Source organism: Streptomyces venetus, from assembly GCF_039540295.1.
Taxonomy (GTDB): Bacteria; Actinomycetota; Actinomycetes; order Streptomycetales; family Streptomycetaceae; genus Streptomyces; species Streptomyces venetus.
In genome coordinates, this window is sequence record NZ_BAABET010000013.1 from 1 (window position 1) to 57136 (window position 57136).

The window sequence follows — 57136 nt, forward strand, 5'->3', positions numbered from 1 at the left end:
CGCAGATCAGAAGCCTCGTCACCACCGCCGGAGGGCCCCCAGAAGCACTCTTCCCCCTTCTCAAAGAATCACCAACACCACAGCTCACACCCCACCCACCACACCAACTACGAACCTCTCAATCACAGCGCCCGCAGGCGGACGGCCCCAAACTGGTCTGCCCCTCGTGCACCGCCCGCGCCTTTCCCCTGCAGGCGTCCTCCGCACGGTCGGCCGCCCTGATGCATCTGGCCTGCCATGTCCGCGCGGACGCGCTGCCGGCGCACCTGCGCAGCTGCCAGTGCCAACTGCGGGGCTGCGTCTGGCATCCGCGCCATCGCGGCTGTGCCGGGCGGGTACTGCTGGCCCTGACCCGCGACCGCAGCGGCCGCACCTGGCGGCTGGCCGACGCGTGCGCGGCCTGCGCGGCTGCGATCAGCCACACCGCCGTGGTACCCGACACTCTGCTCAGCCCTCGCCGATCGGCCGCATCAGCCCCCGTCCCGCAGCGAGTCCACGGAGATGAGCCGCAACGGGTACGGGAGATGCTCACCCACCTCGCCTCCACACTCGGCTGCGTCACCTCTCCCGCCGCCCGGCTGCTGGCCCTGCAATGCGCCCTGCGCGCCGACACTCACGGCCGCGCCCGGCTGCCGGCCGGCCTGCTGCGTGGCATGCGCCTGCACCGGCGCGCCGAGGCGTGGCAGGAACTGGCACAGGACGGCTGGCTCGACCTGCCCGATCCCCGGGCAGCACCGTTGCAGGTGCGGTTGCTGGACGGCGCACTGAACCAGGCCCCGGGCCGTAGCGCCCGCCGGCGCGCCGCCCACTGGGCCCTCAAGCCCGCTCCGCTCATCGTTGCGGCAGCGGCAAAACCCGCAGACCGCCTGGCCGCGCTGGTCCTGGCCGCCCACACCACCGCGGCCGGCCCCGTAGCTGACATGGCCGTCGTGGCCCGTCTGTGCGGGCACTCCCCCCAGCAGACCGAAGCGCTGCTCGACCGGCTGGTCGCCGGCCGCACCCTGGCAACCTGGCACCATCAGCGCGATACCGGCGAGGTGCACTGGCAGCCAGCTCCCCTTCACCGGCCCGTCTCCGGCTCCACGGGGCCGTCTACGCACTGACCGCCGCCTGGTTCAATCTGCCTGCCGTCTCTCAGTCATGCGGCGGAGAAGAACGCAGACAGGCCCGATCTGCGGTGCATCAAAGACAGAGGGCAGGTGTCCCAGTAGCTGTCCTCGCTGTACTCGATGTGGCAGCCGAAGATTCCTCCGACCAGGGCAGCGACGTGATGCGCATGCTGATGCGCCTGGCGGGGGCCGCATCGTGTCGCGGAGGGCCAGGTCTGCGCGATCACTACAGGTTGCTGGCTGTCGGCTCAGCATCCTGTGTCCAGCGCATGTCCCACTTGGCCCAGGCAGCCGTTGCTTGTTCGCCCTGGGGCCCGATGTGCCGGAGGACCTCCAGTTGGCGGGTCCCCAGGACGGAACCCGAGATCTGGTTGTTACTGGCTGCGACAGTGAGAAGCTGCTGCAAGTCGTCTTCCGTCAAGCTGGGAGAGAGGGCGTTTACCCACTTCAGGACGGCCTCGCCGCCCTCGTAGGAGCTGGCGTCGGCAACCAGTTCGATGAGAGGCGGGATGAGTCGTCGGTCAGGGACATCGCCCAGAAATGGGGTGAGCTGCGCGAAGTGCATCTGACGGGAAACGAGAGGAATAGCTTCGCTGAGCCGATCGAGCAGCATACGGTCCACGGGAGCGGCGGGGAGGGCTCCGTTGTACAGCTGGTGAACGATGACCAACTGGTTGGCCGGCACGTTCTTGAGGAGTTCCTCGATGCGCGCGCGGGTGCCTGCGTGGAGGAGTTCCCAGACACCGGGCACATAGCAGAGCCCAGCCACCAGGGCTATTAGGCCTTCGTCGTCCAACTCATTCTGCTTGCGCTCCAGAACGGAGCGCGCATGCTCCTCGAACTCTCCAGGAGCGATCTTCTGCAGCTCTCGAGCCGTGCGGGTGTGGTTCCACCGCCAAGTGCTGTCCTTCTCCTGGTTGAAGGTCTCCTTGCACACCACTTTGATCAGGTTTGCCCGTAGCTGCGGCGTCCCGTGGTCCATGTAACTGGCGCGCAGGTGGTCAGCAAGGCGGCTGTCGTCCCGGGGGAACGATGCGGATGCGATGTCGCGACCGAATCGTTCCAGCGCTTTCCTCCCTGTTACCGCCTGATGCGACAGCACTGCGTCCACGGCGGCCCTCAGGTGGGCCCGCACCGACTCGGCCGTGGGGTTGAACAGATCATCACTGTCAGGGATGAAGGCCGGGTGTGCGCAGAGATGCCGGTCTTCGTACAGACGAAGGAGCTGGTCCCGCTCGTGCGAGCCGATGAGCTGGAGGTCTTGGTGGGCTTTGGTCAGCAACTCCCGCTCGAATTTCTGCAACTCGTTGATCTTGTTGTCTTTGATGGCTGCGTCGAGCTTGTCGCGGTGCGCCTTCGCGTTCGCGTCCCCCTCGTCGGCGAGGAAGCGAAGCTTTTCGATGAGATCCGCTGCGACGGCGATCCAGATGGCGATGAGTGCCGAGCGGTAGGCACCGCCGCTGTAGGCAGCGATGGCCTCGTCGATGTAGCGGCGCGATTTAGCCGATCTCACCTGGTTTCTGATGTCTTCCAGTGCGCGCACGCCCACCCCTTCAGTAAGTTTCTGCTGTGATCAGGTTAAGGACGTGGGCGGCGGACCATCAGCCGATATCGATCGTCCAAGCCGGATACTCACCCCGGGACGTCCATCCTCGAGGTGGGTGGCATGACTGTCTGCGATCGTCTGACCGGCAGTTACAAGATCGACGGAACTTCCACCATGAACTCAGCCAGCGGTCCTAGCTTGAAGGGAGCCTCCTGCTCGGTGGTGGAAGGGGCGGGAACGTGCCGAGCGCCGCGCCCGGCCGGAAGGGCGGGGCGCGGCGCTCCGGGGTGGTCCTACTTGGTGGTGGGGTCGGTGACCACGAGGAACTGGTCGGTGCTCAGGTCCATCACGACCTGAGCGTTGGTGCCCTGGGCGCGCTGGGCGGCGGCGCACTCTTCGGTCGGCCAGGAGCCGCGGGGGCCTCCGGCGGGGAACCGCTCCAGGAGGTTCGGGCCTGAGCGGTGGTGGCGACCATCAGGTGTCGCCGCCGTTCACGCGTTCGTGGATGTCAATGAGATGGGCGATGGTGTCGGGGTTGTCCGCTAGGCCGACCCACGAGCGTGGTGAAGACGGGGATCTGGTCGCGGTCGGGGTCGAAGATGACGCAGTAGTCGCCGTACCTGTCGAGCACCCTGTCCCGCAGGACCGGACTTCAAGGGCGTCGAGGGTGAGACGGGCGTTCTCGCCAGGTGCCGGCGGCTGGAGCAGGGTGCCGGTCGCGCGCAGCAGGTCGCGTGGCTGTATGCCGGTCAGCAGCTCGTGGGTGATCCGGGGGTTGCCGCTGGTGCAGGTGATGACCGCGTCGGGGGCGTCCTTGGCGACGGCCTCGACGTCGGCGGGTCGGACGATCAGTTCGAAGGTTGCGGTGCCGTGCGGGCCGGGGGCGGGGATGGCGTCGACTCAGCCGTCGACGGCGCAGTGCTAATGATGAACCGCGCCGTAGAAGCGGTCGAGAGCCTTGCGGCGTTCCTCGGCGTCCGGGGAGCGCAGCGCCCACAGCAGCGCCGGTACCTACTCGGCCGAGCCGTACGCGTGCTCCATCGACGCCCAGTCGATGTCATGAAGTCCGTCGAACATGATCAGAACCATGCCAGGCGGCACTGACGAGGCCTGCGTGCTCACGTCCGCCCACGGCAGAGCACAGGCTCTGACACGAGGTAGCCATGTATGCAGCCTCTACCACCAGGACGGCCGGAACGGCGTCCTCGGCTGTCCACTCCCCCTCGAACCAGACGTCCGTGCTTGGTGCGGGCCTTGGCGAGCCAGGCGCCGATCTTGACGGTGTCTCCGTCGACACGGATCGTCTCGCGGGCGGCAGGGGTGCAGCCTTCGCGGTGCAGGAAGAGTTCCAGGAGCTGAACGGTCTCCTCGAAGGTACCGCGGGCGCGACGGACGGGGGTGAACGGTTTGGTGCCGGGGGTGAGGCCGAGGGCGGCCATCAGTTGCTGCTGGCCGGGGTGGAGGGGGCCAGGTGGTGAGCTGGCGGTGCAGCCAGGAGCCGATCTTCACCCCGGCCAAGAGGGTGGCGCAGGTGAGTGCGGCGGGGTCGGCGCCGGATGCGAGGTGGGCGCGCAGCAGGTGGTACTTGCCGTGCCAGTCCGCGCCGTGCAGGAGGCGCCAGTCGGTGCGGCGCGGAGCGGAAATGCGAGGAACTGCGGCTCAGCTCACCGCTGCCACGCGTAGGGCCCTGCTGAGCAGGGCAGGGTTGCCCAGGCGGCGGCGCAGTTCCCTCTCCAGCCCGGCGACCGGCACCAGGTTCTGGGGAGCCCGGGCGTCTTTGTACTCGCAGCTGGCGTACCGCGGCAGTACCAGTTGCGAGAGGTTGGCCAAGGCGATCGCCTCCGGGGCGGGGATGTCGGCGGCGCATTCCAGCCGTACTATTCCGGCCCACGGGGCGCCGGGCGTACACGGTAGGCGTAGGTACCAGGCGTGCCGGTCCCAGGAGGTGCCCATCAAGAACACCGGGGTACGTTCGCCGGCGGCCAGGGCGCTGACCATCGCGTGCAGGTCGGGCGGCAGGTAGGCGGTGCGGTGGGACTTGATGAGCCCCAGCGCTCGCGGCAGATGGGTTCGGCCGCGCAGCGGACCGTCCACCACCAGCAGGTCCGAGCCGGCGGCGACGCCGTGGCCGGCCAGGGCAGTGCGGGCGTTGGCGGCGACGAGAATTTCAAGGTCGCCGAGTCGGCGTTGCAGCGCCGCAGAGAGCAGCACTGCAAGGTTTTCTTCCTGGTCGTCAAAGGTGATGTTGGCCTGGTAGGTACCGGCCGTGGTGGGCACGTCGACGGCGTTGGTGGCGGTGGTGAACAGGCCGCGCCGGGATTCGATGGTCAGCAGGTGCGCGCCACGGTCGGGGCAGCAGCACACGGTGCCGGCTGCATAGGAGGCGCATAGTGCCATCTGGGCGTCGTCGGCGCGGTTGGCACTCGGGGCCGGTTCGGCGGCCGGGGGCTGCTCGATCCAGATGCGGGCTTCGACGCGGCGTACGCCGTCGACGAACAGGACTGCGCCGGGGTCGGTCACGTGGGAGGGCGAGATGGGCTTCCAGTCGGCCGGGGCGAGTTCGAGGTCGGGGATGACTTTGGCGGTCGAGTCCCCGATGGTGTTCTCGGCGTTTTCGACGCTGGAGCCGTAGGTGGGGTCCCAGCCGTCGACATGAAATCGCATCCGGGCCGCATGTGCCGTGCTTGTCATGTGCCTTCCCGGGTGACGACGGAAGTGTGGGGGTCGCGGTGTACTTGGAAGCGGACCGGCACCCGTTCGGCGAGCCCGGTGACGTGGGTGATCACCCCGACCATCCGCTCCCCTTGGGCGAGATTCTCCAGGGTGTCGGCGACCATCTCGAGCGAGTCGGGATCAAGGGTGCCGAATCCTTCGTCGAGGAATATGGACTCGAGCTTCGTCGCGCCGCCCATGCCGGCCAGCTGGTCGGACAGGGCCAACGCCAGTGACAGGCTGGCCTGGAAGGTTTCGCCGCCGGACAGGGTGCGAACCGAGCGTTGTGAGTCGGCGTCGGAGTGGTCGATGACGTAGAACTCGCCTTTGTGGTGGCTGAGGTCGAATCGGTCACCCGACAACCGGCGCAGCGACTGCGAGGCACCCGCGACCAGGGTGTCGAGGGCTGAATCGGCCAGCCACTGCGGGAACTTGTTGGACCGCATCAGCCTGGCCAGCTCGGCGGCCACCTGTTGCTGGGTGCGGGCGCTGTCGATCTTGTCCTGTATGGCGGCGGCGTCGGCGAGGCTGCGCTGGATCATCTCTACCCGGCCCCGGGCCCGCTCGGCTGCGACCGCTACCACCCGGGGGGCCTGGGCGGCGCGCTCGGAGCCGTCGCCGAGGTCTTGGGGATCCAGGTCGTGGTCGCGCAGCAGACCCTCCAGTTGGCCCAGGAGCTGCTCGGCTTCGCTGTGTGCGGTGTGGGCGTCGACTTGCGCGCGCAGGGTGTCCGCCTGCCGGTCGTCGGCCGCGCGGATGGCCCAGGCGGCCAGGCTGGCCCAGGCGGCGGCGAGGTCGTCGGTGTCCAGGCTCGGCGGGTTAAGGGCCGCCACCGCGTCCCGGGCAGCAGTCAGCTCGGACCAGGCGGTCGCGGTGCGAGCCTGCCACTGCTGCTGTTCGGCCTCCGCCGCCTTGAGTGCCTCGCGTGTCTGACTTGCCTCGGCTGTGGCGGTCTCCACGGCCGCTTCGAGGCGGTCGCATTCCTCCAACAGGCCCGGCAGTGCATCTGCGGGCGGCGCCTGGTCCAGCAGCGTCTGCAGTTCACTCAGGCGGTCGTTCAGGGTGCTCTGCGCGTGGTCGGCGGCTGCGCTCTGCTGGACGGCGATGGTGTGGACGCTGTGGGCGGTGGCGTGTGCTTGCTCGGCTACTTCCAGCGTGGCGGTCGCGTCCTGGTGGGCCTGATGCGAGGTGGCGGCCTCGGCCTGGGCGGCTGAAAGGTCGTCTTCCACCGTGGACCTCTGGGCCTGGGCCCACGCTTCCAGGTAGGACCAGGCGGCGGTCACGTCATGGGTGTCGACGGCAGGCGGGTCGAGTTCGGCCAGGGCGCCCAGCTGCGTGTGGAGTCCGCTGCGGGTGCGATCGATCTCCCTTTGCAGCGTGGCGACGGCCGCAGTGGCGGAGGTGTGCGCGGCTTCGGCCTCCTGTACCGCGGCACGTGCCTGCTGCTCGGCGGCGACCAACTGGTCACGGGCTGCAGCGCGTTCGTCAAGATGGGCGCGGTCGGCGTCGCAGTCGCGTTCGGTGTCGGCAGGACGATCGGGCAACAGCGTGCCCAGCCGCTCATCGAGCAGGGTGCGCCGCTGGGTCAGGGTGTCCGCGGCGCGCTGCTTGGCGGCAACCGTCGTGGTGGCGGCCTGACGCTGGGAAAGCAGGTCACGGTGTTCGCGGACCGCAGCGTCACGCGCGGCCTGGGCGGCGGCCAGGGCCGGGTCGGACAGCGGCGGCGGGAGGATGGTGACGCTCTGCTCGCAGACCGGGCAGGCGTGGCCCACCTGGAGCTGAGGGCGTAGCTGGGCGGCACCGGCGAGGGTGCGGGCTTCCTCGAGGGCGGCCGTGGCCGCGTCGAGACGCACCTGCGCGCCGGTGACCGCACTGTCGGCCTGGGCGACTGCCTCCACGGCGTCATCCAGCTCGCTGGTGGCGTCGGTGAGGGAGCTGGTGACGTGAAGGAGCTGGTCGAGTACCTCGCGCGCCTCGGTGAGCCGGCTGCCGTCGCCGGCGGCGGTGAGCGCGGAAGCGGACTGGTTGTGCCGGTCGCGGGCCGCGGCCAGCTGGGTGGCGGCGGCATCGGCCTGCCGTGCCAGAGCCACTTCCCGGCTGGTCAGATCACTGACACCGTCGGGGGTTCGGACGGGAGCCAGCATCTGTTGGCGACGCTGCAATGCCGCGTACGCCTGTTGTACCCGGTCGCGGCGGCCGCGGGTCTCCTCGGCGGTGCGGCGGGCCTCGGTGACGGCGTCTGCCAGCGCCCGTAGCCGCTCCTCGCTCTGCGCCAGCTCTTGGCGGGCACGCTGCGCAGCCGCGATGACTGCGTCGCGGCGCCCGACCAAGCCGGCCTTCTCGGTGTAGCGGTCGCGGGCAATGTTGAGGACAGCGCGCTGCGGGCCGGATTGGGCAGCTTTGGTGGCGTCGGCCAGGGTCTGGGCAGCCGCGTCGGCGGCGTCGCGGGCCTTGTGGGCGGCTGTCTGGGCCTCCACGGCACGGCGCTGCAGCTCTCCGATGCCGTCCGGGGTGCGCAGGGGGGTGAGCCGGGCGAGTTCGGTGCGCAGAGTGGCGACACGTGCGTGGGCATCGCTGGCGCGGGAGTGTGCCTCGGCGACGCGGGGCACGAGCTGGTCGACGGTGGCGGCCAGCTGTCCCAGTGCCGAGAGGCGTGCCTGGGCGTCGGCCTCGGCTTGCGGGGTAGCGTCGGCGTGCCGGCTCAGCTGGTCGGTGAGGACCGCGATCTCCTTGGCTGCTTCAGCCGCCTGGGCGCCGGCGCGTTTGCCGATGCCTTCGTAGTGGGCGGCTCCGAGCAGCTTGAGCAGGATCTGCTGCCGGTCGCGGGCGTTGGCGGACAGGAACCGGGCGAAGTCGCCCTGGGGCAGGACGACGCACTGGCAGAAGTCGTCGAAGGACAGTCCGAGCAACTGCTCGATGGCGGCGTTGAGTTCCTTGATTTCTCCGGCCAGTACTTCCGGCTGTGGCCCGTCTGCGTCGGTGACGACCGCCGTGGGGTCGGCGAACTTCACCAGGCTGACGGTCTTTTGCTGGATCTGTTGGCCAACTCGGCGGACCTCACGGGCGACTTGGTAGCGCTGGGATGCGACGTCGAAGGTGAGCGAGACCGTGCAGCGGTTGCTCGTGGGGGCGAGCGCGTAGGCGATGGCGTTGCTGCGGCCCCACCGGTAGGCCGAGCCGTACAGGGCGAAGGTCAGGGCGTCGAGAACGGTGGACTTGCCTGACCCGGTGGGGCCGACGAGGGCGAAGTAGTCGGCGTCGGTGAAGTCGACCACGGTGGGAGCGCGGAAACCGGCGAAGCCGTTGAGCTCCAGGCGAACGGGACGCATGTTGAGGGATTCCTTTAGCGGGTGTCAGGGCCGCTGGGTCAGGAGCGGGCGGTCGAGCGGGTCAGGTCGTCGTGCAGGTGGTTGAACAGGGCCGTGACCCGGTCGTCGCTGACGCCGACGCTGTGGCAGTAGTCGGAGAACAGTTGCGCAGGCGTCTTGGTCGGCTGGTGGGTGGCGATGCCCGCCGTGGCGCCGGTGCTCGCGTGGTCGGGGAGGATGCGGATCTCGAGGGCGTTAGGGAGGGCTTCCAGTAGGTCGTCGCGCATGCCGGCGTAGGCGGGCTGGGTGATCACGAGCCGGAGGTAGTCCTCGCCGTAGACGGCGGGGTCGGCGGTGAGCTGGGCGACGGTCCCCTCGATGGTGCGCAGCCTGCGGCCGGCAGTGACCGGGATGTCGGTGATCTTCGCGGGGGTGCCGGGAGAGGCTTCGACGAGGCAGACCACGTGGGTGTTGTTCTGCTCGCCGAAGTCGATCGCATAGGGGGATCCGCTGTAGTGCACCGGGCAGGCGGCCGGGATCGTCTGCCGGCGGTGCAAGTGGCCCAGGGCCACGTAGTGCGCTTCGACGGGGAAGATAGCGGCGGGCACGTGGTATTCCATGATCGATTGGGCTGCCCGCTCGCCGCCGCCGAAGACGCCGCCGGTGCACGTCAGGTGGGCCATGACGATGTTGACGGCGTCGGAGGTGAAAGCCCCTGTCAGGTTGTCCAGGACATCTCGGATGAGCTGGTCGTAGGCGCCGACGTTCTGGGACGGGGTGTTGGCGATGATCTCCGCGGCGCGGACGGCGTAGCGCTGGGAGAGAAACGGCAGAACGGCGACGTTGACGCGCTCGTCGGTGGACTTGGCGCGGAAGCTGTGCACGCCGCCCTTTGCGGCCGGGCGGGCCTGGCCATAGACGTGGATGCCGGCGATGTCCATCAGCGGCTTGTAGGCCTCGAGTGTGGCACCGTGGTCGTGGTTGCCGGCGATCAGGACGACCTCGATGTCCTGCTTGGCCAGTTGCAGCAGGGTGCGCACGACAAGCCTTTGGGCGTCCGCGGTGGGCGCGGCGTTCTCGTAGAGGTCGCCAGCGATGAGGACGGCATCGACGTCGTTGCCGACGGCTATCTGGGTGATCTCACGCAGTACGCCTGCCTGCTCCTCGAGCCGGTTACGGCCCTTGAGGGTCTTGCCGACATGCCAGTCGGAGGTATGCAGAAACTTCACCGGGTCGGTCCTTTTCGGATGGCTGAAGCAGAGCAGCGGATTGCGTCAGGCGTGATCTGAAAGCGCGTCGGCGGACGTCAGAAGGGCGGCTCGTCGATGGCCCCATCGTCGGGGTCGTCGAACCACGAGTCGCTCTGGGTCTGGGGCAGCTTGCTGAACGGGTCCGGTCGCGCCGCACCACCGGCGTTCGAGTCAGCAGGCGAGGTGCCGGTAGTGAAGGTGGGGTCGGCGACCTCGGAGAGACGGGTGGCCCAAGCGGGGAAGGGGAATTCGACGGCCAGCGGCACCGGGATCTCGGGCTGGGAGACGAACATGGTGCCGGGCTTGGCGAGGGTGGCGCGCTGCCGCTGCGAGGTGGGCAGGAAGCCATACTCAGGGCGGCCGGCCTCGGCGGGATCGAGCCGGCCGACGATCTTGATCGAGGAGTTCGACACGATGCGCCGTTCCACCTCGGAGGCGGTCTGCTGAGCGCCAATGAGGATGATGCCGAGCGAGCGGCCGCGTTCGGCGATGTCGAGCAGGACGTCCTTGATCGGTGAGGAGCCCTCGCGGGGCGCGTACTTGTTCAGCTCGTCGATCATCGTGAACAGCAGCCCGCCCGGACCGGCTTGCTCCTTGCGGTCGGTCTCCGCGGCTAGCACGACACCCACAACGAAGCGTTGGGCCCGCTCCGGCAGGTTGTGCAGATCCACGACGGTGACCTGCTGCCCCGAGGTGTCGATGGAGTGCGTGACCGGACGGTCGGTGACCGTGCTCAGGTCGCCACGAAGCAGGGGGCCCAGCGGCCTTTGGGACGACCGCAGCCGCCGCACGAATGCGTTGACGGTACCCATTCCCACCGCCGGCCCCGCCCAGTGGGCGCGTGTGCCCTCGTCGGTGACCTTCTGGGAGATGAACTCGATCATCTCTGCCCAGGTGCGGATAGTGGTTCCGTCGATGGCGACCGCGCCGTCGTTCCCTGCGGCCTGGGCCTCGTGGCGCAGCCGGCTGGTGACCTGGTGCACGACGATCGTGTACTGGTTCTTCTCGTCTTCGACGTCGGCGAACACGTACGGGAGCAGTTCGCGTTGGCAGAACTCCGCGAGCGTCCACCAGAACGCGGTGACGCCACTGGTCCGGCCGGTGACGTGGGGGCGGCCGGTGGTATCACCAGGCAGCGGCGGCGCGTAGAAGCCGGCGGAGGCAAAGGGTCGAGCGGGCAGGCCGAGCCGCGCGTACGCGGCGCGTAGCGTCTCGTCGAGGCGGGTGTTGGGCTGGTCGACGAACAGCAGGTCCTCGCCCTTGACCGAGAAGATCAGGGCCTTGGCGTTGACCGCGCGGCCTCCCAGGGCACCCGAGGTGAACAGCGAGTGCAACAGGAACAGCGCGAAGCTGGTCTTGGTCGCCACCCCGGAGATGCCTGAGATCGACACGTGGGCGCCGCGGGTACCGTCGAGGAACTCGAGGTTGAGATAGATCGGTTCGCCGTCACGGCCGATGCCGGCGGGGATCCGCGCGTCCATCTTGTCGAAGTACAAGGCGGCGTCCCGGTCAGCACCCGCCGCCCGGATCGCGACTGCGCCGGGGCGTGGCGGGACGTAGCACTCGGGCTCGACGCGGGTGGTGGTGACCTCAGCGATCTCCTGCACGGTCGCCGGCAAGATCCCGTCCGCAATGAGGAACACATCCGAGCCGAACGCGGCGCCCTCGTGGCGGGCGACCACCTCCGTCACCACCCCTGAGGTGACGACCTCGCCGTAGCCGGGGATCTGCCGACGGGTGCTGACCACGTCGTCGAGCTGCAGATACGCATCTGGGGAAAGGGCGACGTGAAACTTCAACGGTGTGGAGTCCTCAGTGCCTGCAACCTTCCCGACCTCCTGCTCGACACCGCCACTGGGGGGCAGGCCTCCAGGCGGCTGCTGACTCGTCAGGGGCGCTGAACCGCGGCCTGAGGTAGTGCTTTCGACGCCCGGGGTTTCGGAGTCGGTGTCGGTCATCGGCGGTCCCTGTGCCTATCTCATCGTGCGGCGGGGCGGCCCTGGCGGCTGGCGGTGACACCGTACGCCGGGGCGCCGAAACTACTGGGCAGTTCCACAGATTGCCGGGACTCCAAAGACGCCCAGTCCCGACGGGCACAGGGGCGGCTTACCCTGCAGATGCGCAACCCGGGCAAGGCCGGTACCCGTCAGTCCCGCCCACCGGTCCCCCAGCTCTTGAGCTCGCAACCGGACGCGTGCCAGAGCTCGTTGGCTAACTTCCCCCGCTGGAGCACTCCACCATCGACGCCGGACCACCCACGTGTTGGCCGAAGGCGCGTCGCTGATCGCCGACGGGTGATGTCGTGGTCGGTTTATCCGCGTCACAGGGCACAGGCGGATGGCGTCGGCGAGAAGCGGTCCCGCCCTGTTGTTCGTTCTCCCCGACCGCAGCATGGGTGGCCGGGCCGAAGTCGGCCTGCAGACGTACGGCCTGAACCGATCGTTCTGCCGAGCGCAGCCGAAGAGCAGGAAATTTTCGGCACACAGACATGCCAGATACATCCGCACCCCCGGCGTGCTGGGCCCGCACCACGAACGGCACAGGCGGTGAATAACCGCCTCAAGCACCCCACCCGCACGCGGTCTGCGCGCATCCTACACACGATCCCTTCACCATGCACACACATTTCGCAACCTCTCGCACCACCCCTGGAAGCAACACGGCGGCGGCCTCCCGAACGCAGCGCTGATCGGTCACGCTGCTGCGCGTCCCAGGTGAAGCTGTCCGGTCGACTCCGCTTCCCGGCAGACGTGCGGTCCCCTTCACTGAGCCCAGGCGCAAATGCTGAACGAGGCTGCTCGCTCAGCGGTGGGCTGCCATATGGTGGAGGCGGCGTGGATACCTCGGGCCACACCAAGGAAGAGCAGCCCCAGTGAGGCGGCCGATGCGACCCACTCCCCAGGCAACCGCGGCGCCGGTCACCAACATCGTCCACACCCACGGCCGCACGCAGTACGTGCACATCGGGAGTCCAACGGGGCTTGCCACCCTGAGCTGGCCGCTGCAGGCAGAAGCGTCGTAGGGACGCCGCCGCCCGGCAATGCCCGTTGCCTTCGGAGTCCTGTGGTCTTGGAGCGACGGGTACTGGGGGCCGGAGCTGTCAGACTCGCCCTGCGGGACACGTGCCGTCACGCGCTGGACGACGGTCGGTACGGCAGCCTGCTGCTTCCAGCCCCCGCTCAGCAGTCGCTGTTCGATGCGTTGGATTGAGACGCCTGACACTCAGACGACGATGCCCACTGGCACTCCCCCGCAGACCATCAGTCGCCGACCACAGCGCCGACACTTTCCCCGCGCTGATCTCGAGCCCCGCCTCCGCCAGCAGCCGGCGCATCTCGACCGCCTGGAGCAGGACGAGAGGCGTCGGCAGAGAGGATCAACATTTCGTGACCTTGGTCCCCTTGGTGTATCAGTCCAGAGGTCCCCGTGGTGAGCCTTCTGGCGGCCGGGTGTTGGCCAAGCGTGCAAATGACGTGCAGCGGCGGTGGCCAAGAGCGACGATAAGGGCGGGCGAACGGTCGTGACTGTTGTTCCGTGTCTACAAGTCGTTGCCTTCCTTACAGCCTCGGGGAGCACGGGTGTAGCGATCATGCCGGATGTTCTCCCTGGAATCGCGTTACCTGCTGGAGGAACCCAATGACCGATCGGCCTGGACCGCAGCTGCCCGACGAGCCCGAAGGCAGCGCGGAGCAAATCCCGGCACCGGCGGCCATGCCCGTCGTGAGTGCGAAGAAGGCGGAGCGTCCGTCCCCTCGGCCGGATGTGTCCTACACTCCCGTGTCCAACGGCATGGACTACCTGGTGAGCGTCTTTCAACACCTGACGGAAGGTGCGACACCTCCGAGCGCCCGTGACCTCAAGTACACGGTGCTTCACCTTCAGGCGGCCACCGAGGTACTGCTCAAGGCCCGTCTGGCGCGCGAGCACTTTAGCCTTATCTTCGCCGACCCCACCGAGGCGACTCACGACGCGTGGCAGAAGGGCGACTTCAAGAGCTGCGGCACCCTGGACGCGTTCGACCGGCTCCGCAACATCGCCCGCCTCGCAATCGAAGAGGACGACCGGAAACGGATCAAAGACCTATCGGACCACCGCAACGCCCTTCAGCACTACGGGCTGAAGCACAACGCGTACGCCATCGAGTCGCGTGCGGCGAGGGTGCTCGACTTCCTGATCGCTTTCATCCACAGACACCTCATCCCGGAACTCGAACCCGCCGAAGCTAAGGGCGTCGAGCAAGACATGGACTCGTTCCGGTTGAAACTCAAGGGCATCGAGACGCTGGTCAAGCAGCGCATGAATAACCTCCGGAGCGAGCTGGCCAAGGTCACCGACGTGACGGTGAAGTGCCCCGACTGCGAGCAGTGGGCCTTGGTCGCTAACGGCAGGGACGAGGGCCCGACCTGCCTGTTCTGCCACCAGGTATGGCCGCAGGATCCAGAGTCCGCAGCCGCCAACTATGCATGGATCATCTTGGGGCTGGACAACTACTCCGCCATCACGGACGGTGGAGACTCTCCGGTGGTCGAGTGTCCGGACTGCGAAATAGGCGCTCTGGTGATCGAAGCGGTGACCGCGGCGGGCCAGCCCGATGCAACGCCGCTGTGCTTCTCGTGCGGCACCGTATTCAAGAACTTGATCGACTGTGAAGGTGGTTGCGGGACTGTCCTCGACATCGGCCCCGACGAAGATGCGATCCACATATGTCGCAACTTCATTGAAAACCGCTACGCGCGGTTCTGATGGCCAGGCCCAGCCACTCGTCATTCGCCCCTCGTGAGAGGAGCCCATGGCTCGACGGCCGCACGAGGCAGCCCGGCATGAATGTGCGCTCCTGACGGGCTGTCCAAATGGAGATGGTCACCCTATGCGATCACTCGCAGGACGCCGCACCTGCCCGCCATGCTCAACCCGAAGGGGGGATCCCGCGTGATCGTGCTGCCGCTCGTCCCCGATGTTCCCGTCTACGGCATCGGGACGGCAGACCAGCCGTTCCCGGCAGTGGTCGGTATTGAGGAGCCGTTCGACTCGGCGCACGCGGAGATTCCGAAGGAGCTCCGCGAAAGGAAGGAACGCATCGAGGCGTTCACCCAGCAGAAGCGGACCGCGGTGGCGGCGGTGAACAGTGGGGTGCCGCTGGAGGAGGTGGCCCGGTGGGCGGAAATGCCCACCGAGGTGCTGAGGAGGATGCTGACGGCAGGCAAGCAGGAAACATGCGGTGGTACTGGCATCACAGGATCGTGAGGCTCACGGACGCGGACCCGACGCTGGAGGCGGCGCCGAGCACGAACCGCTGATCCAATGCGGCCTGCTCCTTCACGCACCGGTTGGCAACCGCCGGATGCAGGCCGCCGATATGCCGGCATGGCGCCAGCGGCGGACAGGCCGGTGGTTCTTGACTCCCCGGCCTGCTTCGCTTCCTCATTCCCGCAGCACGATCTGCTCCGTGCCTCCACGGCCTACTTGGCGCGACCCCTTCGGCGGCGCTCCCAACAAGCTTTGCAGCCTGTACCTCTTTTCGTGCGCTGGTCGGGAGTAGTGGTCCACTTGTGGCCGCAGGCTGCGCAGCGCCAAAGACACCGTTTCCCGGAACCTGGCCCAATATCCCAAGCTGTAAGCATCGCGTCATCGATTACCTTGACCAGCTCTTTCGCGAGGTCGGGGTTGAGGTCAGCCAGCGATTGCCCTGCAGCGGGGCGCCGGCGTGCTGCGCCGCGGCGTTTCACGCTGCATGGAGGACAGCCACTCTTCCGACCTGGGATTGTGCGCGCGTTTGGAGTCGCCTCCCACTCGTGGCCACAGACCGAGCACTGCCACAAGCACTTCAGCCCGCTGCCTCGCCGGAGATCTTGCGCGGTCATCAGCGGGTCGCTGATCACCTTGACGAGTTCCGCAGCAATGTCCGGTTCGCGATCCTCGAGCGACTCGCCGGACTTCGGACGGATGATCGCTTGAGCGAGTTTCTGCCGCCCACAGTCCGGACACCCTTGTCCGCGCAGCGTCCGCTTGTCGAGCCTTGCTTCCCAGGTACGCAAACACATCTGGCACTGCCAGACGCAACGGTCTGTGCAGCCGGGCGGCATCCAGTCCACACCTCGGCCTGGGTGATCAAGATTGCACCGGAACTCGTCCGCAAGATGTGGGGCAGCGTCTCGAGCCGATGGGCTAGGAGGCGCAGCGCAGACCTCGGACCACCTCCTGGTTGCTGCGGTAAGTGCGCTTGTGATCCCATCCTGGTCAAGGTCTTTCCAAGCGATGCCTTGGGCATCGAGCGATCGCCCGATCACTCGAGCCCATGACCAGGCGTTGAGCCCTGGCGCTACTTCGACGTGCACGTAGCCGTCTACGCCTAGCACTGGAAGGCCGCGATGACGTGCTCGAAGGACGGCATGCCCATTGGCAATCAGTTGCTGCGTCTTACGGGTATCCCGATCGACGCCCTCCGAGGACGCATGGCTCCCCATCGGGTCCAACTCGATGATGAGCGGCACTTCGGGCAGCCGAAGGTCTACCTCGCGGCGTCGTCCGGTGGCAAGCGTGACTGTCTGATGAAGCTCTACGACGAGCCCGGTAGCGGCAGACAGCAGCGCTGCGACCTCGAACTCCAACCGGGAGCGGCCGTGAGTCCTGCAATCGGGGCAACCATTTCCTGCGGTCCGGTCAACAACCCGCGCGGACCACAGATGCGCGCTGTCGCACTCCCATTCGCAGAGATAGTGGCTAGCCGGACCGAGACGATCAGGACCGCGGCCCGGCATCTCGATGTTGCGGCGGAACTGGCGTGCGATGTCGGGCCGTAGCGCCTTGAGGGACTTGGCGGGAGACGGGGCCCTATTGGAAGTCCGGTGACACTCAGGGCAGCCGGTCTGGTTGGTACCCGTACGGCTACTGAGCTTAGCCGACCACGTTGAGGAGCATGCGCGACACTTCCACCGACACAGGTCGGCAACGCCGCCACTCATAGCCTCCCACGGTGTACCGGGCCGGCTCAGGTTCTCAACGAACTCGTCCGCGACAAGGTCGCGACGACACGCCAGGCACAGCGGATGCTTGGCCCTGTTCCGGGCTCCACACTGCTGGCAGCGATCGGGGTCAGGCTCTGACGCAGATGCGATACCACTGCCAGGCCCAGGAGGTGGCGGGGGCGGCACGCTTCGGGCAGCCAGGGCGTACGGCTCCCCAGTCTCCTTCATCCGCTGGCGCACGGTCTTCTTGCGGGCGTTGCCCCTGGTCACGGACCGATCTCCTTCTCGGCGTGCCCCACGCGCAGCGCCGTGATAACGGCATGACCCAACCACTCGCGAATCGGAGATCCTTGGCCAACTCCCAGACAGCGTGGGTTGAGTTCCGGAGTCGCACAGGCTGGCGAAGTCAGCCGTCAGTCACTCTAGCGTGACTGTGCGTTTCTGTCCGCAGCTTGGTGAAATGGCAGCAAGCCGCCAACTGGGGGCTGATTGATGACTTACGCCTCTGGCGGACTGGTCCCGCCCCCGCGTGGGCCAGGGGATGGCCGGTGCGGGGACTTGGCCCTCTCCCGTTACTGCTGGCCGAGCCAGGCGAGAATCAGGCCACCAATAACGGTGCCCGTCGCCTGGACTGCGACGTGGACCGCGAACTCAAGGAGTCGCTGCCGCTTGCTGGGCTTGCTGTTGTGCATGAGATGTCCCCTCTCAACTGATGAAGCTTGAGAGAGAGCCCGCCCCCAAGATACCTGCTCAGCTTGCGGGTTGAAGGCCGAGCCCCGAACCCTGTGAGACGCACCACGCGAGGGAGTAGAAGGATACGCACCAGCGCACCTCGCGATTCAATGAGATGGACGTCAGAGCGCGACCGTGCAAAGAAGGGCGGTCATAGAAAGTCCTCCCAGACGGTGCCACCGTCAGCCCAGGTCCACAGCCATTCGCGTAGTGAGGCGGTTGCATGGCGCAGGCCGCCGCGAAGGCTTGCACCAGATCCAGCCATGATGGCGGCATGCTTTGTGCCAGGTTGCGTTCGTAGGAGGCCAGCCGGCGCAATCACCGGTGACCTCACCGTCCGCACCACCCTCACCGAGGACAGGGCCAGCGCGTGCATGCCGTCCAGTACATCGGCGCCGACAAGTGGTACACCCTCACCGGCGGCACCGCCCTCATCCCCACCGGGGCCTCGCTGCCTACACCGTGACCTTCTTGGCCGCATCCGCCGTGGCCAAGGCGTCGGCGTACCCAGCCGCCGCCTCACTGTCAGAGGGCGGCGTTACGCTCGCTGGCTCTAGGACCGAAAACGGGTGGGGCATGACGGACAACGCATCGATCCACGTCGGCAGTCTTCTCAGCGGAGATGACCCGATCGATGACGCCAGCCAGGACTTGCTGCAGCGTGCGGACCTCGCTGATGTGTTCGCCGTGGAAATCCGTCGAACGTCCGCGAAGCACGGCGCAGTTGTCGCACTGACGGGGAAGTGGCGTTCGGGCAAGACGTCGCTGGCGAATCTCACCTGCAGCGCTCTGGACGCGGTCGATGACGTGCACGTCGTCCAGTTCAACCCGTGGTTCTTCTCCGGCACGGACCAGCTCATGCGGTTCTTCTTCGACGAATTGGCCGGGCAGTTGCGGGACGGGCGCCGGCTGAAGGACAAACTCAAGGACGCGGGCCGCACCGTCGCTGAGCGGCTGGGCAGGTACTCAGCCGCCCTGTCGCCACTGAAGTTCGTCCCCGGAGCCGGCGTCGTCCTGGACGGCGCAAGCGCGGTCGCCGCGGGGACGTCGAAACTCCTTGGCGAGGAACAGGGGACCATCCATGAACAACGAGCGCAGCTCACTGAGCTCCTGATCAAACTGCCAGGACGGATCGTGGTGTTCATCGATGACATTGACCGGCTGTCACAGCAGGAGATCCGAGATCTCTTCCGCCTGGTGCGTCTGACCGGCTCGTTCCCGAACATCGTCTACGTCCTGTGCTTCGACCGCGAGGTGGTGGAGGCGGCGTTGACGGATGAGGCGGTCAGAGGATCCGCGTACCTGGAGAAGATCGTGAAGATGTCGGTGGAGGTGCCGCCGCTGCCCACGCAGGCACTCTCCCCGGTCATCGCGGAAGGACTGGCACAGGCGCTCGACGGGATCGAGTCCGGGCTGTTCCATGCGTCGCGGTGGCCGGACGTGCTCGTGCAACTGATTCTCCCGATGTTCTCCACCATCCGGGATGTGAAGCGGTATCTGGCATCGGTGCCACTGGCCGTGCGAAGCCTGGGTCTGGAGGTGAATCTGGTCGACGTTCTGGCACTTGAGGCCCTTCGCGTGCGCTATCCCGCAGCGCACGCGATGCTGCCGACTGCCGCAGACCTGCTGGCGCCAGCCAAGACGATGTACCGGCCCAGCACGGACCGGGCAGCACGTGAGGAAGCGTTCGTGGAAGAGTTCACCGGCCTCTTGAACGGCCACGCCCGGACGGTCGTCCACCTGCTGTTCCCGGCCGCCGAGCGGCTTTTCGGCGGCCCGAATCACGGCTCTGACTGGATCCCGGCCTGGGAGCGGGACCGGCGGGTCGCCTGCAGCACGGTGCTGGACTTCTATCTCCATCGCAGGCTTCCGGCCGGACGGGCACCCGCTGCGGGCATCGACCAGGCCGTGGCCTGCATCGGCGACGAGAGCGCGCTCGACGAGGTACTGGGGCAGGTGCCGGATGCCCTGCTGGACGACACGCTCAAGCGTCTGGTCCCCCATTGTCGCGACCTGCCTGAGGAGAGCGTGCTGTCTACGGCTGCGGCGTTGATGCGGCAGCTGCCGCGGGTCCGGCTGGGCTCCACGGGCATGTATTCCCCCGGCGGTGAATGGGCGGTGCTGAGCCCGGTGAGTGTTCTGCTGCGCAACCTCCGCGGCGACGCGGTTGATCCCACCGTCCGCAACCTCTTTCACGGCATCCCGAGCCTGTACGGAAAGGTCCTTCTGCTCGACATCGCCGCGGGCCGTCCAGGCAAGCAGGGCTTGATTCCAGATGAATCCGCCCGGTTGCTCAGGCAGGAACTTGCCTCCCAGCTCCGCACGGCTGGGCCCGAGGACCTTGCCGACGAGCGGATGCTGCTGCGAACGGTCCTTGTGGCAGCAGCAGACGGTCCGCCTGTCCTTGAGCCGGCCTTCGATGCCCGCGTCGTCGCGCGCCTGCTGGAAAGCGGAGTGGCGCCGGTACACAGCCAGACGATGGGTAGCGTGGCCGTGCGGACCGAGAAGCAGCTCAGGTGGGACTCCCTGGTGAGCGTCTACGGCGGGGAAGCGCATCTGGCCGAGGCCGTCGCGTTGTTGCAGCAGTGCCTGCAGGAGGGGACGGTCGAGCTGAACGAGGATCTGGCGGCCGCTCTGGCTCTGTACGAGAAGTACGCGACAGGCTGGCGCCCCAAGGAGTTCTGACCACGCACCATGCTCCGCGGGCGGCTCGCGCCACGTCTTCCCCATCACCGACTGCCCGCCCACCGTGCTTCGTAGCGTTCTGGCACCAGCTCAGCAAGGCACGGCCAGTGCGGAGGCCTGCGGTCAGAAGGCCCGCACCGCGCAGTGGCGCGGTCGTGCGGTGGAACGCCAGCATCGCCTGCACCGCCAAGGACTGCCCGGGGAAGGGCCTTGCCGTATTCAGCGGCAGCAGGATCGTGGTGCTCTCAGGTCCAGACATACCAAGTCGGCAAGAGCAAGGGGCTGCTCAACCAACGCTCCGCCACAATCTTCCTGTTCGTCGCGCTGACCGGCATCGGCGCCAGCTTGTTCGCCATCCTCACCGTGAATTCCTGGCCCGTGGCCGTCACCGTCGGGGCAACCGCCGCCGGCTTGTTCGTCGAGCGAATCATGGAATGAATCTGCCTCAGCGTGCCCACAACCACCTCGGTCAGTCGCGGCACTGTGCCGCGACGGCATGCTCGCCGGGCGTTACCAGTGGCGCAGTGCCTCGGTCAGTTCCTGACGCCATTGATCTCGCCCGGGATCGTCGTCGTCTGGTTCTCCGCCCAGGGCGAGGACCTGGTCGGTGATGTTGTAGGTGATGCGGTAGGCAAGCAGGGATGTCGCTGCCTCCAGCCAGTCCTCTGTCTTGCGGGTCGGCGCAACCGGGCCGAGCACCGTCACGAACCACATGGGCAGCAGTGACCTGGCCCGGATCGCCTCCGCGATGCGATTGCGCAGTTTCTGGTACAGCTGCTTCTGAGCCTCGATGCCTTCGGTGAGGAGCTCGGCGTCGCGCACCCGCGTCTCACGGTCCCGGGCCAGCGCGGCCCGCGCACGCCGGGCGTAGGGGGCACGGTGGCTTGCCGTTCGAGCGTACTGGTCAGCCTGGTGTCGGGCCGTGGTGAAGGCCTGGCTGGCCTGCTCGTGCTGGGGTGTGCCGAACGCTGTGCTGGCCAGGGTTTCGGCAGCAGTCAGGACTGCCGCGTACTGCTCGTTGCGCTGCTCGACGGCCTCTTGGTGGGAGCGGATGGAGGAGGAATTGCTGTCCCGCTCAACGTGTGTGAGAAGCATGGTGCGGGCTGCGCGGGCTTTGCCGGCGAGTACGCCAAGGGCGCGCCACGAAGCGGGAAACGAGTCGAAGTCGGCGCGGGGCATCTTGTCCGCGGCCGCCAGGTTCGCCTCCATCAGCTGGATGCGCGCGGTCAGCTTCTTCAGGGCCCGGCCGGTGTCGGCGATGTGTCCGCGGGCTTCGGTGTCCAGGTCCTCGAGGTTGCTGCGGACTTCGTCGGCCTTGTCGTCGGCGTCGCTCACCGCGCTGCGGATGCTGCGGAGTTCGTGTTCGAGGTCGTCGATGTAGCCGAAGCTTGTCTTCAGTGACTCCAGGTCGTTTTCCAGGTCCTCGATGCGGCTGTCCAAGCTCCGTATCTTGTAGCTGTAGTCGTCGCTCAGGCTCACCTGGACTGTCCCTTCTTGACCGCGTCGCCCGATCCTTCGCTGACGGTGACGGCGAGGACGAGCCACCCGATGATGGCGAGGATCACGAACCACAGTGAGATCACGCTCAAGGTAATGAGCGCGACCAGCAAGCACTCCAGGTGCAGGCCGATGGTCAAGTGCCGGTAGAAGCGGTGGTTCTTGTCCGTGACCTTCTGGAAGGAGAGGGACAGTGTGGCGATGCAGTGGGGTACCAGCACCACCAGCCACCAAGCCGAGTGCCCCAGGGCGAAGGTGAGCACGATCAGCGCGAGCGCGACAGCGGTCTGCCCCAGCCACGAGATCCGCACGATGCGCTCGCTCAGCTGCCGCTCGGGCTCAGCAAGCTTGGCGGGGATGGTCTTTTCGAATGCCAGGAGCTCGTCGGCCGCCTGGAGCAGCCGGGCGTACTCGGCACCGAAGTTCTCATCCCCTGCCTCATACCGGGCCGTCTCACCATGACGGGCGAGAAGCCTTTGCTGCAGTTGCCGGTACTCGGCTTCTATCTCATGCCGTACCTTGCTCACTGCTCCGTCCCCCTGACCACGGACCGACGTCTGACGTCCAAGGCCTTCCCACGGGCAGTACGCCACAGCCCGAAATTGATCGACGGTATCCAGCCGTATTTTCGAGGTCCGTTCCAGTCAGGACAAAGTGGGTGCCCCGGCCCGGCATCACACTCACCATCCTGAACTGAGTTCAGGACAGTCGCCAGCCGCAACTTCTTCTCACTGGTCATCACTCTCATGCTCCCGTTGTGCCGTTCCTTCCTTGTAGAGCAGACGGCAAGGCAAAACGTCCAAGGCGAGTGCGCCGGCGTCCCACCGCTTCGTCGCCGACGCAAAGCTACGGTTAACGGCGCTGCGCTTCTCGCGATCGCCCACACTGGGACTGCCGCCTCGGATGGTCCCCGCAGACGCAACTCCGCCCGCATGACCGGCCTTTGGATGCGTGCTGCAGGGTGTCTTCGGGCGGACGACCTGCGAACTCCGCGCTCAAGCCCCGGCTCAGGGTCTCACGGCGCCCGGCGTGGAGGCGCTGTGCCCTACCGGCGGAAGCCTCGCCCGGGATCGCGGACGCTGTGGCTGCCGAAGGGCTCGAACCAGGCGGCCGCCCTGAGGTCGCCCACACCCATGGACTGGTTCGCTAGGTCCTCCGGGTCTGCGATACCGCCGAGTTTCGGGTCGAAGAGCATCAGGACGTCGTGGTCCTGGAACAGCAGATCGGAACAGTCGTCCCAGCTGTAGTCGTCGCCGTGTTCGGGGAGCGTGTGGTGGGGATCCGTGGGTGGGCGATCTTCCAGGTGGGTGGGGGCGTCCTCGATGGCCAGGTGCAGGGCCATCTCCTCCGCAGTGCAGGTGGGTTCGGGCCACTTGCCCCGGGCGAGGTCTGCGGCCAGGTCGTCGAAGGCGCGCGCCATGCGCCGCCGCCATCGGTGGTCGGCCGTCCAGGTGAGCGGAGGCAGCCGGTCGAAGACTTCCCAGGTGGTGGCGTCGGCGTCCGGCAGGAACTGGTCCCCCAGGCGGTGTGCGTCGTCGTAGGCCTGGTCTGCGAGGAGAACGAGGGCTGTGTGGAGCAGGTCGGCGGTGCGGGGGGTGAGCTGCCAGCCGCACTCCTCGCAGTCGGGGTCCTCGCCCTTGCAGGGGCAGTCCCGAACGGCGAAGAGGGCGGCGAAGTTCGGCGTCTGCTCACCGGCTGCGGGCCTTTTGCGCTGCTGGCGCAGGCGCCAGCCGTGGACGAACCGGGTGACGACGGGCGCTGCGCTCCAGTCGGCCAGTTCGTCGCCGTCTTCGACGCTCAGCACCTCTGCCGCGCTTTGGTCTTCCAGCGTCTGGCTGCCAGTGACGTCGCTGTCCTCGGTGAGGGTGATCACGGCGCCGGCCAGGTCGCGTGGGTCGTCGTCGCCGAGTTCGGACGCCGGCAGCGGTTCCCAGCCGCGGCGGGCAGCGGCGTGAAGGAGCGCGTCTTCGTCGGTGATGTGGAACTCGCGCAGGTGGGTGATCCGCACGACCTTCCCCGGCAGGTCCTTGAGCCGCGGATGGCCTGCCGCTGCGGGCGCTGCCGAGGAATCCGGTTCGTCGTCGAACGGCTCCGAGTCCGGGTCCGTCGCCGTGAGCAAGGTGCCGGGTTCTGCGGGCCAGGTCCCGCTCGCGGCTCGCGTGACGGCCTGGCGCAGGGAGCCGGCCGGTGCATCCGGCATCTGGGCCGTCAGAGCGGTCAGTTCGTCATCGACGGCTGCGGCGTCACGCAGCGCCAGGACCCGGCGCAGAATGCCTGTCGCCTCGAAGGCGTGCTCAGGGTTTTTGCAGGTCAGAACGGCGGTCAGAGAACTGGGCCCGTGGTCGTGCGCCAGCAGGGCCAGCACGCGGCTCTTCCTGGAGGTGTGTTCGCACAGGAACTCGATGGCCCGGGCCACGGTCGGCGATGACGTCATCGCGGGACTCCAAAAGAGGAAGAGCGCGGGGCACACCGGACGGGCGGCGCACGCGCACAGACAGGAACCCGCTGGTGGACACGGTGCGGCCGCGTCCCCGGACGGTGAAAGAGGCAAGTTGGGGTGCCAGTTGGTGTCCTCGCTACGAACGAAGACCCGGACTCGGCTGACACAGACACTACCCGCGCCTGGCGGCGCGTACCCCGGACATCTACAAAAGAGCGGGATCTGCCGGGCACCGCCACCGCCACGCCAAAGGTCTGTCGCAAGCGGAAGAGCGGCACGCTGCGGTAGGAGATCGTGCAGCGTCTGTAACGACGGCGCGATGGGACCGTGCTGAGCAGTCCACGGGCGGCGAGTGTGACGCGGCGCAGCTCGTCGGCGAACCGGTTGGCCACCTCAGCGTTCCAGGCGGCCGTTTCCTCATCCTGGTCGGGCAGGAGGCGCGCGAGCGTCGTGCACGGCGTCACGCGGTTGCGTCGGGTCAGGTCGACGTATTCGTCCTGGCTCTCCGCGATGACAGTGATCACGCGCCGGAAGCGGTCCTCGTGTTGCTGCTTGATGCGCGTCAGGTCAGCGACGGTGTGGAGGGTACGGCCGTTCTTGCCGTCCACTTGTTCGTGGTGCGTGGGGCAGAGGATCAGCAGGTTGTCGAAGTCCGCGCGCTCCTTATTGGTCATAGAGGAGTCCAACCGTGCGGACCCCTTCTTGGCACCGCGGATGTGTGCGATCTCGCCTACCCAGTCGTCATTCTCGTTGAGCAGCCGCGTTCCGCAGCCAGGCTAGGCGCATTCGTTCCCGCTCAGTAGCCATAGCTCTCGGGAAACTTCTGTTCCTGGTGCCAGCCGCTTGGGTGCCTCTGGTTTGTCTACCTGCTTGGGTTGGGGGGGGCGAGCCCGCGTCGTCGATCTGGTGGCCATGGTTCCTCTCGTTCGCGGTGTGCTGCTGTAGGTTCTCAACTTCAGTGTCAGGCGCCGACCCTGTGACCTGGATATTTCCCTTGAGTCTCACGATGTGTCGGCAGGCGGCTGTCTCAGATCGGTGTCATTTCCTCAGGCTGGCCAGCAGGCTGCAACGCGGCCCGGCGTCACGAACCTGCATCGGCAACCATCCGTTCCACCCACTCACACACCTTCGTTGCACACGAACGTCCCGAGCGTCGTCGCCGACAAGGGCCTGCGGGACTACGGACGGGTTGATCAGCCCATAATTGGAGTCAGTGCCGAGCGACCCGGCGCATCGCACCCGCCCCGGGTGCACTCACCGCGATCGGAGAGCATCGTGAAGAACAGCGCGTTGTGGCGAGTGGTTGACAACGAGAGTGGTACCCAGTCCATCGTCAGCACGCCCTCCGAGGCGGTCGCGTTCGTCAACAGCCGGTTCGACACCGATGACGACGACGAGCCGTTCAGCATCACCAAGGTCGGCCCTCTCCTTCCGAAGCCGCTCGGGGTCATCACCGCATGGGCAGCCAAGAAGGACGGCGAGCGAACCGACGGGCGTCCTGCCCCGATCACCATCAGGCCGGTTGTGACGGACAACGCCAGCGAGTGCGATGACGTCGTACTCTGGGGCGACGTGTACGTCTCCTGGCACCACGACATGTACACCGTCGAGGAGCCGGACAGCTCCGAGTACAGCGAGGCTTACAGCGCCGCCGAGTTGAGCGCGATCCTCGACGAGTACGCCGACGACTACGAGTACGCGCCTGAAGGGCCTGAAGGGCCCGACAGCCACAGGTGGCCGAAACCGGAAGAGTTGATCACCTACGGCGCCCAGGAGTGTGCCAAGCGGTTCGGGCACCTCGACGACGACGCCCTGCTGTGGCTCGCTGCCACCCGCATCACGCTCGCCGTGTGGCGCAACACACCCGTCGAGAACTGGCATGCCGGGAAGAGTCCGCTGCACGACGGCACAATGATGCGGATCAACACGGCAACCACCCGACTCGTGCGCTCGATGCTGTCGTTCGACCATGTCGACTGGATCGGTCTCGGTCTCGCGATCGTCAACCCGTCCCGGGTTCTACCGACCGGGCAGTCTGTGCTCGAGCTCGGGCTGGCCTGCCACAACCCTGACGACCCGGCACACGAGGTTGATCCGCGCGTAGAACTCGCGGGGATGGCACAGGTCGCGATCTCATGGGGGCGAAGGTACTGCCTTACCGAGAAGGAGTTCGGCCTGCGAACCCTGATCGAATCCTTCTGCGCGTCCGACAACGGCTGGTTCGGAGCACCGAGTTGGGGGCGCATCGTCGATCGGTTCCTTACGGCTGTCGACGACCGGGAGAATGCGCACTGGCGCATACACCGGGACAAGCCTTGGTTCGACAAGTGGTTCACCAACCGGCCGGCCGACATTGCGGACACCACGGAATTTCGTCGGCTGCTCCTTGCCGGGCCCGACCTGCTGTCCGAGGAGGCCGCCGAATGGTGCGTGGAAGGTGCCATCGGCTACGTCTGCCAGGACGACCACGCAAACGGCTGCCCCCGGTGCGGTATCCCGCTGGCAACGGAGTCCTCAAACGAGTGACGGCAGTGGCCAGCGATTCTCAATCCGTGTCAGTTCGGCCAGTCACATGACGTCGCGACTGAGAAAATGACACGGGATCTGAGAACCTACAGCTGCAGGGGTTAGGTCTGGGCCATGTCGACGAAGCGGGAGTAGTGGCCCTGGAAGGCGACGGTGATGGTCGCGGTGGGTCCGTGGCGGTGTTTGGCCACGATGAAGTCGGCCTCGCCGGCGCGGGGGGAGTCCTTCTCGTAGGCGTCCTCGCGGTGCAGGAGGATGACGAGGTCGGCGTTGTCCTCGAGGGCGCCGGAGTCCCGCAGGTCGTTGATCATGGGTTTCTTGTCGGTGCGCTGCTCTGGGCTGCGGTTGAGGGTGGAGATCGCGACGATCGGCAGGCGGAGTTCCTTGGCGAGGAGTTTCAGGCAGCGGGCGATCTCGGAGATTTCCTCGTAGCGGGAGCCGAGCGGTCTGGTGCCGTAGGTGAGCAAGTGGACGGCGTCGACGACGATGAGCTGAACGCCTGCCCGGGCCTGCAGGTAGCGGCAGTGGGCGCGCAGGTCGTGGACGTTGGAGTAGGCGCCGTCCTGGATGTAGATCGGGGCGGCGCTGACGTCGGGCATCCGTCGGTCGAGGCGGGTCCAGTCCTCGTCGGTCATGGTGCCGGAGCGCATGTGGTGCAGCGCGACGCGGGCTTCGGCGGACAGCAGCCGCATGCCGATCTCGTTGCGGTCGGCTTCGAGGGAGAACACGGCGCTGGGCAGGTTGTGCTTGATGCTGGCGCAGCGGACGAAGTCGAGGGCGAGGGTGGACTTGCCCATGGCGGGCCGGGCGGCGATGACGGTGAGCTGGCCGGGGTGGAGTCCGCCGGTGAGGGAGTCCAGGTCGGTGAAGCCGGTGGGCACGCCGGGCAGGGTTGCGTCGCGGCCGCCGGTTGCCTCGATCCAGTCGAGGGTGTCCTCCATGACGTCGCCGAGCGGGCTGGCCGGCGGTAGCAGGGGGCGCCGGGTGGTGGCGGCGAAGATCTCGGCTTGCGCCTGGTCGGCGATGCGGTCCACGGCGTCCAGGTCGGCATCGGAGGCCAGGTTCTCGATGTGGATCGCGGCGATCTTGGTTCGGCGCAGCATGGCCGCGTTCTGTACGCGGTCGGCATTGGTCTGCCAGCTCCGAGCAGAGGAAGGCCCGTTGACGAGGGCGGTGATGTAGGCGGAGCCGCCGGCCTTCTCCAGGCTGCCCTGCTGGGTGAGGCGGGCGGCTACGGCGAGCGGGTCGGTGGTCTCGCCCCGCCCGTACAGGTCGAGGATCGTCGTGTAGATCAGATCGTGGGCGGGCCGGTAGAAGTCGTGCCCGTGGAGGGTGTCGACAATGTCGGCGATCGCATCCTTGGACAGCAGCATCGCCCTCAGCACTCCCTTCTCCGCTTCAAGATCGTGCGGATGGTGCAGTGCGGCGTCGTTGTCGTCGATGGTCACCCCGGTTCCCTCTCCCCCATGTCCGTTTCCCAGGTCCCGCTGGCCGCAGCACGCGGCATCAGGTCAGAGTAGCCACGCTCGGGTCTGCATGATCACCGTTTCGGCCTGCCCACCGGAGGAGGGGTTGGTCTGCTTCGCACGGGAGTTGACGGGCCTGTCGGTTCAGAGCCGCCTCGATGGCGGGGTCGGGCGGCGCAGTTGTCGGCTCCGGTCGTGGTGTACGTAAGCTGTCCGGCATCGGGGGCAGCAAAGGAACCTGGGAGGGGTTTTCCTTCACCAGACGGATATGGCGCACCGTGCCCGCACCGAGCACGTCATTGAGCCCTTGCACCAGCCGGTCCGCCACGAGCCGTGTGTTGGTCAGCCAGGCAGCCGAGGGGCCGGCCAGGGTGAGCGTCCCGGTCTCGGAGTCGAAGTCGGTGGGGACCACGTGCTGGGCCAGGGGGCCGGCCACCGAATGCCAGGCTGGCAGCGGCGAGGCCTCGGACACGGCGAACAGGTCAAGCAGGACTCGCGCGAGAAGGACCGGCGGGGTCCGTCCCCGCACGCGTTGCCGGCGGACGGCGGGGGCGCGCTCGGTGAAGCGGCCCCGCCGGGCGTCCTCGCGAGCCCGGCGCAGGGCCAGTGCCGCCAGATCGACGCGTGCCTCGCTGCCCGGGTGCTGGTCGTTCAAAGTTCGACCTGGCGGAGCGCCGGGGTACCCCAGACCCGGACGACGCTGTGGTCGGTGAAGGCGTACACCAGCCGATAGGCCGGCGCTGCCTGCGGACCCTGGTACAGCCGGCTCAGGTACTGCTCGGCTTCGGGCTCGCTGTGGCGGGGAGTGCCGCACATCTGCCAGGCCAGCCCGTTCCACATCTCGGGGACCCAGCGCTTCCTCGGCTGCGGCTGGTCCTCACGGATCCTGTGGCTCGAGGGCACGCGTGCCGACGCCTCATCGTCCTCCCCGCCGGCGGAGCGCGGATTCGGTACGCGCGTCCCCGATCGCCGGCGGGTCTCGCACAGCAGACACAGGTCCGCGGCGTCCGGGTCGACGGGGCCGCCCGGGTGCTCGGGACAGCGGGTGGTCGGCTTGGAGGTGCTGACCGCGTCGTCCAGCAGGGCCAGGGCCCGCTCGAGGTCCTGGCGGATCTCCTGAGTGTTGGTGTCGGCGTCGTGGTCTTCGAGTCGCTGCCCGTGCTCTCCGGCGACGCGAAGGGACCGTCCCAGGGCGATGAACTGGGCATGGTTCATGCGGTTCTCCTTCATGCGACACCGAGACGGCAGGGGCTTGCCGGCCGCGGTCCTACGGCTGCTGAACCGGCCTGGACGGCGAAACGCACGGGAAGGCCCCCAAGATCTCCTTCATCATGCCGGGCTGACAGCCAGGCGACCGGACCGGCCAAGGCGGGCACCGTAACCCTGGCAGCGTGCACGACCAGGACCGCCATGGCCAGCAAACTCGCTGCGCTCCCTTACGGCCCACCACCTCCGACCAGCACAAACCCCGCACCTGCTATAGCAGTCGGCGTGAGAATGACCTGGCCTTTCGTCACCCATGTCAGCAACAGGTGAGCACCATCCATCAGTGCCAACTACCAGGTCACCGAGGCTGCATCACTGACATTTAGATGACGATGCCCAGCTGACACTTCCCCGCTGACTTTCACTGTGCCTTGGGGTGATCGCGTATCAGAGTGTTTCTCCGCTGGAGCAGCTCGTTGGCGAACTCGGCCTCGGCTGCGGGGGCCGGCGTGATCTCCTCTCACAGCACCTGGCATGCAAGCCCGCGTCCGGGGCGGTTCACCGAGCTGATCTCGGCTTTTGCCAGGTCGGCTTGAGCATGTGCAGACCGAGGTCGGTCCCGTAGGAAGTGGAAAGTGCCATGCGGTCTGTCCAGTGAGCTGGTCAGTGCCTCACAATCGGCTCATTGCCCCTTCGGTACGTTTCTCGGTCATCAGTCGAAGACGATGTAACCGCCGGTGCCGACCACGTAGCCGCCCTTACCGGCGCAGTAGGCGTAAGACCAGTTCGTGGCCGCGACCTTGTTGCCGACCGCCCATTGTCCGTTTTTGCACTTGGCCGAGGCTTGCACCTTCGCCCTTGAGGGAAATCCTGTACAGGCGCCGGCACCGTAGGTGTTGATGTTGTCGGTCCAGTGTCGGCAATCGGACGAGGCGGTGGTCGGGGCTGCTTGAGCTCCGGTCGCTACAGGTGTGGCGGCTACCGAGGGGGTCGCTGCGGTGGCAACGAGGGTTCCGGTGGCAGCAGCCATAGCCATAGGCGTCAGGGTCGTGCGCATACGAGACATGTCTCTGTGTTCCTTTCGGTTGTCGCTGGCGCCGTCAAGGACCACGGTGGGTCCGAGTCCAGCGGTCGTCGCAAGGACTGGTCGTCTTGGCTGACTTGTGAGAGTCAGCTATGGCAGCACTCTGCTCCGCCGGCTTTGGGAGAATCTGCAACAAACCTTGAATTGCCTGGTCATGGAGGTGCTACCGTCGAGAACTTTTGCCCGGATAGTCGATAAAGCGCAGAGTGTCCTGAATGGAGGTAGTGTCGTGGCGTGCGCCGCGCGCAGGCGGCCTTTGTGGCAGGGCCATATGAACGTTTGACGACTTCAGCAGGGGCCACGGCTGGCCGTCAGATACCCCCACCCCGCACGTTCAGCGCATCCGAAGGGTGCCTCCGTCATCCCTGGGAGGAACCATGTCCAAGCAAGGAAAGCGATCCGACGGCAGCGGGCCCGAGAAGCAACCACAGACGGCATCGGACATGCCCGTACCCGCGACGTCCGGCACACCCGCCCGGCCAATGGCCACGAGCGCGGCCGGGATGCCGCTACCGGGAATGAACGCGGTGGCCGGCAGGCCCGCCGAAGGACAGATGCCGATGCCCGGGATGGCGTCGGCGCCGGCGCCCGGCAAGCCGGGCGAGATGCCGGTGCCCGGCGGGAACGCGCCGTCGGCGTCCGCGAGCGGAGGGATGCCGGTGCCGGCGGACGGCATGGCCGGCCGGCCGGAGCCGACCGGGCAGGCGCCGCGGCCCGGCAGTCCCCCGGGCGGCGACCGGGCACCCGCGCCGGGGGGTGCCAGCGCCCCGTTGCCCCGCTTCGGCGGGCCGGGAGGCACGCTGGCGAACGGTCCGTCGTACGAGCCCGGTGTCGTGGAGGTGCAGTTCCGCGGCGGGATCACGCCGTCCGTCCTCGAGGGCACGGACACCACTCCAGCGGAGATCCGCAGCGTGACCGAGGGGTCCCTCACCGAGTTCAACCGCATCCTGGCGGACAACAACCTCGTCAGGGCGGAACCGACGTTCCTGATCAGCCCGGAGGAAGCCACCGCGGTCCAGGCGTCCACCGCCGCGAAGGGATACGAGGCGCCGAATCTCGCGCGTTTCGTCACCCTGCACTTCGCCGACGACGCCGACACGCTCGGGATCGCGGAGCGCCTGGACGGCCTGCCCGAGGTGGAGCGGGCGATCGCGGTCCCCGCGGCGCTGCCGCCGACCGTGACCGCCGAACCCTCCACGGCGCTCGCCCCGGCGGGTCCGCAGTCGGAACCGCTGGTCGGCAAGAGCGGTACGGTGGTGGTCGACACGGTCACCGGCCTGGAGAACCAGTGGTACATCTTCCGCTGCGGTGTGAACCAGGCGTGGGGCAGGTCCACCGGGCGGGGCGTGGTCATCGCCGACGTCGACTGGGGCTGCCGGACCTCGCACACCGACCTCGCCCCGAATATCACCAACAGGTTCAACGCCTTCGACGGCAGCACGGACGTCACGCACGGCGGGTCCGTCTCCCACGGAACCGGCGTCATGGGGCTGGCCGGTGCCGCAGTCAACAACCTCGGCATGGCGGGCGTCGCCTCCGCCGCCTCCCTCTGGGTGGTGCAGGCGGACTCGGGGACCGGCCCGGACCTCGGCGGAAACGCCTGGGCCCGGGGCATCGACTGGGTTCGCACGACCAACAGCGGCGGCCGACGCAAGGTCGTGATCCTCGAAGTCCAGACGGGATCGTTCGGGAACTACGAGTACATTCCGTCGGTCAACGCGGCCATCAAAACGGCGATCGCCGCGGGCGTCGTCGTCTGTGTGGCAGCCGGCAACGGCGACCGGGACGCCGGGATCGGTGACGACGGCAAGCCGATCCCGGAGACGGGCTCGATCCTCGTCGGCGCCACCGCCTATGACGCCACGGTCAACAAGCGTGCCTGGTTCAGCAACTACGGCCCCCGGATCGTGGTGTCCGCCCCGGGCGACAGCTCGCACGACGTGACCTGCGACAGTGGCTCCGACTCGGCGTACCGCAACAACTTCGGCGGAACGTCGGGCGCCACGCCGAAGGTCGCCGGTGCCGCCGCCCTGATGCTGGCCGCGAACCCGCGGCTCAGCCACGCCGAGGTGCGCCGCATCCTCAATTCCACGGGTACCGCGCTTACGCCCGATCCCGGCAAGGCGATCGGTAACTTCCTCAACGTGGCCGCGGCGGTACGGGAGGCGTCGGAGCGCGCGGTCAGCCGCATGGAGATCTTCGCCCGGGGCGGGGACCAGGCGGTGTGGCACAAGTGGCAGACCGCCCCGAACAACGGCTGGTCCGGCTGGGAATCCCTCGGCGGCTGGATCGACCTGCTCACCCACGGCCGTAACGCCGACGGCCGGGTGGAGATCTTCGCCCGCGGCAGCGACCAGGCCGTGTGGCACAAGTGGCAGACATCGCCCGGCGGCGGATATTCCGGCTGGGAGTCCCTGGGCGGCTGGATCGACCGCCTCAAGGTCACCCAGAACGTCGACGGGCGGCTGGAGATCTTCGCCCGCGGATCCGACGGCGCCGTATGGCACAACTGGCAGACCGCCCCCAGCAACGGCTGGTCCGGCTGGGAATCCCTCGGCGGCTGGATCGACGACCTGGAAGTCAACCAGAACAACGACGGACGGCTGGAGATCTTCGCCCGGGGCGGGGACCAGGCGGTGTGGCACAAGTGGCAGACATCGCCGGGCGGCGGCTGGTCCGGCTGGGAATCCCTCGGCGGCTGGATCGACCGCCTGGCGACGGCCCGCAACAACGACGGACGGCTGGAGATCTTCGCCCGCGGATCCGACGGCGCCGTATGGCACAACTGGCAGACCGCGCCGAACAACGGCTGGTCCGGCTGGGAATCCCTCGGCGGCTGGATCGACATGATCGCCCTCGCCCGCAACGAGGACGGACGGCTGGAAATCCTCGCCCGGGGCAGCGACCAGGCGGTATGGCACAAGTGGCAGACATCGCCGGGCGGCGGCTGGTCCGGCTGGGAATCCCTCGGCGGCTGGATCGACCGCCTGGCCGTCAGCCAGAACAACGACGGACGGCTGGAGATCTTCGCCCGCGGATCCGACGGCGCCGTATGGCACAAGTGGCAGACCGCCCCCAGCAACGGCTGGTCCGGCTGGGAATCCCTCGGCGGCTGGATCGACCGCCTGGCCGTCGCCGAGAACGCTCCCTGAGCGCACGGCCCGACAGGAACGAGCACCCTGAGGTGTCCCCCGCGGCCACTCATCGCGGGGGACACCCCTACCCGGGACGCCGCGCCCGGCCTTGCCGTCCAGGCCCGCGCCCAGCATGTCGTGGACCCAGTAGGCGCGCGAGTCGTGCGACATCGCCACCCAGGCCAACACGGTGCAGGCAGTGACGGTGACGCCGGTGGCGGCAGCTGCCCGCGTGCGGCCGGCGGAAGAGCAGCAGGGGTGCGCAGCGGATGGCGAAGGGTACTTGACAGAATCCAGCGCGTGGGAACAGCACAGCCGCATCGAGGCAGCACCTCGTATCCCAGGCCCTGCTCAAAGACTTCACGACGCCCGAGCCGAAGGGCAGCAGTCGACAGTTGCTCGGCAGCGAGATGATCCGCAGGGAACGGCCTAGCGTCTACGCTGTTGCCTTCGCTCGGCCCGCCGCTGCCGTGCAAGGCGGCGTTCCTCCTGCTGCCTGGCGATGTTGCGTGCCTTGCCCTGCGCGGCGACGCTATACCGACGTGTGGCCATGGGGGTCACCGTGCCAAACGCCAGCAGGGTAGCCGCCAGGATCCAGTACCCCGTCGACGTACCCATGGAGAAGACCGCCGAGCAGCCGAACAGCGCGCCCGCGGAGAAACCCAGCGCTGGCCGCCGATCCAGCTCGTAGAGACCCATTTTGACTGGGATCGCAAGCAACCACGGCGGGATGAAAAGAGCGCTGAAATACCGGCCCGTTCCGTCTGACACCCCGCAGCCGCCCCTGAACGAGTGGGAGCAACCCGTCTCCAGCCACCCCGCCAACCCCAACCCATGACAACTAATCCCACCGCGTTGACCACGGCTCCCGCCCATCGCCACTTCATGCCCGGATCATAGGAGCGAGGGCACGCGACGCACGCCCTGGAACAACGCTGACCATGACCCGAAAGAGACGGCCTAAGTGCTGTCCCGGATTGGATCTCGGGTTACGGGGCTTCAGTGAGCCTGGTGGCTTTGGGGGTTATCCGGCGAGGGCGAGGTTGTGCAGGCGTGCGATGCCGAGCATGGCGTGGAGAACGCCGTCGCCTCTCAAGCGGCAGTCGCGCAGGATCTTCCAGCTCTTCATGCGGGCGAAGACGTGCTCGACGCGGGCGCGGACGCTTTTTGTGTGAGTGGTTGTGTTCCTCCTTCCAGGCGGCCAGCTCCTCGCCCTTGCGCGCGCGGCGATGGGGAGTGACCAGGCCGGTGCCGCGGTAGCCACCGTCGGCGATCGTCATGGTCTTCCCGACCGCCGCCATTGCGCCAGACTCCTCCCACGCCTTGCAGTCGTTGCGGTTCCCCGCCACAGGCCGACCGACCGCGACGACAAGGCAGGAGTCCGCGTCGATGACGACCTGGTGGTCGGTGGAGTACCGGTAGTTCTTCGATTGTTCGGCGACGGTGTGGTCGCGGGTCGGGACCAGGGTGCCGTCCACGATCAGCACGGTGTCCTTGCGGTAGCGGCGGCGCTGGTGCAGTGCCAGGCGCGGACCGAGGTCGTTGATGATCCGGGCGGCAGCGGACTTCGAGATGCCGAACAGCGCAGCGAGCTGCCGCAGGGTCAGATGTGTGCGCCAGTAATCAGATTTGTGCGCCAGTAAGTAGCGACCAGCATGACCCGGTCCTCCAGCGGCAGGCCCCAAGGCCCACCGCGCCGTGCCGCGTCCGCACCCTCGCGGCGCAGCGCAGACACCAGCTTCTGGAGCAGTCGTGGGCTCAGCCCGGTGAACGAGGATATCCAGGAAGGCTCCGAGGCCCTGATCACACCAGCCACGCCAGGAGTTTGCCACCCAGCGGTGATTGGCCTCGGGGGCGCTCACGGACGTCGGTGCGCCTGCCTGCTCGCCTGATGGCGGTGCGCCGCTGCCGCTAACAGGCCGACACCTGCACAGCCGACCAGAAGGGTCCCCCACTCAGGCACATGTGCTGCTCGCAGAAGGCCGGCGACACCGAAGCTTGTATCCCACCGCGCCTCCGTGAGGGCGGAGCCGAAGCCCTGGATGACCAGAATGGCACCGAACAGCCAGAGCAGCCCCTGACCTGAGTAGTTGTCCGACTTCTTGAACTGCTTCGCCATGACGTGAGTCCTCTCCGGTGTACACCCATCGTTCTGATGCGGTTGCATCACATCGTGGGGTGTAAACGGATATGATGCAAGCGCATCGGAAAACAGGAGGAGCGGAGCGTGCCCAGGCAGGTCGACTATGAGGACCGGCGCCGCCGGATCGCCGAGGCAGTCTGCACCCTGATCGCGCGTTCCGGCATGCAGGCCGTCAGCCTCCGCGACGTCGCCGCTCAGGCGGACGTGTCCATGGGGGCTGTCCAGCGCTGCTTCCGCACCAAGGAGGACATGCTGCTCTTCGCGCTGGAGCACATCTCCCAACGCGTCAGCGAACGCGCCAACCAACGCATCGCCACAACCTCCACCCCCGAGGCCGCAGCCACTCTGCTGTCACACACCCTGGCCGAACTCGCCTTGCTGGATGAGGGATCAAAGACGCAGGCACGCGTCTGGCTGGCGTTCGTCACCCACGCCTCGGCCAACGAGAAGCTGGCCGCCGTCCTGCGCGACACCCATGCCAAGCTCCATGACCTCATCGCGTGGCTCATCCGCTATGGCCAAAACACCGGGGAAGTCCCACAGCACCTCGACCCCACCCGCGAGGCACACACCCTCCTCGCTGTGGCCGATGGCCTCACGGTCCATGTCCTCGCAGGCCACCACTCCCCGCAGACGGCGCTGAGCATCCTCCAACGCCACGTCGACCACCTGCTGCAATGAGCACCCAGCCACGGACGGGGCGCCCAGTACCAATGCACCGGGCTCCGTACAGATGCCCAAAGCCCACAGCCTGCTCAGTGCTGGTCAGGCGTTACGGGACAACCCTCAGGCCGTGTCTCTTTGGAGCAGCCTGTCTCCGCCATGGCGCCGGGGTCGCGTGAGTGGACGAAATAGTCTGCCTGACGCGGACCAGGCTCGCCCCATGACAGAGCCGCCCCTCACCCAAGCCGAGATCGTCGAGGCCGAACGAGAACTCGGTGTGTGCTCCTGCCAGAGGAATACCGGACGTATCTGCGCCAGGTGAGCGCTGGCGGGGCACTCTTCCGGCTTGAGCGGACCGGGCGTGGCTGGTGGTGGGCCGGCAATGACGAGGGGCGGCGCGAGCCGCTGGGCCATTCCCTTTCCGCACCCCGACTCCTATGCCGAGAGCGACGACGAACTGATGGCCCGTGAGCCACAGGCTGAGGCGTTCGAGGACGACGCCGCGTATCGAACAGCCTGGCGTGCCTGGACTGACGAGGCCGACAGATTCGAGGACCTGAAGACGGCCGGCGCGGTCGTCATTCAGGAGCACGGCTGCAGCTTCGCCACCCTGCTGGCACTGACCGGCTCACTGGCCGGCACGGTGTGGTGGGACGGACGGGCTACTTGTGACCGGATCGTCCCGCTCTCTTTGGACCACCTCACCGGTGCCCGGCCCATCCAACTCCCGCCATGGCTGGACCACGGTTCGTGGGCCCTGCTGCCGCAGGACTGGGGGCCACCCCTTGCACCCAGACCCTGCTGTTCACCGCTAGCGCCGAGCGCCTGAGTGGATGCGCCCAAGAACAAAGGCAGAACGAGCGTTTTTCTGGAAGCGTACTCAGCCACGGACTGGGGGCGGGACCTCGGCAGGGCGCAACCGCGCACAGATCCCCATCCCTTCGGCTTCGGCGAGCCGACCTGGCTCGTCAGCTTGCTGCGATACGCCTATCCGCCTTTGGCGCTCCGAGCGGCCCTCCTGGCCCTGCCGGATACAGAGGCAGTGATGTACGTCCACGAGGCAGAGGGAGACCCTGACTCGGAACTCTTGCAGCTCTGCTCGCCGGCACGGGAATCCCTTCATAACACAGCTGCGGAACACGCTCCTCTCGTTGTCCTCACCGAGGGCAGCACCGACGTCACCGTACCGAAGCCTGCGCTGGAGCTGCTCTATCCCCATCTGACAGACCTGGCCCGCTTCATGGATTACGGGTCTCGCCCCCAAGGCGGAGCAGGCAGCCTGGTGACGACAGTGCGCGCGTTCGCAACTGCCGGCATCACCAATCCAGTCATCGCCTTGTTCGACAACGACACTGCCGCATCAGAGGCCCTGCGCCCACTGGCCCGCGACACGCTCCCGCCCAATATCAAGATCCTGCAGTATCCACCGCGAGAACTAGCCTCCAACTACCCCACCTTGGGCCCTGCGAGCGCCGATACGCCCACAGGCAGGACCACCCGAGCGGACGTCAACGGCCTGGCCGGATCGATCGAGCTCTACCTCGGCACAGACGCGCTGTCTCTACCCGATGGAAGCCTGCGACCGGTCCAATGGCGCAACTACAGCAGTGCTTGCCAGCAATACCAGCACGATCCATCCCCCATCGACGCCCAGGATTGGGCAGGGGTGCGAGCCATCCTGGACGCTGTCATCCACGCCCTCGAGTAGGTCAGCACCAAGGGGCTACGTCTGGCCGGAGCATGCAATGACCTGCAATCGCCACTGAGAGAGGTGCCCGCGGTGTGCGGGTCGGTGCGGTCAGGCCGGGTCCTGCGGTTCCCACTGCTCCCGGCAGGCCGGGCACAGATTGCCGGGTCAGCCTTCGGCATCCGCTTCGATGAACCGCAGGCCGGCGCAGCCGGCGCAGAGCTGTTGGGACTCTGGGAAAAATCGCCAGTCCGGCTCTTCTCTCCACATGCTTGCGGGATCAACCAGGTAGCGGAAGATCCGACACGGACCGAGCCCTCTCGCTGACGCGCTACTTGGGTGGATCGGTGTAGTAGTCGTGCCGGGCCTGCTCGACCTTGTCCAGGTTGCCGGCAGCCCATTCGGCGAGGTGAGCGAAGAGCGGGGCCAGACTGCGACCCAGCTCGCTGATCTCGTACTCGACCCGAGGGGGGACCTCCGGGTGGTACGTACGCACCACCATGCCGTCGCGTTCCAGCTGCCGCAGCCGCTGGGTCAGTACCTTCGGTGTGATCGTGCCGATCCGCCGTTCCAGCTCGACGAACCGTTGCCGGCCATGCCTGTTGAGAGTCCAAAGGATCGGCGTCGTCCACCGGCTGAACACGATGTCCACGACCGCACTGGTCGGACAGGCGAGCTCCGGGTCGGTCTCCGCGGCTGCCACCCAGTCAGCACTGCCGGCCATGCACACCCCCTTGAGATAGTCACTTTCCTCTAGGTACCTACTATATCGACGGTGTTAGCGTCCCCGTGTCGCCCGGAGAGCAGCTCTCCACGACGGTCCCGCCCGCTCGGGTGGCGACAACCATGCTGAATTCACAAGGGAGTTGTTCATGTTCGTAGTGACGGGGGCAACCGGCAACGTCGGCCGATCGCTCGTGCAGGCCCTCGCGGCAACTGGTGTGCGGGTGACCGCGACATCCCGGGGGATCTCGGACACGGACGTGCCGGAGAACGTCGAGTACAGGCGGGCGGACCTGGTCGACCCTGAGAGCCTTCGGCCCGTATTCGACGGAGCCGACGCGCTGTTCCTGCAGAACGGCGGCCCCAGCGCGCACCTGCTGAGCCCACAGGACATCCTCGATGTCGCCAAGGCCGGCGGCGTCGGCCGGGTCATCCTGCTGTCCTCCCAAGGAGTTGCGACCCGCCCCCGGTCAGCCTCCCACGGGGACACGGCACGCGCCATCGAGGACGCCGTCCAGCAATCAGGCATGGCCTGGACGATCCTGCGGCCCGGTGGCTTCCACTCCAACGCCTACGCCTGGGCCGAGTCGGTCCGCGCCCGAAGGACCGTCGCCGCACCGTTCGCCGACATCGGCCTGCCGACCATCGACCCGGACGACATCGCCGAGGTCGCCGCCGCAGTCCTGCGCGAGGACGGCCACACCGGACAGATCTACGAGCTGACCGGGCCCGCACTCAACACGCCCCGTCAGCGGGCCGAGGCGATTGCCGACGCACTCGGCGAACCCGTCCGGTTCATCGAGCAGACCCGCGACGAGGCCCGTGCGCAGATGCTGCAGTTCATGCCCGAGCCCGTGGTCGAGACCACGCTGACCATCCTCGGCGAGCCCACCCTCGCCGAACAGCGCATCAGCCCCGACGTCGAGCAGGTCCTCGGCCGCACACCCCGCACCTTCGCCGACTGGGCTCAGCGTCACATCACCGCCTTCCGATAAGACCGCTTTCCCCGACCACGGCAACCCTGGCCGAGCTTTCACCTCCCACTGTCAACTGCACTCGGGCAATACGCTCACCCTGGAGTGGGGATCCAAGGTGAGCAGGTCCGGAAAACTGCTCAGCAGGGATGGGGAAATCCCAACAGCCTCAACAGAGCAGTGCTGGAGGAGCCACGGCCGGCCACCGCGTGACACCTGACCCGCGCCGTCGTTGAGCACCACGACTCCAGACGCCGGGCCCCGGAAACTTCTCCCCCGGGGCTAACAAACGCAGCGGACGGACTCGACCGGCCCCGTCAACGGGTCGACCACCCGCCGCTCAACCCCGTCCACCCCCTCGACGGGCAGCCCTTCGCGAATCTTCTTTGCGGCGCAGACGCCTGAGCCTATGCCCGGGGAGTGCCGTCCCAGCGCCATGTGGTGAGTCGAGGGTGTCCGGGTAGTTCGGCGCGTCCGGTGGCCCACAAGAAGGTCGACCAAGCATCCGTGGACGACGGTGCGTTCGGAAACAGCCGGGCGAGCACCCGCGAGCACAGATCGGCAGGCGGGCTCCATGTGAGATCGAGCCCCTGGGCCAGGTCGTGCGTGTGCACCAAAGTCTCCACGGTCCCCACCGCAGCGAAGCCCTCAGCGTCCGAGACGCCGAAGACGTGGTGAGCACGGGTCTGCGGAGGCGTCGTGCGCACCATGGCAACCAGCAGCGCACCGCTCGCCTCCAAGACCTGCAGCAGGCCGGCGGGCCCCGCCTTGCGGTTCGCGTGAATGGCGTTCGCCGGGCCGCCGGGCCGCCGGCTCCCCCATACGAAGAGCACCTCGCCACCCAGGCGCGGTGTTCGGGGGCCCAGTTGCGCAGCGTAGGCGAAGAGGTCGCCGCTGAGGTACTCGACGGTTCCCCAGCAGTCCCATTCCAGCGAACCAGCCCAGCCCTCCCAAGCAGTTGGGGGCGCCTCACGAAGGACCGCCACAGCAAGCTGCACAGCAAGGTCGAGGCCATCCACGGTGACGGGAGGCCGGGGGGCCCGGACCGCTGCACACCAGAAGTCGTCATCACCGGCTCTCCATCGGGGGCGGGGTTTTCCCATGCGCCTGCCCCCAACCTCAGCCGCAACCACACTCAGCCGAGCTCGGGACGGCTGGGCGGGGCCATGTCATGAGGCGCGGCGGACGGCGGCGACCGGACCGATGGCGTCGGGCCCGTGCTGGTCGCGGACGCGGTCGACGGCGGCTTCGGTAACCAGCCGGGCCTCGCGGGCGGTATCGCGGCTGCTCTGCTCGGCGACCTGGCCGGTGGCGACGAGGTCCTCCCCGTTGAGTGCGAGCCTGGTCAGGCGACCGCGTTGGAGGCCTGCGGCGTCCGTCAGCTGGTAGGCCACGGTGCCCAGGTCGTCGTCATGGTGGGATGGCTCGGCCGGGCGACGGGTCCTCCAGCAGCTGCCACCGGCGAACCTCAACGCCAGCGCCAACGCGCGGGCCACCTGGCCGCGCCGGAGCAGCAGCAGCCCCACTAACGGGTCCTCCAGGCCCGAGTTCGACTGCTCGGCAACCAGCCAGCTGTTACTCACTTTCGGGTGACGACCCGATCCCCTGCGAGGTGGCGCACTGTGGCGGGCCGCAGCAGGGTGTCCGAGGAGGAGTTCCATGGGCAAGAAAAAGGACGTCCGCGCGGCAAGGCCGGGCCAGGGAAAGCCCAGCCGGTCCAAGCGCGCGTCCGGCAAGTTCGTGCGCATGTACCGCCGCGACCACGCGTGGCGCGCTCCGTTCCCGCTGTGGGCGCGGATCGTGTGCGACATCCTGTTCTGGGCCGTCACCGCCGCCGCGGCCTATGTGGCCATCGGCAGCCTGTGCGGAGCAATCCTCATCGCCGCTCCCCTTCTCGGGTTCCTCGGGCTCGCATCGAGCAAGGAGCACGACGACGGCATCGACTGGACCCAGCGTACGGCTGCGCTGCTTCCTGGGCCCCCGCCAAGAGCCTGACGTGTAGGTGCGCTGCGAGAAGCACCCGCACCCGCATGGCTGCCCCGGTATCGGCCTTGCCGCGGCAGCCTGCGTTCGAGTGGCTGGAACGTCTTGGGGGGTCAGGGGGCGTCGGCGAGTTCTTCGATCTGGTGGGCGAGCCTCTGCGGGGCGTGCCGACAGGCCTCCTTGGTCACAGGCCGCAGGAGCCGCGGTCGAGGTGGAAGTAGCGGGCGTTGGCCCAGCGGCACAGCCGCATGCCGACGATGACGCCAACGATGGTGACCAGGGCGGGCAGGTACCCGCTGGCGACCTGGACGATCGGGATTGCCGGGCAGCCGCCCGAGATTGCCCAGCCCGTACCGAACAGCACTGCACCGGGGATCACACCGGCGTGGATGCGCCCCGGCGTGCGGCGGACCCGCAGCAGAGCGAACGCGCACACGATGATCACAACGGCGCCGGCGAAAGAGAGAAGCATGCGCAGGTCTTGGAAGGTGAACATGCGGTTCAGTTCGGTGTAGTCGCCGAAGCCGATGTTGGAGACCGTATAGCCGAGAGTCAGGCCGGTGATGATGTTTGCCAGCAGCATCGCGCCCCGAGTGCGCATCAGATCACCTTCCACAGCAGGAACGACACCGCGACGGCGGTGCCGAAGAATACGGCGGTCGCGACGAGGCTGACCGGGCGTAGACGGCCGCAGCCGTTGAGTCCGTGGCCGGAGCTGCACCCACCGGCCAGCCGAGTGCCGAAGCCGACCAGCACGCCTCCGGCGAACAGCAGGACGGTCATGATGGTCGGGTTTGCGGTGACTACGTTCTGGAAGCCCGGGCCCATGTCGAAGCGGAGGTCGAACCGCCCGGAGGTGACCGCGGCGATCAATCCGCCCAGGAAAATCGATACCAGCAGGGCAGCCTGGGTGACCAGGAGGGCTGGGCGCGGGCTGGTGACCGAGGTGTCCTCACTCGCCGTCGGTTCGGCGTTCGTTTCGAGCCGTTGTGACATTCCCTGCGGAGCAGCGGGCGCGGTGGGCGCGGCAGGGTTGCTGCCGAAGTGCTCCGCTGTAGCTGCGGCAAGAGCGTCGGCGAGGGCACGCTCGTCGGGGAACTCCTCGTCCATCCGCTCCAGACGGCGCTCCCTGCGCCAGTGCAACACGCGATCCCATGCGGAGGACACCCCGAAAGACCGGTCCGTGGTGAGGGTGTAGTTGATGGTGATCAGAGCGAGCCCGGCAGCGCCGGCCCACCAGGGCCAGTAGCCACTCATGCGGGGCCTCCCATCCATTCAGTGAATCGAGCCCACCAGCCGCGCTTCGCGCGGGGCCGATGTCCCGCGTGTCTGGATGGGTGGTCTGAAGGCTGTGGAAACGGTGGCGATGGTGACGGCCGGTAATGCGAGGCCGGTATCGACGGAGATGCCGCCCCGAACCAAGCCGTGCTCTCCGGTGCTGCGTTCACAGCATCTGACGGCTCAGCTGACCGAGTCGGTCCCGGCTGCGACCAGGGCGTGTTCTCCGGCGGCCAGGGATTGTGTTGCGGTGGAGCGGCCTGCTGGGGTCCTTGCTCCGGGGCGGCGTCGTACCGGTCCAGGCCGGTGGCCGCTTCTTCAAGGTGTCGCGCGCGGGCTCCGTTGGGCAGCAGGCTGATCGGCACACGTTCGCCGGTGAGTGACACCTGGTAGCGCGCACAGCCGAGCCACTGATCCTCGCTGTCACAGTAGTAGTCGCGCCAACCTTGCAAGCTCGCCCTGAGCAAGGGGAAAAGGGGGCATCCTGCGGCGTGTGAGCAACTCACGTTGCTCCCTTCTGACCGGCGCACACCACCCGTTCCGTGAGGGCGGTTGCCGTTCTCGGTCTCTTGCCCTCGCCGCGCCCGGGTCGACGATCTCAAAAAGCGCGGTGATGGCCTGTCACGATGCGGAGTACTCCCTTCCCTTCTCGACCGGGCGAGATGGAACCACTGTTTCGATGGCCAGAGCAACCTCGGGGGATTCCGGCCGTGACCGCTTGCCACCGCTGAGTGAGGCGCGCCAAGCGATATCGGTGCATTACGCACCCTCGCAGTTGTTCCTCCTGGCAGCAGGGGGCAGTTGTTCGTGGAGAGAGTGCATGTATGGAGGTCGCTTGTGGCGAACATGTGAATTCGACCGTGACGAAACTGTTGATATTACTGGTCGTTAATAAGGGAGCTACTGAAGGGGAATCATGTGCCGACGTGCTGTCTGCCACTCATGCCGGAAGGTGACCTATGAGGGCTGCGGGAGACACGTGGAGCAAGTGCTCGCCAGCGTGCCAACACCTCAGCGGTGCATGTGTGAGTCGGCGGAGGGCAAGCCGACTCGAGCGGAGCCCGATGCGGCTCTCGAGGGCGGGGCAGTGCGACACACGCACGTTCCTCGGCACATGGACGGTTCACCGGACCGATCGAAGGACGGCTGGTGGACCCGGATCATCACGTGGATGAAAAGTCCAGCGTGAAGTAAGCAGAGGGGGGAGCGCTGCCCTCCATCCAAGATCAGGGCCTTCGGCCCCGGAAGATGGAGGCCGCGGCACACCGGTGAGCCGCCAACGGCCGGCCGGTTCGACGACGAGTCCTGGGACCACCACCGCCACGGCGGCCACCAACACCGCTGATCCCACACTGCGGGCGTGGGCTGCAAGCCTCACCCACGCACCCGGCCGAGCAGGGGCCGGGTGCGTCTCGTGTGTCAGGCGGCCCTGTCGCTGACCCATCACCGATCCGGCAGTCAGCACGTACTTCCGAGTCAGGCTTTCCGTGGTCAGAGGCGACAAGGTCCTCGAGCTGGCAGGCGAGATCGGCGTTCGGGGAGGGAGGGGGCCGAACCCGTCGATGCGGTCCCCAGCGACCTCCAGGCCGTGGCTGCCGAGCCTGCGGGGATCCGCCGCCCAGGCCGCAGGGGCCCTGGGGTCGCTGTCCAGCACTCCGAGTCGTTGATCACCTGGACCGCGATCGCGCTGATGACCAGGCGAATCACCCGCCAGCGGAAGCCGTCAGCCGACATCTCGCGAAGCCGACCAGGCCTGATCAATCTCAAGGCCAGGCCCACCCCTTTGGCACTGCGTCGCCCTGAACGCCACTCGCGCCGCCCGGCACGGCCTTCAGTAGATTCGCTGTCCGTCAGGCCAAAACCAGCAGGTCACCACCGTCTGATGGCCCCGTGACAGTGTGTCCGAGCTGGACCAGCAGGCCCGAAACGGCAGCCTGCACCACCGCCTGCATACTGTCGCCTGAGGCTCCGGGCTGGTCCATCACCAGCGAGGCGAACCAGTCCGAGGCCGTCCACCGCACCAGCACCCCGGCCGGCACGTCCCTCACGGCAAGCCCCGGCCTGCCCTCCTCCGCATCCCCAGCGACCAGGTGAAACCCCGCCTGCGCCAGGGCATGCCGAACCTGCACGAGCAGGCCGGAAGGGGCAGATGACACAGGCTCCGCCTGCCCCGCATCCCGGCGATCAAGCATCACGGGTCGAATAAGAGATTCACAGGGTGACATACCAGTCATTTGCCGCATACCGTGTGGAAAGTTCAAGGCAACGACGGAGGCATAGATGGACCGCGTTGCACTTCATTCATCGGACCCACGGCTGACCATCCAGCCAATACGTCCTCCCAGCGGCGGCGACACCCTCACGCTCGCCCTCACCGGGGAACTCGACGTGCACAGCGTCACCTCCCTCTGCGACGTCGCCGTCGCCTCCGTCGAGTCCGGCATTCGCCGCCTTCGTCTCGACATGACCGGGGTCACCATGTGCGACAACGGCAGCCTCTACATGCTCCTCGGCCTCCAGCATGCGCTGCGCGCCACTGGCGGGGCCCTCGCCATCGCCACCACCAGCGCTCCCGTCGAAAGCGCCCTCACGGCCAACGGACTCAGCCACCTGCTGGAGAACTGAACCTGCACGGGTAGCGAGGACGACCTGCCGCAGCTGGTCGGCGACGTGGCCGCCGATCCTGCCGGGATCCGCCGCCCGGGCGGCCGGGACCGTGGGGTCGCTGTCCCACACGATCACTTCCACGGCTTCGGCGGTGAGGTCCAGCTCCACAAGGACGGGGCCCGGAGCGTACCTGCTGGTGACCAGCTCGCTGACCACGAGCTGGGTGACGTCCCTCGTGCGCGCCGGCACCAGCACGTCGAGGAAGGCGGCCGCGTGCTGGTGGGCGTCGGCGACGCCCCCCCCACACACACTGCGGTCCCGGTAGCAGCAGGATGCCGGGGCGACAGAGGGGACGGGAGTTGGATGGCAGGGCAGCGGCCAGCGGCGGCGTGCCAGCACGACCGACGGCGTGGGAACGCTCCAGCCCCCATACCTTGGGCGGCCTGGCGGGGGGGGATCTTTGGTGTCCTGCGGTGCCACCCGGTTCGGTTCAGGCCGCTCGGCGGCGAGACAGGACGCCCACCAGGTAGCGCAGCTCAGTGTCCTTGCGCATGCACGGCTGCGGTTGCCCTCATAGCCTGGTGTGGGAGCTCACGGCCCGTGGCATGGAGCGTCGTGCTGACCAGTAGGTTCTCGGGCTGTCTCACGGCGCGGCCAGACACCTCAAACTGATCGTAGGTCAGCTCCCGTCGTACTCATCCAGACGGCCTGCCTGCTGGGTCTGCTGCCACTCTGCGAGGAAGGCTGCCGCGGTCGGTGTCGATTCAGGGCCCTGGAGCTCGATCTGCCGAGCCACCCAACCTTCGGCATCGACCTCGAAGTAGAACCAGACGTCTTCCTCGCCCCAGTAGCAGCGCATCCATGACGTCACTGCCCCATGATGACGCTCCGTGCAGGACGGGGCGGGAGTTGCCAGAACGGTGGCGGTCAGGGCTGCGGGTAGGGCGGCGCGCTGTGGGCGCGGGGATGTGCTGAGCATCAGGTCGCCATCGATACCGCCGCCCACGACCACTACCGCAACCACCCCGCCGACGCATTACGACTCGGTCTCACGGGCTGAGCACGCATCACTCCTGGCCCGTCGCCTCACCATGCTGCAGAACTTGCGAATTTGTTGAAGCTGTGGATCCGGCTGGACTTCCAGGGCAACCATGCGGAACTGATCGATCCCCTCGCCGCACCAAGACGGTGAAAGGTCTCCAGCGGGCTCTGCCGAGCAGCAGCCGAGCCGCCGTCCTCTATGCGGGTCCGGTACAGGGAGCGCAAGTGTCGATTGCGGGAACGGTTGCGAATCGTGTTCGAAACGACCAGCTTGTGCAGCACAATGACTGGCATGACACGACTTCGCATCGCGCTCGCCAACCTCGTAATTCCCGAGAGTCCAGAAGACTCTGTGGTGCGAGCCGAGCGAGCGGTCAGAGCCGCTGCTGCTGCCGACGCGCGTATTGTGTGCTTCCCGGAAGCATACGTGCCGGGCTACCCATGGCCGCCGCACTCGCGGAATACCGTGAGCGCCAACTTCTTGGAAGCTGCGCACGAGCGCATCGCCCAGGCCGCGCGTGAGAGCCACATCTACGTGGTGCTCGGTACGGAGCGGTACGTTTCCGACAAGCCACGCCTGACCATGCTCGTACTTCGACCCGACGGCGATCGAGCGGGCTATCAGGACAAGGTGCAGCTCGATCCGGAAGAAGATTCCACCTACGAAGCGGGCAGCGATCGTCGGATATTCGAAGTCGACGGCGTCCGCTTCGGCATCGTGATTTGCCACGAGGGATTTCGCTATCCGGAGACGGTGCGCTGGGCTGTTTGCAACGGCGCCCAGTTGGTGTTCCATCCCCACTACAGCGAAGCGGAGCCCGGCGCGTTTCAGCCGACCGACTTCGCCGACCCGAGAAACTCCTTCCATGAGAAGGCATTTCTATGTCGCGCCGCCGAGAACAATTGCTATATCGCCGCCGTCAACTGCGCAAGCCCGGGGTCGCCCACGACATCCGCCGTAGTACGGCCGGACGGCACGCTGCTTAGCCATCAGCCTTACGGAAAGCCGGGGGTGTTGGTCTGTGACATCGATCCCGCCGAAGCCACGCCACTGCTCGCGCAACGCCTGAGGACTTGCTCTTGAGTTGAAAAACGCTCACTGTGTGATCAGTTCCGGACTAGTCGTGCATAGCTGTTGTCTTGTCGTGCCCGGGCAATCTGGTGCTGACTGTCGTGGCAGAGGCAGGCGAAGCCGCCTGCCTCGCAGCATCAGTGCCGCATGGCCCAGATCTACGGAGGCCGCGATGAATGGGACCTCCGAGGCGGCTGCCCCAGCCTGACGGGGGAACGATCACTCGGGAGACGATCTACAAAGCGCCGAGACGTTTCTGATCAGAGGCACTCGTGCCCCCCCGGCAAGGGCATCGAGACCTCGACGCGACTTGGCCGTCACCGCTGGACCATCGAACGCACCACGGCCTACCGCAGGCTCGCGCCCAACCGGCGCAGCAAGACTCAGGTGTTGGCGGCGCCATAGCGCAGGACATCGCCTTGCGGAAGCAGGTATCCGATGTCCCGCGTCTGCGGCGGACCACAGGGCACTCAGGACGGCCTGAAGCTGGTCGTCATCACTCGATCCAACCTCTATAGCCAGCTCGTAGTAGCCACCGGACCAGTTGGTCTGGTCCCGGAAGGCAGCAGGACTCGTCATGACGCGATCATGCGCGGGCTGATCGGCTGGCGCAGGTCCAGGTAGCAGCGCAGCCGTACTCCGGGCTCGCCGGCGTCGCGCGTCGCGTGCTGTGCAGGCGCCGTCGCCCACCGATCGGCGAGCAGTTGCTGGAAGGCCAGGGCGGTGGCGTCGTCGGCGGCCGCGATGTCGACGGCGACCAGGTGGGAGTGAGCGTGCACGATGCACCGGTGATGGGGAAGACCCGGCCCGATGCTGTGATGTGCTTTCCGGCGAGCCGCGAGGCCCTGGGACGGCCGAGTAGGTGGGGCGCGTGGTCACGACGTCGCAGCAGGCCGGCGAGGTCGCTGATGCGACGCCGTCCATTGGTGGGGCTCGGCCTGTCGGCTCGCTGCCGACAGGCCGACCGGGCTACTGGCGCCAGGCCGCGACGAGGTTCTGCACCGGGTCACCGCCTTCGCGCGCGAGGTAGAGGGCGCGGGAGCTGACCCACAGAACGGTCGGGCCGATGTGGTGCGGGTAGCGGCCGAGCATGGCCCGGAAGAACGCCTCCGGGGTGTCGTGCTCGGCCAGGGCGGTCTCGGCGTCGTCGAGGTAGCGGCGGGTCTCGGCTAGCAGCCGGTCAGCGTCGTCGTCGAGGCTGCTGTTCTGGTGGCCGGCCACGATACGGCGCGGGGCGAGCGCGGCGACGGTGTCGATGGCCTTGCGCCAGGCGCCGAAGTCGCCGTCGGCGGACTCGGCGAGGTAGACGTGGACGCCGTTGTAGAGGGCGTCGCCGGCCACCACGAGGCCGAGGTCGGGCACATGCACCACCGCGCTGTCGTCGCTGTCCGCGTGCCCCACCGGTATGAGGTGGACGTCGTGTCCTTCCAGGCCGAGGCGGTTGCCGGGCGGTGCGACGGCCGTGACCGGGGAGGCGGGGATCTGGCCCGGCCACAGGATGTCCCAGAGGGCTTCCCGGGCGGACGCGTTGTTGTGCATCTGCGCGATGGTGGCCTCGCAGGTGATCACCTGGGCGCCGAAGCGGTCGGCGAGTACGCCGGCGGTGAACCAGTGATCGCCGTGCCCGTGGGTGACGACGATGTACGTCAGCCGCTTCCCGCTCGCCTCCACCCAGTCACCGACTGCCTGTGCCTGGTCGAGGGTGAGCGGCGGGTCGACGAGCACGGCGTCCTGCGTGCCGTGGATCAGGGTGACCGCGATGGGCTGGAAGGTGCGGGGCTCTCCGTTGGGAAGCGGTCCGGGACCGGCCATGGGCAGCGGGTCCGCGACGAACACGTCGTAACCGAGGCCGGAGGTGGTGCTGGTGGACATGATGTCTCCTGTTGATCCGTGCGTGTGGTGCGCTGGTCGGTGAAGTGCTGGGTGTGGTCGGGTTGTTCACGGGCGGTCGAGGAAGTCCTTGACGTCGGCGGCGAACTCCTCGTGGTGCTGGAAGAGGAAGCCATGTGCCGCGTCCGGGTAGATCTTGATCTCCGCGTCGGGGATGAGCCCGGCGAGCAGGTGGGAGTAGCGGGGGAGGATCATCGGGTCGCTGTCGCCGTTCGCGACGAACACGGGTGCCTGGATCGTGGTCACCCGCTCCAGGAGGGCGGTGTTGGGGATGCCCCAGGCGGTGACCGCGTCGTACTGCGCCTGGCGTGTCTGCCAGGTGGTGGGTGCGTCGAATTCGGTCCGGGTGAACATCCGCCCGAATGCCTTCTCACCGGCGGAGCGGCTCTCGGTTGAGCGGGCGTAGAAGACATCGAGCACCTTGGCGGGAATGACTTCCGGCTCGCCGACGGAGTCGATGACCCACTTCGCCCACCCGTGCATCCCGGGCGCGCCCTGGGGGGCGGCCGAGGCGAGCACGAGTCGGCGTACCAGCGAGGGCCGGATCAGCGCGATCTCCTGGGCCACGAAGGAGCCCAAGGAGAAGCCGAGGATGTCAACCCGGGCCAAGCCCAGGGCGTCGAGGAAGGCGATGGCGTCCAGGGCCATCAGCTCGACCGTACTGGGCGTGGTGCCACTGGATCCGCCGACGCCGGTGTTGTCGAAGGCGATGATGCGCCGGTCCTGGGCCAGGGCGTCGACCAGTGCTGGATCCCAATTGTCGAGGTTGCCCCGGAAGTGCATGAGCAGCACCAGCGGCACCTCGCCCTCGCCGGTCTCGCGGTAGGCGTACTCGATGCCGTTGCCGGCGGACACCGTCTTGACGGGTGCCTGAGCGTAGAGCTGTTTCATCGGGCTTTCTCCCTTTGGGATCGGCCCCCCGCGGAGGTCGGGATGGATGCTCCGGCGCAGAGAAACCGCTGGTCGGCTCTGCACGCCATCGCTGTTCACCACCACGGTATAACGATCGCTATACTTCGACAGCACTGACGCTACTCCCTTCCGCAGCACATGTAAAGCGATCGATATACTTGCGGGTATGGAGACTGAGGCAGCGACCACCAAGGCCGCCCGCGGCGGCGGACGCGGCGCGCGGGAGCGCATCCTGCGGGCGGCGGGCGAGCTGTTCTACGCGCGCGGTATCCACGCCACCGGCGTGGCAGCGCTCATCGAGGCCGCGCATGTATCGCCGCGAACCTTCTATGTGCATTTCCCGACCAAGAACGCGCTGGTGGAGGAGTATCTGCGCCGGTTCGAAACGGAGACGCCGCTGCTCGCCGAAACAGAGCTGGAGCGCACCGACCTGACGCCGGTTCAGCGACTGCTGGCGATCTTCATGCCGATCGACGGGGGCCCAGCGACGGTGATCCGCGGCTGCCCGTTCCACAACGCCGTCGTCGAGGGCGCCGGGGAGCTGCCCGAGATCGCCCACCTCGCGCAGCGACACAAGCGGGCCTTCCGCGACCGCCTCGTGGCCACCGCCGCCGAGGCCGGAGCATCCGACCCGCAGGCCCTGGGACGGCAGCTGGCCGTGCTCTTCGAGGGCGCCAACGCGCTCGCGGCCTCCAGCAACGACGCGGAGGCGTTCACGGAAGCTCGGCGTGCGGCCGAGACGCTGCTGGAAGCGGCGTTGAGCACCGTCATCGGGGACCACTCCCCCGTCGACGGCCACGGCCTTCCCGGGCGCCGCCAGAGTGCCGAACAGGGTGCCGATCTTGATCGGAAAGGTGAAAGTGCCTTCTGAGGCGGGAAGACGAGGCTCGTCCATGGTCTCTGTCATCCCGCGGGAAGGAGGCTGGAGGCGGGCGCCGGGCGCGCTGATGCGAGAGGCGATCTGGTCGGGGATCTCCAGTGGTGACAGGTGGCCGGTACCGGTGAGCTCGGTGAGGGTGGCAGTGGGGATCAGGGGAAGCAGGTGCTCGCGCAGGATCTTGGGCGGGTCCACCTTGTCGTCGCTGCCGGCCAGCTCCAGGACGGGGACGTTGATCGCACCCTCGCACCCGCTCTGTCCGTGAAGTCCTCCAGCAGCGCCTGTCGCGGCCACGCGATGCGGGCTGCCTCGCCTGCGCGGGCGCTGTCCTCGTGTACCTGCCGGCGTGCCTGCGCAGACAGCCCGCCGTTGGTCGGTACGAGATCACCCTCGGGCTACCGCCGTAGTCGGTTTCCTCATGGAGGAATGCCTGCGCGAGGCAAACCCAGTGGGCCTGCGGGCGGTACGCCGGGCCTTACGCATCCCGCGTCGAGAATGGGGCGGCCTGGGCGCCGGGCCCGCCGTGGCCTCAGCCGGGCAAATGCGAGGTGAGGATGTCGGCAGGCTCGGTTGGCAGGGCGGTCGCGCCGGCTGGCCCTGTCGACGGCGCGTGGACCGACAACCGTGGTCGGCGAACCCTAGGACGGTTGCCGGATCTCTGTGACGAGTGTGTAGAGCTCGATGACGACGCCGTTCCGGGTACGAGCGATGTCCATGCCACTGACTATCGGCGGCTGTCCAGCCGGGCCGTACTGGAAACCGAGGTGGCCGATGTCGTCCAGGCCTGACGGACGGCCTACGGGGCGAAAGACCCAGTCCGGGTTCTCGGCACGCAACTCTTCGGCACGGCGTGCGAGTTCTGTGCGCCCCTTGTTGATGCGGTCCGGCTCGTGCCACACCACATCCTCGGCATAGTGCTGCGCAATGACTGCGGCCCGACGGACTGGGTCGGGCTCGTTGAACACCTCGAGGAGGTTGACTCGCACGAGGTCGGCAGAGGATCTGGTCATCGTGAGCCCATTTCCGGGAACTGGTCGTTGCAGTTCCACTGTTCCGGGGATTCTCCGTCTGCCGCGAGGGGCAGTCCCCTGCTTGGCTCCGCGGGGCTTCATGACTGCGCGCCAACGGCTGCGGTCGTCCGCAGGGGCGCGAGCGCCGAGGTCCAGGCGACAACTTGGTCGAGCATGGTGTCCAGCGCATGCAGGTGGTGGTCGCCTGGTTTGAAGACGCTGTAGTTCTCGAAGTCGGTGAGCAGAGAAAGGAGGACCTGCTGGCGTACGTCGGCCATCTGGAGTTCGGCGGCGACCAGACGCAGCTGCTCCGCGGACCGTGCGCCGCCCGCGCCCCCGTAGGAGACCAGGCCGAGGGCTTTGTTGTTCCACTCGGCGTAGAGGTAGTCCAGGGCGTTCTTCAACACGCCGGGGATGCCGTGGTTGTACTCGGGGGTGACGATGACGAATCCGTCGTACGCGGCGACGGTCTCGGCCCACTGTCGGGTGTGCTCGTTCTGGTACTGGCCGAGCGAGGGCGGCAACGGCTCGTCGAGGTGGGGAAGGGGGTGGTCGCGCAGATCAAGCAGCTCAAAGCCGGCGTCGGTCCGTCGCGAGGCACGGTCGAGGACCCACCACGCCACTTGGTCTCCGACGCGGTTGGGCCGGGTGCTGCCGAGGATGATGCCCATGGTGGTCATGGTGAGACCTGTCTTTGGTTCGCAGTGCTCGGCACCTGCGGGACATTCGCTGCCCGAGAGATCGCCGATCGAGCAGGCGCATTACCCAGCAGCCGATTGCGGGGTGCCAGAGCGGTCGGTCAGCTCGGCACGGCGGCCGATGCGGTGACGGCGGCGGCGAAGTCCGGCTGCACACCGAGCTGGGCGAGCATGACGCTGAGCCCGACGTAGCAGTTGAACTGCTTGATCTTGCCGTCCTCGATGTACCAGAAGTCGGCGGTGGGGATGCTGAGCTTGGCGCCGGTCGGCCGTATGGTGCCGGCCGGCGTTTCGAAGGGACCGGTGAAGGTGCCCTCGATCGTCAGCTCTACGGCGACGACGTTGCCCATCACATGGAACCGGTGGAGCTCACGGTGAACGTCGGGGGCCAGCGTGCCCATGAAGAGGACCACATCGCCCAGGTGCTCACCGCGGTAGCTCTCTCCGGCGACGACGTTGTTCAGCACACCGTCCTCAGCGAAAAGGTCCACGAAGCCCTGGACATCCAGGACGCTGCCCTCGGCGGCGTGATACGCCGCCCGGACGACGGCCTCTGCATCGATGGCCATAGTTCTCTCCCACCGCGAGAATCTAATCAAACACTTGATTAAAAGTGTGAGCAGCGGCCGGACCCTTGTCAAGCGATCGTTTGAATTCCTCGCGACAGGTCCCCGCTCCGCCTGGTCGACGACTTCAGGCGCCGGCCGGACCCCCTCGGAACGCTCCAGCCACCACCGGAACGAGCATCCGCTCGACCCTCTCTGCGGACTCGGCGGCCAGTTCGGCCCCGATCGGCGCCAGCGCCAGCCAGTTCAACATGCCGGCCGCGCAGCGCGTACGGAAAACGAGCTCCTGCTCGCCGACCTCCGGAAGGTTCATCGCCAGCACGCGCACGGCATGCCGCCGGGCCTGCTCGAACTTGCCGGTCAGCCGTTCCCACCCCACGGGCGGATCGATCCCGACCCGCGCCACGGTCCGCATCACGGCCAGTTCCCGCCCCCCGGCCGTGAGCGCGTTCATCATCGGCCGCGCGAACGCCTCGGCCAGTTCGTTCAGGGTGGCAGTCCCCGCCAGTGCGTCGAGGGCCTGGATCTGCGCGTCCAGGTACCGCTCCAGCGCGTGCTCGATGGCCGCGTCACACAGTCCCTTCAACGACCCGAAGTGATAGCTCACCGCGGCGACATTCGCCCCTGCACTCTGCGTGATCTCCCGCAGCGTCACGCCCTCCTGGCCACGCTGCGCCAACCGCTCCAGCGTGGCCAGCAGCAAGGCGTTCCGGGTCCGCTGACCCGCTTCACGACGGAGATCCGTCTTGTCCACCCTCACAAGTGGAACTCAAGCGACTGTTTGACTTTGCTGTCAAGCGACCGCGCCGCGGGATGGCGCCCTCCCCCGGCCTCACCATCACGTCCGCGCTCATCGAGCGCTTCGGCCTGTTCGCCATCATCATCATCGCGCTCGGCGAGACGGTCGCCGGCGCGGTCGAGGGCCAGCCCACGAGCCCGCGGGTGCCCTCACGATCACTGTCGGCCTCGTCGCCATCGTGATCGGATTCAAAGACCGAATCCCACTTCTCCGTACCCCGGCAGCACCTACATCTCGTGGTCCCTATGGAGGCCAGCGACTGTGCTCGCACGAGCCAGCCGGACCAGGAGTGCCGGCCAGCGCCCGACCAAGCCCTGATCGGACGGGGTCACTGGCCGATGGCAGCGAGTTCCGCGATCGAGTTGGCGGGCAGGGTCAGTTCGGCGGCGGCGATGTTCCTGGGCCTGGAGATCGGTGGGGTCGAGCGAGGTGATGACGCCGCCCTGGCCGTCGCGGCGACGGTCCTTGGGCGGCCCGAAGACTCCGGGTCCGGCCAGCTGCATAGCGCCGTATCCCATGCGAGTGATGGTCAGGTCGTCGGCGAGAGTCAGCGTCCGGAGCCTCGCGTGGGTCGTCCTGAAGTGTCTCCCGGGAATGTGCCAGCCATATCCGACTGGATGAAACTGCCGGGAGCGGGTGACGGCGCCGACGACGGCTTCGGCGGTGTCGCGGCGGGCCGGGCGGCGGGCCACTGTGATGTCGGGGCAGGCGTGGGCGAAGTCCATCTTTCGGCTGCCCCTGGCGGGGCTCGGCGTGCGGTGGTTGCCCCGCCGGGATTTGCTTGGTGAGTCGACACCTCCGGCTTCGCCGAAAGGACACCGTTCCATGGCTGACAGGCCCGCGATCGTTCTGGTACACGGCGGTTTCGTGGACGGGTCCGGCTGGCGGCCGGTCTACGACCTGCTCACCCGCGACGGCTACCGCGTCCGCGTGGTGCAGAACCCGACCCTGTCGCTGCAGGGAGACACCGCCGCAACGCGGTTGATCGTCGACGCTCAGGACAGCCCGGTCGTGCTGGTCGGTCACTCCTACGGCGGCGCAGTCATCACCGAAGCAGGCACCAACCCGAACGTGGCGGCACTGGTCTACATCGCGGGCTTCGTGCCGGACGCGGGCGAGTCGGTCAACACGCTCATCTCCGGTTTCCCCACCGACGTGCCCGGACCGCCGATCCTGCCGCCCAAGGACGGCTTGCTGTTCCTCGACCGGGACAGCTTCCACACAGCGTTCGCCGGCGACCTGCCCGCCGATCCAGCCGCGTTCATGGCCGACTCGCAGGTCCCCTGGGGGGTGGACGCCCTCGGCCAGCAGGTCACTCAGGCCGCCTGGCGCACCAAACCGAGCTGGTACATGCTCACCACCGAGGACAAGATGATCCCCCCACCCGCCCAGCGCACCATGGCCGGCCGAGCCGGCTCGACCACCGTCGAGGCCGCGGCCAGCCATTCCGTGTACGTGTCACAACCGGATGCAGTGGCCGACCTCATCAAACGGGCCGCGGCTGCCGTGGCGCCCTAGGGTAGGCGCTGTCCGGCGGATCAGGTGGCCGTGATGGCACCAAGTTAGTTCTCGCGGGGGGCGGGCCGGACTGCGCCTTGTTGCAAGGTGTTTGTGCCCCTCGGGCATGAGCAGGACCGCCAGTGCGGCGAAGTGGGTGATCGAGGGCTTCACCCAGCGTCGGCTTCCTGACGATGCCGCCTGGCTCACGAGCACCATCGCTCATTGAGCCTACGGATCAGTGGCGGGCGCGGCTTACGGCATCGTGGCCGGATCACTGCCCAGGCCCTCCCCTGCATATGGCGTGCCTTTCGGCGCTGCGGTGTTCGCCGGTGACTACGTCACCTTGCCGATCGCAGGGCTCGACAAGCCGATCTGGCAGTACGACAACATGGGCCAGCAGGTCGCCCTGGAGATGGTGCAGTAGTTCGTCGGGATCGTCCTTGGTCCACTTGGGCGCTTGTTCGGTGAGGGGGGGAGAAGAGTCCTTCGCTGTTGCGGGCTTCGGTGACGCCGTCGGTGTAGGGGAACAGCAGGTCGCCGGCCTCGAAGGGGAACGTCTGGACGTCGCAGGCGGTGATGCCGAAGGGGCCGCCGAATCCGATCGGGAGATGGCTGGGCGGCCCCCGTCTCTGCGCCGCCATCGTCGACCGGCTCACCTTCAACGGCGCCATCAGAAGTCAGTGAGCTGCTCGCGAGGCCATCACTGGTGCTGCATTCCGAGCTGGTTCGCCGCGGCCTGCACGGTCTGCGTGAGCAGGACGGCAATGGTCATCGGCCCGACGCCACCGGGAACCGGTGTGATCAGACCAGCTCGGGTGAGGGCGGTGTCGTAGTCCACGTCGCCGACGTTTCCCGGGTTGTAGCCGGCGTCGATCACGACCGCGCCAGGCTTGATGTCCTCACCGCGGATCAGCCGGGGCTGCCCCACGGCTGCTACCACGACGTCCGCTTCCCGGACGACCGCCGACAGGTCGGTCGTCCGGGAGTGGCAGTACGTCACCGTTGCGTCCTCGGCGAGCAGGAGCATCCCCGCCGGTTTGCCGAGAATCGCGC

At 67.5% G+C, this 57136-nt stretch carries 48 protein-coding genes and 3 pseudogenes (1 of these 51 cut by a window edge); 18 read left to right on the forward strand and 33 right to left on the reverse strand.

Annotated features, from left to right (window positions below):
• The first annotated feature begins 221 nt into the window (after nucleotides 1-221).
• Entirely contained in the window at nucleotides 222-1103 is an 882-nt protein-coding gene (locus tag ABEA82_RS33590; RefSeq protein ID WP_345665521.1) for a hypothetical protein, read from the forward strand.
• Between the two features lie 232 nt (nucleotides 1104-1335).
• Here ABEA82_RS33590 and ABEA82_RS33595 read toward each other — a convergent pair whose 3' ends face one another.
• From ABEA82_RS33595 to ABEA82_RS33615, 5 genes are all read right to left on the reverse strand, one after another.
• Complete coding sequence (locus ABEA82_RS33595) at nucleotides 1336-2652, reverse strand: hypothetical protein (RefSeq protein WP_345665522.1); 1317 nt, start codon at nucleotides 2650-2652, stop codon at nucleotides 1336-1338.
• Nucleotides 2653-4314: 1662 nt separating this feature from the next.
• Complete coding sequence (locus ABEA82_RS33600; protein WP_345665523.1) at nucleotides 4315-5346, reverse strand: hypothetical protein; 1032 nt, start codon at nucleotides 5344-5346, stop codon at nucleotides 4315-4317.
• A complete protein-coding gene (locus tag ABEA82_RS33605) occupies nucleotides 5343-8696 on the reverse strand; it encodes an AAA family ATPase (protein WP_345665524.1) in 3354 nt (1117 codons plus the stop codon). The genes ABEA82_RS33600 and ABEA82_RS33605 overlap by 4 nt, the downstream gene beginning before the upstream one ends.
• A gap of 38 nt (nucleotides 8697-8734) precedes the next feature.
• Nucleotides 8735-9904, reverse strand: a complete 1170-nt coding sequence (locus tag ABEA82_RS33610) for an exonuclease SbcCD subunit D (protein WP_345665525.1) — start codon at nucleotides 9902-9904, stop codon at nucleotides 8735-8737.
• A gap of 77 nt (nucleotides 9905-9981) precedes the next feature.
• A complete protein-coding gene (locus tag ABEA82_RS33615; RefSeq protein WP_199782735.1) occupies nucleotides 9982-11883 on the reverse strand; it encodes an ATP-binding protein in 1902 nt (633 codons plus the stop codon).
• A gap of 1678 nt (nucleotides 11884-13561) precedes the next feature.
• Between ABEA82_RS33615 and ABEA82_RS33620 the strand changes: the two genes are divergently transcribed.
• Both ABEA82_RS33620 and ABEA82_RS33625 read left to right on the forward strand, forming a co-directional pair.
• Nucleotides 13562-14668, forward strand: coding sequence for a hypothetical protein (locus tag ABEA82_RS33620; protein ID WP_345665526.1), 1107 nt, complete (start codon nucleotides 13562-13564; stop codon nucleotides 14666-14668).
• Between the two features lie 186 nt (nucleotides 14669-14854).
• The gene (locus ABEA82_RS33625; RefSeq protein ID WP_238996192.1) at nucleotides 14855-15169 is read left to right on the forward strand and encodes a hypothetical protein; all 315 of its coding nucleotides are present in this window, start codon (nucleotides 14855-14857) and stop codon (nucleotides 15167-15169) included.
• A 215-nt stretch (nucleotides 15170-15384) separates the two neighbouring features.
• Here the strand turns inward: ABEA82_RS33625 and ABEA82_RS38765 are convergent, their stop codons facing one another.
• Entirely contained in the window at nucleotides 15385-17118 is a 1734-nt protein-coding gene (locus ABEA82_RS38765) for a zinc-ribbon domain-containing protein (RefSeq protein ID WP_425588587.1), read from the reverse strand.
• A 1080-nt stretch (nucleotides 17119-18198) separates the two neighbouring features.
• On the opposite strand from ABEA82_RS38765, the gene ABEA82_RS33630 reads away from it, so the two are divergent.
• Together ABEA82_RS33630 and ABEA82_RS33635 are read left to right on the forward strand one after the other, a co-directional pair.
• Entirely contained in the window at nucleotides 18199-20307 is a 2109-nt protein-coding gene (locus ABEA82_RS33630) for a KAP family P-loop NTPase fold protein (protein WP_345665527.1), read from the forward strand.
• Nucleotides 20308-20517: 210 nt separating this feature from the next.
• Entirely contained in the window at nucleotides 20518-20745 is a 228-nt protein-coding gene (locus ABEA82_RS33635; protein WP_345665528.1) for a hypothetical protein, read from the forward strand.
• A 72-nt stretch (nucleotides 20746-20817) separates the two neighbouring features.
• On the opposite strand, the gene ABEA82_RS33640 is transcribed toward ABEA82_RS33635, so the two are convergent.
• From ABEA82_RS33640 to ABEA82_RS33655, 4 genes are all read right to left on the reverse strand, one after another.
• Entirely contained in the window at nucleotides 20818-21786 is a 969-nt protein-coding gene (locus ABEA82_RS33640; protein ID WP_234020483.1) for a coiled-coil domain-containing protein, read from the reverse strand.
• The gene (locus ABEA82_RS33645) at nucleotides 21783-22331 is read right to left on the reverse strand and encodes a hypothetical protein (RefSeq protein WP_345665529.1); all 549 of its coding nucleotides are present in this window, start codon (nucleotides 22329-22331) and stop codon (nucleotides 21783-21785) included. Before ABEA82_RS33645 ends, ABEA82_RS33640 begins: the two co-directional genes overlap by 4 nt.
• A 518-nt stretch (nucleotides 22332-22849) precedes the next feature.
• Complete coding sequence (locus tag ABEA82_RS33650; RefSeq protein ID WP_345665530.1) at nucleotides 22850-24238, reverse strand: hypothetical protein; 1389 nt, start codon at nucleotides 24236-24238, stop codon at nucleotides 22850-22852.
• Entirely contained in the window at nucleotides 24235-24918 is a 684-nt protein-coding gene (locus ABEA82_RS33655) for a hypothetical protein (protein WP_345665531.1), read from the reverse strand. The genes ABEA82_RS33650 and ABEA82_RS33655 overlap by 4 nt, the downstream gene beginning before the upstream one ends.
• Before the next feature lie 601 nt (nucleotides 24919-25519).
• On the opposite strand from ABEA82_RS33655, the gene ABEA82_RS33660 reads away from it, so the two are divergent.
• Nucleotides 25520-26770, forward strand: coding sequence for a hypothetical protein (locus ABEA82_RS33660; RefSeq protein ID WP_345665532.1), 1251 nt, complete (start codon nucleotides 25520-25522; stop codon nucleotides 26768-26770).
• Nucleotides 26771-26871: 101 nt separating this feature from the next.
• On the opposite strand, the pseudogene dnaB reads toward ABEA82_RS33660, so the two are convergent.
• From dnaB to ABEA82_RS33680, 4 genes and pseudogenes are all read right to left on the reverse strand, one after another.
• A pseudogene (gene dnaB, locus ABEA82_RS33665) lies at nucleotides 26872-28182 on the reverse strand (replicative DNA helicase); the annotation flags it as partial.
• A gap of 94 nt (nucleotides 28183-28276) precedes the next feature.
• On the reverse strand, nucleotides 28277-28891 hold the full coding sequence (locus ABEA82_RS33670; RefSeq protein ID WP_005322173.1) for a DciA family protein: 615 nt from the start codon (nucleotides 28889-28891) through the stop codon (nucleotides 28277-28279).
• On the reverse strand, nucleotides 28888-29451 hold the full coding sequence (locus ABEA82_RS33675) for a hypothetical protein (RefSeq protein WP_345665533.1): 564 nt from the start codon (nucleotides 29449-29451) through the stop codon (nucleotides 28888-28890). The genes ABEA82_RS33670 and ABEA82_RS33675 overlap by 4 nt, the downstream gene beginning before the upstream one ends.
• 703 nt (nucleotides 29452-30154) lie before the next feature.
• Nucleotides 30155-30472 carry a hypothetical protein gene (locus ABEA82_RS33680; RefSeq protein WP_345665534.1) on the reverse strand — a complete coding sequence of 106 codons (318 nt, stop codon included), beginning with the start codon at nucleotides 30470-30472 and terminating at the stop codon, nucleotides 30155-30157.
• Nucleotides 30473-31086: 614 nt separating this feature from the next.
• Between ABEA82_RS33680 and ABEA82_RS33685 the strand changes: the two genes are divergently transcribed.
• Nucleotides 31087-33678, forward strand: coding sequence for a DUF8189 domain-containing protein (locus ABEA82_RS33685; protein ID WP_345665535.1), 2592 nt, complete (start codon nucleotides 31087-31089; stop codon nucleotides 33676-33678).
• 411 nt (nucleotides 33679-34089) lie between these two features.
• Here the strand turns inward: ABEA82_RS33685 and ABEA82_RS33690 are convergent, their stop codons facing one another.
• From ABEA82_RS33690 to ABEA82_RS33700, 3 genes and pseudogenes are all read right to left on the reverse strand, one after another.
• The gene (locus ABEA82_RS33690) at nucleotides 34090-34359 is read right to left on the reverse strand and encodes a hypothetical protein (RefSeq protein ID WP_345665536.1); all 270 of its coding nucleotides are present in this window, start codon (nucleotides 34357-34359) and stop codon (nucleotides 34090-34092) included.
• A gap of 325 nt (nucleotides 34360-34684) precedes the next feature.
• Nucleotides 34685-35476: pseudogene (locus ABEA82_RS33695) on the reverse strand (transposase).
• A 42-nt stretch (nucleotides 35477-35518) separates the two neighbouring features.
• The gene (locus ABEA82_RS33700; protein ID WP_345665537.1) at nucleotides 35519-35779 is read right to left on the reverse strand and encodes a hypothetical protein; all 261 of its coding nucleotides are present in this window, start codon (nucleotides 35777-35779) and stop codon (nucleotides 35519-35521) included.
• Nucleotides 35780-35887: 108 nt separating this feature from the next.
• Here ABEA82_RS33700 and ABEA82_RS33705 point away from each other — a divergent pair, with 108 nt between their 5' ends.
• The 3 genes from ABEA82_RS33705 (at nucleotide 35888) to ABEA82_RS33715 (ending at nucleotide 38174) form a co-directional block, all read left to right on the forward strand.
• Nucleotides 35888-36484, forward strand: coding sequence for a TetR/AcrR family transcriptional regulator (locus tag ABEA82_RS33705; protein WP_345665538.1), 597 nt, complete (start codon nucleotides 35888-35890; stop codon nucleotides 36482-36484).
• A gap of 364 nt (nucleotides 36485-36848) precedes the next feature.
• Nucleotides 36849-37295, forward strand: coding sequence for an SMI1/KNR4 family protein (locus tag ABEA82_RS33710; RefSeq protein ID WP_345665539.1), 447 nt, complete (start codon nucleotides 36849-36851; stop codon nucleotides 37293-37295).
• A gap of 216 nt (nucleotides 37296-37511) precedes the next feature.
• Nucleotides 37512-38174 carry a hypothetical protein gene (locus ABEA82_RS33715; protein WP_345665540.1) on the forward strand — a complete coding sequence of 221 codons (663 nt, stop codon included), beginning with the start codon at nucleotides 37512-37514 and terminating at the stop codon, nucleotides 38172-38174.
• A 310-nt stretch (nucleotides 38175-38484) separates the two neighbouring features.
• On the opposite strand, the gene ABEA82_RS33720 is transcribed toward ABEA82_RS33715, so the two are convergent.
• Nucleotides 38485-38877, reverse strand: a complete 393-nt coding sequence (locus ABEA82_RS33720) for a winged helix-turn-helix transcriptional regulator (protein WP_345665541.1) — start codon at nucleotides 38875-38877, stop codon at nucleotides 38485-38487.
• A 148-nt stretch (nucleotides 38878-39025) separates the two neighbouring features.
• Here ABEA82_RS33720 and ABEA82_RS33725 point away from each other — a divergent pair, with 148 nt between their 5' ends.
• Nucleotides 39026-39871 carry an SDR family oxidoreductase gene (locus tag ABEA82_RS33725; protein ID WP_345665542.1) on the forward strand — a complete coding sequence of 282 codons (846 nt, stop codon included), beginning with the start codon at nucleotides 39026-39028 and terminating at the stop codon, nucleotides 39869-39871.
• 386 nt (nucleotides 39872-40257) lie between these two features.
• Here the strand turns inward: ABEA82_RS33725 and ABEA82_RS33730 are convergent, their stop codons facing one another.
• Nucleotides 40258-40869: a maleylpyruvate isomerase N-terminal domain-containing protein gene (locus tag ABEA82_RS33730; RefSeq protein WP_345665543.1), complete on the reverse strand. Its 612-nt coding sequence runs from the start codon at nucleotides 40867-40869 to the stop codon at nucleotides 40258-40260.
• 150 nt (nucleotides 40870-41019) lie between these two features.
• Nucleotides 41020-41433 (reverse strand): hypothetical protein, encoded by a 414-nt coding sequence (locus ABEA82_RS33735; protein ID WP_345665544.1) that lies wholly within the window; start codon nucleotides 41431-41433, stop codon nucleotides 41020-41022.
• A 76-nt stretch (nucleotides 41434-41509) separates the two neighbouring features.
• Here ABEA82_RS33735 and ABEA82_RS33740 point away from each other — a divergent pair, with 76 nt between their 5' ends.
• On the forward strand, nucleotides 41510-41845 hold the full coding sequence (locus ABEA82_RS33740; RefSeq protein ID WP_345665545.1) for a hypothetical protein: 336 nt from the start codon (nucleotides 41510-41512) through the stop codon (nucleotides 41843-41845).
• Between the two features lie 172 nt (nucleotides 41846-42017).
• Here the strand turns inward: ABEA82_RS33740 and ABEA82_RS33745 are convergent, their stop codons facing one another.
• From ABEA82_RS33745 to ABEA82_RS33755, 3 genes are all read right to left on the reverse strand, one after another.
• Nucleotides 42018-42434, reverse strand: a complete 417-nt coding sequence (locus tag ABEA82_RS33745) for a YeeE/YedE thiosulfate transporter family protein (RefSeq protein WP_345665546.1) — start codon at nucleotides 42432-42434, stop codon at nucleotides 42018-42020.
• A complete protein-coding gene (locus ABEA82_RS33750) occupies nucleotides 42434-42943 on the reverse strand; it encodes a YeeE/YedE family protein (RefSeq protein WP_345665547.1) in 510 nt (169 codons plus the stop codon). Before ABEA82_RS33750 ends, ABEA82_RS33745 begins: the two co-directional genes overlap by 1 nt.
• Nucleotides 42944-44961: 2018 nt before the next feature.
• A complete protein-coding gene (locus tag ABEA82_RS33755) occupies nucleotides 44962-45306 on the reverse strand; it encodes a hypothetical protein (protein WP_345665548.1) in 345 nt (114 codons plus the stop codon).
• A 193-nt stretch (nucleotides 45307-45499) separates the two neighbouring features.
• Between ABEA82_RS33755 and ABEA82_RS33760 the strand changes: the two genes are divergently transcribed.
• On the forward strand, nucleotides 45500-45736 hold the full coding sequence (locus tag ABEA82_RS33760) for an STAS domain-containing protein (RefSeq protein WP_345665549.1): 237 nt from the start codon (nucleotides 45500-45502) through the stop codon (nucleotides 45734-45736).
• Nucleotides 45737-46397: 661 nt separating this feature from the next.
• Here ABEA82_RS33760 and ABEA82_RS33770 read toward each other — a convergent pair.
• Entirely contained in the window at nucleotides 46398-46589 is a 192-nt protein-coding gene (locus ABEA82_RS33770) for a hypothetical protein (protein WP_345665751.1), read from the reverse strand.
• Nucleotides 46590-47051: 462 nt separating this feature from the next.
• On the opposite strand from ABEA82_RS33770, the gene ABEA82_RS33775 reads away from it, so the two are divergent.
• Nucleotides 47052-47843 (forward strand): carbon-nitrogen hydrolase family protein, encoded by a 792-nt coding sequence (locus tag ABEA82_RS33775; RefSeq protein WP_345665550.1) that lies wholly within the window; start codon nucleotides 47052-47054, stop codon nucleotides 47841-47843.
• 563 nt (nucleotides 47844-48406) lie between these two features.
• On the opposite strand, the gene ABEA82_RS33780 is transcribed toward ABEA82_RS33775, so the two are convergent.
• The 3 genes from ABEA82_RS33780 to ABEA82_RS33790 form a co-directional block, all read right to left on the reverse strand.
• Nucleotides 48407-48610: a DUF6207 family protein gene (locus ABEA82_RS33780; protein WP_345665551.1), complete on the reverse strand. Its 204-nt coding sequence runs from the start codon at nucleotides 48608-48610 to the stop codon at nucleotides 48407-48409.
• A gap of 190 nt (nucleotides 48611-48800) precedes the next feature.
• Nucleotides 48801-49703: an MBL fold metallo-hydrolase gene (locus ABEA82_RS33785; RefSeq protein ID WP_345665552.1), complete on the reverse strand. Its 903-nt coding sequence runs from the start codon at nucleotides 49701-49703 to the stop codon at nucleotides 48801-48803.
• Between the two features lie 66 nt (nucleotides 49704-49769).
• A complete protein-coding gene (locus ABEA82_RS33790; protein ID WP_345665553.1) occupies nucleotides 49770-50612 on the reverse strand; it encodes an alpha/beta fold hydrolase in 843 nt (280 codons plus the stop codon).
• 187 nt (nucleotides 50613-50799) lie between these two features.
• On the opposite strand from ABEA82_RS33790, the gene ABEA82_RS33795 reads away from it, so the two are divergent.
• On the forward strand, nucleotides 50800-51504 hold the full coding sequence (locus tag ABEA82_RS33795) for a TetR/AcrR family transcriptional regulator (protein ID WP_345665554.1): 705 nt from the start codon (nucleotides 50800-50802) through the stop codon (nucleotides 51502-51504).
• Between the two features lie 644 nt (nucleotides 51505-52148).
• Here ABEA82_RS33795 and ABEA82_RS33800 read toward each other — a convergent pair.
• The 4 genes from ABEA82_RS33800 to ABEA82_RS33815 form a co-directional block, all read right to left on the reverse strand.
• Nucleotides 52149-52520 (reverse strand): nuclear transport factor 2 family protein, encoded by a 372-nt coding sequence (locus tag ABEA82_RS33800; RefSeq protein WP_345665555.1) that lies wholly within the window; start codon nucleotides 52518-52520, stop codon nucleotides 52149-52151.
• A gap of 98 nt (nucleotides 52521-52618) precedes the next feature.
• A complete protein-coding gene (locus ABEA82_RS33805; protein WP_345665556.1) occupies nucleotides 52619-53200 on the reverse strand; it encodes an NADPH-dependent FMN reductase in 582 nt (193 codons plus the stop codon).
• A 119-nt stretch (nucleotides 53201-53319) separates the two neighbouring features.
• Nucleotides 53320-53787, reverse strand: a complete 468-nt coding sequence (locus ABEA82_RS33810) for a nuclear transport factor 2 family protein (RefSeq protein ID WP_345665557.1) — start codon at nucleotides 53785-53787, stop codon at nucleotides 53320-53322.
• A 124-nt stretch (nucleotides 53788-53911) separates the two neighbouring features.
• Entirely contained in the window at nucleotides 53912-54538 is a 627-nt protein-coding gene (locus ABEA82_RS33815) for a TetR/AcrR family transcriptional regulator (protein ID WP_345665558.1), read from the reverse strand.
• Nucleotides 54539-54546: 8 nt separating this feature from the next.
• Here ABEA82_RS33815 and ABEA82_RS33820 point away from each other — a divergent pair, with 8 nt between their 5' ends.
• The 3 genes from ABEA82_RS33820 (at nucleotide 54547) to ABEA82_RS33830 (ending at nucleotide 56507) form a co-directional block, all read left to right on the forward strand.
• Complete coding sequence (locus ABEA82_RS33820) at nucleotides 54547-54765, forward strand: hypothetical protein (protein ID WP_345665559.1); 219 nt, start codon at nucleotides 54547-54549, stop codon at nucleotides 54763-54765.
• Between the two features lie 643 nt (nucleotides 54766-55408).
• Nucleotides 55409-56101, forward strand: coding sequence for an alpha/beta fold hydrolase (locus ABEA82_RS33825; RefSeq protein WP_345665560.1), 693 nt, complete (start codon nucleotides 55409-55411; stop codon nucleotides 56099-56101).
• Nucleotides 56102-56384: 283 nt separating this feature from the next.
• Nucleotides 56385-56507 carry a hypothetical protein gene (locus ABEA82_RS33830; protein WP_345665561.1) on the forward strand — a complete coding sequence of 41 codons (123 nt, stop codon included), beginning with the start codon at nucleotides 56385-56387 and terminating at the stop codon, nucleotides 56505-56507.
• A gap of 94 nt (nucleotides 56508-56601) precedes the next feature.
• Here ABEA82_RS33830 and ABEA82_RS38770 read toward each other — a convergent pair.
• Nucleotides 56602-56754: pseudogene (locus ABEA82_RS38770) on the reverse strand (serine/threonine-protein phosphatase); the annotation flags it as partial.
• 29 nt (nucleotides 56755-56783) lie between these two features.
• Nucleotides 56784-57136, reverse strand: partial view of a bifunctional 5,10-methylenetetrahydrofolate dehydrogenase/5,10-methenyltetrahydrofolate cyclohydrolase gene (locus ABEA82_RS33835; protein WP_345665737.1) — the 3' portion only. The gene runs 514 nt beyond the window's last position; only the last 353 of its 867 coding nucleotides appear in the window; its start codon lies beyond the right edge, outside the window; its stop codon occupies nucleotides 56784-56786.

Excerpts from the sequence above, each read along its gene's own strand:
- ABEA82_RS38765 (WP_425588587.1), bottom strand. The coding sequence starts at position 17,118 with ATGAAGGAGACTGGGGAGCCGTACGCCCTGGCTGCCCGAAGCGTGCCG.
- ABEA82_RS33805 (WP_345665556.1), bottom strand. The coding sequence starts at position 53,200 with ATGACCACCATGGGCATCATCCTCGGCAGCACCCGGCCCAACCGCGTC.
- ABEA82_RS33715 (WP_345665540.1), top strand. The coding sequence starts at position 37,512 with ATGTACGTCCACGAGGCAGAGGGAGACCCTGACTCGGAACTCTTGCAG.
- ABEA82_RS33745 (WP_345665546.1), bottom strand. The coding sequence starts at position 42,434 with ATGCGCACTCGGGGCGCGATGCTGCTGGCAAACATCATCACCGGCCTG.
- ABEA82_RS33775 (WP_345665550.1), top strand. The coding sequence starts at position 47,052 with ATGACACGACTTCGCATCGCGCTCGCCAACCTCGTAATTCCCGAGAGT.
- ABEA82_RS33590 (WP_345665521.1), top strand. The coding sequence starts at position 222 with ATGCATCTGGCCTGCCATGTCCGCGCGGACGCGCTGCCGGCGCACCTG.
- ABEA82_RS33685 (WP_345665535.1), top strand. The coding sequence starts at position 31,087 with ATGCCCGGGATGGCGTCGGCGCCGGCGCCCGGCAAGCCGGGCGAGATG.
- ABEA82_RS33655 (WP_345665531.1), bottom strand. The coding sequence starts at position 24,918 with ATGACCAATAAGGAGCGCGCGGACTTCGACAACCTGCTGATCCTCTGC.
- ABEA82_RS33740 (WP_345665545.1), top strand. The coding sequence starts at position 41,510 with ATGGGCAAGAAAAAGGACGTCCGCGCGGCAAGGCCGGGCCAGGGAAAG.
- ABEA82_RS33810 (WP_345665557.1), bottom strand. The coding sequence starts at position 53,787 with ATGGCCATCGATGCAGAGGCCGTCGTCCGGGCGGCGTATCACGCCGCC.
- ABEA82_RS33630 (WP_345665527.1), top strand. The coding sequence starts at position 18,199 with ATGACGGACAACGCATCGATCCACGTCGGCAGTCTTCTCAGCGGAGAT.
- ABEA82_RS33790 (WP_345665553.1), bottom strand. The coding sequence starts at position 50,612 with ATGAAACAGCTCTACGCTCAGGCACCCGTCAAGACGGTGTCCGCCGGC.
- ABEA82_RS33800 (WP_345665555.1), bottom strand. The coding sequence starts at position 52,520 with ATGACCAGATCCTCTGCCGACCTCGTGCGAGTCAACCTCCTCGAGGTG.
- ABEA82_RS33725 (WP_345665542.1), top strand. The coding sequence starts at position 39,026 with ATGTTCGTAGTGACGGGGGCAACCGGCAACGTCGGCCGATCGCTCGTG.
- ABEA82_RS33675 (WP_345665533.1), bottom strand. The coding sequence starts at position 29,451 with ATGAACCATGCCCAGTTCATCGCCCTGGGACGGTCCCTTCGCGTCGCC.
- ABEA82_RS33690 (WP_345665536.1), bottom strand. The coding sequence starts at position 34,359 with ATGGGTCTCTACGAGCTGGATCGGCGGCCAGCGCTGGGTTTCTCCGCG.
- ABEA82_RS33785 (WP_345665552.1), bottom strand. The coding sequence starts at position 49,703 with ATGTCCACCAGCACCACCTCCGGCCTCGGTTACGACGTGTTCGTCGCG.
- ABEA82_RS33720 (WP_345665541.1), bottom strand. The coding sequence starts at position 38,877 with ATGGCCGGCAGTGCTGACTGGGTGGCAGCCGCGGAGACCGACCCGGAG.
- ABEA82_RS33600 (WP_345665523.1), bottom strand. The coding sequence starts at position 5,346 with ATGACAAGCACGGCACATGCGGCCCGGATGCGATTTCATGTCGACGGC.
- ABEA82_RS33750 (WP_345665547.1), bottom strand. The coding sequence starts at position 42,943 with ATGGACGAGGAGTTCCCCGACGAGCGTGCCCTCGCCGACGCTCTTGCC.
- ABEA82_RS33605 (WP_345665524.1), bottom strand. The coding sequence starts at position 8,696 with ATGCGTCCCGTTCGCCTGGAGCTCAACGGCTTCGCCGGTTTCCGCGCT.
- ABEA82_RS33680 (WP_345665534.1), bottom strand. The coding sequence starts at position 30,472 with ATGGCTGCTGCCACCGGAACCCTCGTTGCCACCGCAGCGACCCCCTCG.
- ABEA82_RS33710 (WP_345665539.1), top strand. The coding sequence starts at position 36,849 with ATGACGAGGGGCGGCGCGAGCCGCTGGGCCATTCCCTTTCCGCACCCC.
- ABEA82_RS33825 (WP_345665560.1), top strand. The coding sequence starts at position 55,409 with ATGGCTGACAGGCCCGCGATCGTTCTGGTACACGGCGGTTTCGTGGAC.
- ABEA82_RS33700 (WP_345665537.1), bottom strand. The coding sequence starts at position 35,779 with ATGGCGAAGCAGTTCAAGAAGTCGGACAACTACTCAGGTCAGGGGCTG.
- ABEA82_RS33615 (WP_199782735.1), bottom strand. The coding sequence starts at position 11,883 with ATGACCGACACCGACTCCGAAACCCCGGGCGTCGAAAGCACTACCTCA.
- ABEA82_RS33795 (WP_345665554.1), top strand. The coding sequence starts at position 50,800 with ATGGAGACTGAGGCAGCGACCACCAAGGCCGCCCGCGGCGGCGGACGC.
- ABEA82_RS33650 (WP_345665530.1), bottom strand. The coding sequence starts at position 24,238 with ATGACGTCATCGCCGACCGTGGCCCGGGCCATCGAGTTCCTGTGCGAA.
- ABEA82_RS33620 (WP_345665526.1), top strand. The coding sequence starts at position 13,562 with ATGACCGATCGGCCTGGACCGCAGCTGCCCGACGAGCCCGAAGGCAGC.